We start from the raw sequence: 47,484 nt of genomic DNA on the forward strand, positions 1-47,484 counted from the left end.
CTTCCTCGACGATCGGCGACAGCCGGTGAATCTCGTCGATAAACAGCACGTCGTGCGGCTCAAGGTTGGTCAACAGCGCGGCCAGGTCACCCGGACGCTCCAGCACCGGGCCGGAGGTGGACTTGATCGACACGCCCATCTCCTGGGCGATGATCATGGCCAGGGTGGTCTTGCCCAGGCCTGGCGGGCCGAAGATCAACGTGTGATCGAGGGACTCGTTGCGCCCACGCGCAGCCTGGATAAACAGCTCCATCTGCTCGCGCACGGTCGGCTGGCCGATATAGTCGGCAAGGCTGACGGGGCGGATGGCGCGGTCCTGGACTTCTTCACGGTCGCGCGGGCCGGTGGCCGCGATCAGACGATCAGCTTCAATCACTTAAATCATTCCCTTCAGGGCTCGGCGGATCATGTCTTCGCTGCTCAGGTTCTTGTCCTTGATGGCCGACACGGCTTTGCTCGCCTCCTGGGGCTTGTAGCCCAGGGAGATCAGCGCGCTCACGGCATCGCTTTCGGCACTGGCGACCTGGCCGACCGGCATGTCCGGCTGATTCGGTACCAGCGCGAACATGTTCGGCACCACTTCCCAGGCCTTGAAACGGTCCTTGAGTTCGACCAGCAGGCGCTCGGCGGTTTTCTTGCCGACACCAGGCACCTTGGTTAACGCTGACGTGTCCTGGGCCGAAACTGCGCGTACCAACTCGTCCACTTCCAGGCTCGACATCAACGCCAGCGCCAGCTTTGGCCCCACGCCATTGAGGCGAATCAGCTCACGGAAGAAGTCGCGGTCGCGCTTGCCAATGAAACCATAGAGCAATTGCGCGTCTTCGCGCACCACCAAATGCGTGTGCAATGTTATCGGCTCACCGATCGACGGCAAACGGTACAAGGTGGTCATGGGCACTTCCAGCTCATACCCCAACCCATTTACATCCAGAATCAGGTGCGGCGGCTGTTTCTCAGCCAGGGTGCCGCGCAAGCGTCCAATCACGGTTCAGATCCTTAAAGCTTGGGGTCAGAGCACGGCCTGACCGGAAATAACGATTGCGCTGATGCTATCAGAGACGCAGCCGCCCGCCACGACTGCGTGCGGTGCCCAGGCCATGCGGCAAGAGGCTGGAACGCGTGTGTGCATGGCAAATGGCAATGGCCAGGGCGTCGGAGGCGTCGATTTGCGGCTTTGAGGTGAGCTTGAGCATGTGCATGACCATCATCTGCACCTGCTCTTTATTCGCCGCGCCGGTGCCGACCACGGCCTGTTTGACCTGGGTCGCGGTGTATTCGGCGATTTCCATGCCCTCCTCCGCACCGGCCACAATAGCAGCGCCACGGGCCTGGCCGAGCTTTAAGGCAGAATCGGCGTTTTTGGCCATGAAGACCTTTTCGATGCCCATGGTGACCGGCCCGTAGGTCTGGATCACTTCACGCACGCCGCGGTACACAATCTGCAGGCGCTCAGCCAACTCGCCCGCGCCGGTACGGATGCAGCCCGAAGCGACATAGACGCAGCCACGCGGGGTGTGTTGCACCACGCCAAAACCGGTGATGCGCGAACCGGGGTCGATACCAAGGATTAAAGTCATAACGCCTGCGGGTTGGGAAAAACATGATTCTTGCGGCCAACAACAATCAAATGTGGGAGCTGGCTTGCCTGCGATGCAGACACTTCGGTATTTCCGTCAAACCGAGGTGATGCTATCGCAGGCAAGCCAGCTCCCACAGGCGATTTTCATGGTGCTCAGGTGAGTTGTTCGGCTACGGATTCCGGGATGTCGGCATTCGAGTAGACGTTCTGCACATCATCCAGGTCTTCGAGCATATCCAGCATCTTCAGCACTTTCTGCGCGCCGTCCAGGTCCAGCTCGGCGCTGGTGGTCGGCAACATCACGATTTCTGCGTCGGTGCCTTTGAAACCCGCCGCTTCCAGCGCGTTACGCACGGAGTAGAAGCCGGCAAACGAGGTGAATACGTCGATGGAGCCGTCTTCGTTGGTCACCACATCGTCGGCGTCTGCCTCCATGGCCGCCTCCATCAGGGCGTCTTCATCGGTGCCGGGGGCGAACGTGATCTGCCCCTTGCGCTCGAACAGGTAAGCCACCGAGCCATCAGTACCCAGGTTGCCGCCGCACTTGCTGAAGGCATGGCGCACAGCAGCCGCGGTGCGGTTGCGGTTGTCGGTCATGCACTCAACCATCACCGCCACGCCGCCTGGGCCGTAGCCTTCGTAGCTCAGCTCGACCATGTCGTCGGTATCGGCAGCGCCGGCACCACGGGCCACCGCGCGATCAATGATGTCGCGGCTCATGTTCGCGCCCAAGGCCTTGTCCAGCGCCAGGCGCAGACGCGGGTTGGAACCTGGGTCACCACCGCCTTGACGGGCGGCGACGGTCAGTTCGCGAATCCACTTGGTGAAGATCTTGCCTTTCTTGGCATCCTGACGCTCTTTGCGGTGCTTGATGTTCGCCCACTTGGAATGGCCAGCCATAACACAACTCCGAAATTCTCTAGAAACCTTATCAATCCCGCCCCAGGCAGGAATTCCCTCTTTTAAACGCAAAGGCGCATCCGAAGATGCGCCTTTTTGACTGCGTAAAACCTTATTGCGCTTTCACGCCGCAGCCTTACTCAGCCTTCGGCGCCTCGCGCAGACGGATGTGCAGTTCGCGCAGCGCCTTGGCATCGACCACGCCCGGAGCCTGGGTCATGACGTCCGCAGCACTCTGGGTTTTCGGGAAGGCGATCACTTCGCGGATCGACTGGGCGCCGGTCATCAGCATCACCAGACGGTCCAGGCCAAACGCCAAGCCACCGTGCGGCGGTGCGCCGTACTTCAGGGCGTCGAGCAGGAAGCCGAACTTCTCTTCCTGTTCCGCTTCGTTGATGCCCAACAGGCGGAACACCGCTTGTTGCATCTCTTTGCGGTGGATACGGATCGAACCGCCACCCAGCTCGGTGCCGTTGAGCACCATGTCGTAGGCGCGCGACAGAGCGCCCGCCGGGTTGGCTTCCAGCTCTTCAGGCGAGCACTTCGGCGCGGTGAACGGGTGGTGCAAGGCGCTGAAGCTGCCGTCTTCGTTTTCTTCGAACATCGGGAAGTCGACGACCCACATCGGCGCCCACTTGCAGGTCAGCAGGTCCAGGTCGTGACCGAGCTTGATGCGCAGCGCGCCCAAGGCTTCGCTGACGATCTTGGCCTTGTCGGCACCGAAGAACACGATGTCGCCATCGACTGCACCGACGCGGTCGAGGATCGCGTTCAGGTTGTCCAGCGGGATGTTTTTCACGATCGGCGATTGCAGGCCGTCAACGCCATTGGCGCGCTCGTTAACCTTGATGTACGCCAGGCCTTTGGCACCGTAGATGCCGACGAACTTGGTGTAGTCGTCGATCTGCTTGCGCGGCATGCTCGCGCCGCCAGGCACGCGCAAGGCGGCGATACGGCATTTCGGGTCGTTGGCCGGGCCGCTGAACACCTTGAAGTCGACTGCTTTGAGCTGGTCGGCCACGTCCACCAGTTCCAGCGGGTTACGCAGGTCTGGCTTGTCGGAACCGTAGCGGCGCATGGCTTCTTCGAAGGTCATGTGCGGGAACTCGCCGAATTCCAGGTCCAGCACTTCCTTGAACAGGTTGCGGATCATTTGCTCGGTCAGGCCCATGATCTCTTTTTCATCGAGGAAGCTGGTCTCGATGTCGATCTGGGTGAATTCCGGCTGACGGTCAGCGCGCAGGTCTTCGTCGCGGAAGCACTTGGCGATCTGGTAGTAGCGGTCAAAGCCGGCGACCATCAGCAGTTGCTTGAACAGCTGCGGCGATTGCGGCAATGCGAAGAAGGAACCGGCGTGGGTACGGCTCGGCACCAGGTAGTCACGCGCACCTTCCGGGGTGGCCCGGGTCAGGATCGGCGTTTCGACGTCGAGGAAGCCGTTTTCGTCGAGGAAGCGGCGGATGCTGGTGGTCATGCGCGAACGCAGGCGCAGCTTCTCGGCCATTTCCGGACGACGCAGGTCCAGGAAACGGTAGCGCAGGCGGGTTTCTTCGCCCACGTCGGAGTATTCGTTGAGTGGGAACGGCGGGGTTTCCGACTCGTTCAGCACTTCCAGCTCATAGCCCAGCACTTCGATGGCGCCGGAGGCCATGTTGGCGTTTACAGCACCGGCCGGGCGTAGACGCACCTTGCCGGTGATTTTAACGACGTATTCGCTGCGCACGCGGTCGGCGGCGGCGAAGCTCTCGGCGCGGTCCGGGTCGAACACCACTTGGGCCAGACCATCACGATCACGGATATCGAGGAAGATCACCCCGCCGTGGTCGCGGCGACGGTGAACCCATCCGCAAAGGGTGATTTCCTGACCATCCAGGGTCTCGTTCAGTTGGCCGCAATAGTGGCTGCGCATCATGGTAGTGGTTTCACTTCTCGTAATTCGAAATTCGGTGGAGGCTCGCCTTGTCACCGTACAGTTAAGCAGGGGACGGATAATGCAGGAGCCTGCGCGTAGAGTTCAACTCAGTCTGCTTTGTCGCCGCCCGCCAGATTCTTCTTGGCGCCGGTCTTGAAGTCGGTCTCATACCAGCCGCCGCCGCTCAGGCGGAAGCCCGGCATGGACAACATCTTCTTCAGCTCAGGTGCCTGGCAGGCAGGGCAATCGACCAGCGGCGCGGCGCTGATCTTCTGAATGGCTTCCAACTGATGACCACAGGAAGCACATTGATAATCGTACATGGGCATGGAGATGTCTCGGCGATCAGATCGTAACTGCGCCACGCCCACCCTGTGGATAAGCCAGGGGCGCGCAGCAAAGCGCGGGATTATATCTGGTAAATCGACACAGCGCAGCCGGCTTTCTGCCCGAAGCCTGGCCCGCCTTGACGGTGGGCCTGCTTCGCAACCGGCGGTTTAATCCAGGCCCGTGGCGCTGGCACGATCTTTTAATACGTGGACCACGCACACCACCCGCACCAACCCGCTGAAGTTCTTCACTCCCCCGTAACGCAAATGCACTTCCCGATCGACATACGACAGCAACGCGCTGACTGAACAGGCATTGATCCTGGCTATCTCCGTGAGGATATTCCAGTAGATCTGCTCAAGACGCAGGCAGGTGGAAAACCCATTGAGCCTGACCGACCGGGACAATGGCTTGGCCAGTCCCATGTCGAACCCTTTGGCAAAGGGGTCGACCTTTATCTTGTGAAAACCGGCGGTTTCCATCACTCCATTACCCACTCCGCGTGACATACACCTGACACTCCATTGCCAAACAGCAGCCCATGGGTTTCTCCCATTGGGCAGTGGGCCTATAAAACAGCAGGGCGAGAGGGGCAGCCAGAAGACGCGGATTGGAAAGTTGTAGGACAACGGCAGGAAATGCGGAGAAACAAGCGAGCGGCGCCGGGAAGGCGCCGCTCAGGGGGGGCTTTACTGGTTTTCAAGCAACGAACGCAGCATCCACGCGGTTTTCTCGTGAACCTGCATGCGCTGGGTCAACAGGTCGGCGGTCGGCTCGTCGCTGACCTTGTCGAGCAGTGGGAAAATACCGCGCGCGGTGCGGGTGACGGCTTCCTGGCCGGCCACCAGTTGCTTGATCATCTCTTCGGCGCTGGGCACGCCCTCCTCTTCCTTGATCGAAGACAGCCGGGCATAGATCGAATAGGCACCCGGCGCCGGGAAGCCCAGGGCGCGGATACGCTCGGCAATGGAGTCCACCGCCAGCGCGAGTTCGTTGTACTGCTCCTCGAACATCAAGTGCAGCGTACGAAACATGGGACCCGTGACGTTCCAGTGGAAGTTGTGGGTTTTCAAATACAGTACATAGGTATCGGACAGCAGCCGTGAAAGCCCATCGACGATGGATTTACGATCTTCTTCACTGATACCAATATCGATTGCCATGTTTTTCCCCTTCAATTGACGAACATTCATTGATCAGGTGCAGGACCACTCTAGCAAGAGTGCCGGCGGTGTGCAGCCCGACACAGGCAGACAGCGTGCGACATATCGCCCCTCTCCACGGCTGTGCCTATGAGCGACGGGCCAACCTTTGTGACGAGTCGGAAAACTTTAAAATTACCGCTCGCAAACCCTGCCACTGTCTAGGACAAGGGTTTGACGCAGAAATGCCTTTGCCCTTGCAACGCCCCGAAATGCTTGATTTGAGTAGGCACAGCCTTTGCTGTTAAATAGGCGGCGTGTGGTTACCGTTCATTTCTGCGGTACGCCACATAGGCTGATACCCGCGCACGTGCTCAACGCCTCCCATTGTTCAGAAGCGAACCGTGCCAGTCAGCTCTTCCTTGTGATCCGTCTTAACGTGAGTTAATCAAAATGTTGAAAATCGTCCACCTCCTGACGGGCGTTGCAGCGTTGCTGCTGTCCTTTATTCCGAGTCTGCAGCCTGAAAGCCTGCCGTACCTGGAACAACACGACGCCCTGTACCTGGCCTTGTTCGGCCTTCTTAACCTGACGCTCGCACCGGTAATCCCTTACTGGAACAAAGGCACGCGTCATCAACTGCAAAACCTGGTCAGCGCGCTGTTGGTACTGACCGTTGTCGTGCAAACCCTCACCCTCCTGGCACCTATGCCTGAAGTGGGCGGCCACCCGGCCATCCTGCTCAGCCTGGTGATTGCTGTGGTCGCCATCGTTCTTCACCTGGCCATCAGCTTCTACCGTTCGTCGCCTGCCGCGGCGTCGCAAAACTACGACATGACCAACCGGGATACCGGGACCGTCAAGTGGTTCAACACCTCCAAAGGCTTCGGCTTTATTTCCCGCGATTCGGGCGACGATATCTTCGTCCACTTCCGGGCCATCCGTGGCGAAGGCCATCGCGTCCTGGTCGAAGGCCAGCGCGTGGAGTTCTCCGTCATGAACCGCGACAAAGGCCTGCAAGCCGAAGACGTGATTGCGGCCTTGCCGCGTCGCTGATTCCTACCCGCAGCGCATAAAAAAACCGCGATCCGGCTGAGCTGGATCGCGGTTTTTTATGCGCGGCTGTTTAACGAAGGGCCGATTAATAATGTGGCGGCGGTGCTTCTTCTTCGGAGGTCTCGAACTGCCCGCCCATTTCCTCCTGGCGCTTGAGCAGCGCCGTCATCTGCATTTGCAGGCGCTCAACCGCACGCTGCTGAGTGACCAGGATGTCATTGAGGGTTTCGATGGTGTCGTCCTGGAAGGCCAAGCGGCTTTCCAGATCGGTAACGCGGTCTTGCAGGTCCATGATTCAGTCCTGGCTAAAGATGAAGTCGGCAGGCAATAACCCGCGCAATTGGCTGCGAATCGCCGCCACTTGCTCTTCGGTATAAGGCCGGGCCGGGTGTTTGCCCCAGACCGGTGCCGGCCAGGCCGCATCGTCACGTTTGCGCACGATCACATGCACATGCAACTGACTGACGACATTCCCCAGCGCGCCGATGTTCATTTTGTCGGCGGCAAAGCCCGTGTTGAGCTGTTGCGCCAAGACTGTCGTTTCTTGCCACAGTATCTGTTGATCTGCGACATCCAGTTGAAACACTTCGCTGATACCGTTGATGCGCGGCACCAGGATGAACCAGGGGTAATTGGCGTCGTTGGACAGCAGCAGGCGGCAGAGCGGGAAGTCCCCAATGGCCAGTGTGTCTTGTTGCAGGCGTTGGTCTAAGGCGAACACGCGGCACTCCGTTCGGCAGGTCAATTTCAGGTGCCCAGCATACCTTCGAATGCCCGAGGCTTCACGGCGAATGCGGGAGCGTTCAGGCAACAGGGCAAAAAAGCACGCACCCTTTCGAGGCAGGCAAATATTTGAGCTACGCTAAATCGGGCCTCAGCGGGATGCACCAAAATGACCCACCCGTGCCTCAAAGGGATCCGCCAATTACCCACTCAAGGGGTGAACCGGTAACGCTTTGCCCTGGCACAGGATTTTTGTACCTCCCAACAGGTGTTTCAGCGGGGCGTCAAGCCCAAACCAAACGACGTAAAAAGCCCGTGCTTATGCGGTTTTTACACGGCCGTAACGTTTTTCACGAAAAAATGACATTCGGTTACCGCTTTGTGCACGCTTGTTGCATTCACACCCGTATCGTCGGCAACGGCACCCGTATGGATACAGGTGTTACGCGATAAGAAACAGTAGCGTTCAGGTGCCTTTCAAGGATGAGTTCAAACTTCGCAAGGGGTATGAATACTGCACTTTAGTTGTCAGCCTGGTCACACTCGGGCTGTGAATTTGCGACAGGGAAATAGCAATTTACGACAGCCTCGTAAAGAAGCTGAAAGGATAGATGAGTAAGTATCGTCAATAGGGTCTGCGTGATATAACTTTGCGCCGACACAAAAAAGAAAGAGCCGCCCAGATAAAAATACAGGTGGGACGGCAGTACTCTTCCTAAAACCAAAGGAGCAAATCACGATGCGCGTGATGAAGTGGAGCATGATCGCCCTGGCTGTATCAGCAGGCACCTCGCAGTTCGCAATGGCGTCCGCCCAGGACGATTCCAAGGGCTTTGTTGAAGACAGCACTTTCAGCATCAATACCCGTTTGCTGAACTTCCGTCGGGACTTCCGTAATAACGATTCCGGCAAGAGCTACACCAATGAAACCGGCCTGGGCTTCAACGGTCTGTTCCAGTCTGGCTACACCCAAGGCACCATCGGTGTCGGTGTTGACGTGATCGGCCTGCTGGGCGTGAAACTGGACAGCGGCAAGGGTCGCTCGGGCACTGGCCTGTTCCCTACCGGTGCCGACGGTCGCTCGCAAGACGACTACTCCAAAGGCGGCGGCGCCGTTAAGTTCCGCATCTCCGACACCGTGCTTAAAGTCGGCGACCAGTACACCACCGCGCCTGTGTTCGCGTCCGACGACAGCCGCTTGCTGCCAGAGCTGCCGCAAGGTATCTCGATCACCAGCAACGAGATCAAGGGCCTGAAACTCGAAGGCGGTCACTTCACCTCGAGCGTGGCACAAGCACAGACATACCGTGACAGCCTGGGTCTGACTAAAACCGACTTTATCGGTGGTGTCTACGCCCTGACGCCGGAAGTCAGCGCCAGCCTCTACTACGCGAAGACCGAAGACTACTGGAAGAAGACCTACGCCAACCTGAACTGGACTCACGCGCTGAGCAACGATCAGTCCCTGGCCGTTGACTTCAACATCTACAGCACCAAAAGCGATGGCGCCGGCCTGCAGCGCGCAGAAAAAGACAACACCACCAAACTGGATAACCGTGCGTACAGCTTGCAAGGCGCGTACACCATCCAGGCTCACACGTTCACCCTGGCCTACCAGAAAGTCAGCGGTGACGGTGACTACGGCTACGGCGTAGACGGCGGCGGCACGATTTTCCTGGCCAACTCCATCGCCCGTTCCGACTTCAACGCTGAAGACGAAAAATCCTGGCAAGCTCGCTACGACCTGAACATGGCCACTTTCGGCGTGCCAGGCCTGAGCTTCATGACTCGTTATGTCAGCGGTAGCGGCGCCAACACTGGCACCACTTCGAACGGCAAAGAGTGGGAACGCGACATCGAAGCCAAGTACGTGGTTCAGAGCGGCCCGGCAAAAGACCTGAGCCTTCGCGTTCGTCAAGCGACCTATCGTTCGTCTGATGGCGTGTACTACGGTTCGGCGTCGATCGACGAACTGCGTCTGATCGCGCAATACCCGCTGAACATCTTGTAATTAGCTGTTTAATTACAATGATGACTTAAGGCGTAAGCCTTAACTAAAAAGCCGCTCCCCTGCTTTGCAAGGGAGCGGCTTTTTTATTTCAGTTTTATTACACAAGAAAAATAACTAGCAAGCTAAGTAACTACATTGGCCTTACGCATCAAACTTGACCTATCGGCCAAGTTCGACAACCCGCGCTTAGTTATTTGGCAAGCGGTTCTTGCATCACGCGAATAACTCGCTGTGGAAACGGAATATCAATACCCGCCCCTTTCAAACGATCACGCGCCAGTTCATTGAGCATAAACACCACATCCCAATAATCCGGGGTATTGGTCCAGCAACGCAGGGAGACAGTGATCGAACTGTCTCCCAAGGTCGACACCACTGCCACAGGCGCAGGGTCAGCCAGCACGCGTGGGTCTTTGGCCAGCTCCAACAGCACTTCACGGGCTTTCTGCAAATCGGCTTCGTAGTCGACCCCCACATCAAACACCACCTTGCGGGTCGGCTGACGGTTGGTGTTGGTGATGAGGCCGTTGGACAGGCTACCGTTAGGGATGATCACGGTTTTGTTGTCGCCGGTGCGCAACACGGTGTGGAAGATCTGGATGCTGTCGACGGTACCGGAAGTGCCTTGTGCTTCGATCCAGTCACCAATGCGAAACGGACGGAACAACAGGATCAGTACGCCACCGGCGAAGTTCGCCAGGCTGCCTTGCAATGCCAGGCCGATGGCCAGAGTAGCGGCACCAATCGCGGCCACGAACGAGGTCGTGGCCACGCCGATCATCGAGGCCACGTTGACCACCAGCATGACTTTGAGCGCGATGTTGGCAAGGTTAGTGATGAAATGTTGCAGCGCCAGGTCGGCATTACGCAGCGCCAGCAAACGCCCCACGCGGTGGGTCAACACGTTAATCAGCCACCAACCGATGGCCAGGGTGACCACGGCCAGCAAAAACCGGCTGCCGTATTCCATAATCATCGGGAGCCAAGACTCAGAGGTCTTGATCAGGTGATCCATTTCAACGTTTAAATCCATCTATCTTCTCCTGTTGCGCGGATGTGCGGCTTAATTGACTGCCTTAAAACGCAAATGAGCCCCGAAGGGCTCAAGTGTAGGCACTGTTTCTGGGGCGTGGGACGTCAAAAACGCTCACAGGTTCCCCAATGTGCCATCAGTCGCGGAAGTTATTGAACTGCAGCGGCATGTCGAAGGTCTTGGCGCGCAGGGCAGCAATGGCTTCCTGCAGGTCGTCACGCTTCTTGCCGGTGATACGTACCTGCTCGCCCTGGATGGCGGCCTGGACCTTTAGCTTGGCATCTTTGACGTGAGCGACGATCTTCTTCGCCAGCTCCTTGTCGATGCCTTCCTTCAGCACGGCTTCCTGCTTCATCAGCTTGCCGGAGGCGTAGGCGTCCTTGATTTCAAGGCACTGTGCGTCGATCTTGCGCTTGACCAACGACAGCTTGAGGATCTCGATCATCGCTTCCAGCTGGAAATCGGCTTCAGCGGTCAGGTTGACGGTCAATTCCTTTTCCTTGAACTCGAAGCTGCCCTTGCCCTTCAAGTCGTAGCGACGGTCCAGCTCCTTGACGGCGTTTTCGACGGCGTTGGTGACTTCGTGTTTGTCCAGTTCGGATACCACGTCGAACGAAGGCATGTCATTTCTCCAATATAAGGGGCGGGCTCAGTAGAGATGGAGCGCGCCCAAGCTAAAATGCCGAGGCATTATAGCGGTTCTTTCGCACCATTCATCGCAGGCGACCCTACGGAGCACAAACTGATGTCGACCACCTGGCATATTCTCGGCGCCGGCAGCCTGGGTACCCTCTGGGCCACGCGATTGTCGCGCGCGGGCCTGCCCGTGCGGCTGATAGTGCGCGATGCAGCACGCCTGACCAGCTATGAGAAGGCGAGCGGCCTGACCCTGGTGGAACACGGCATAGAAAATACTTACCCGGTGATCGGCGAAACACCCGACAGCCCCGAGCCGATTCATCGCCTGCTGGTGGCGTGCAAAGCCTACGACGCCCAAAGAGCCATCGCACAGCTGCAACACCGATTGGCACCCGACGCTGAGCTGATCCTGCTGCAAAACGGCCTTGGCAGCCAGGATGCGGTGGCCGCGCAACTGCCCCAGGCCCGCTGTATCTTTGCCTCCAGCACCGAAGGCGCGTTTCGCGACGGCGATTGGCGCGTGGTCTTCGCCGGCCACGGCTACACCTGGCTGGGAGACGCGCGGCACCCCACTCCCCCGCTGTGGCTGGACGACCTGCACGCCGCCGGCATTCCCCATGAGTGGAGCACCGACATCCTGACGCGTTTATGGCGCAAGCTGGCGCTCAATTGCGCCATTAACCCATTGACCGTGCTTTACCAGTGCCGCAACGGCGGCCTGCAAGCCCACCAATGCGAAGTCGCGACCTTGTGCGCCGAACTCAGCGAGTTGCTCGAATGCTGCGGCCAACCCGCCGCCGCCCAGGACCTGCACAGCGAAGTGCAACGGGTGATCCAGGCCACCGCGGCCAATTATTCGTCCATGTATCAGGACGTGGCCTCCAGCCGTCGCACCGAAATCAGCTACCTGCTCGGTTATGCGTGCCAGGCGGCAGAGCGCCATCAATTGGTGCTGCCGCATCTGCAACAGTTGCGGGCGCGCCTGGTCGACTACTTGCACACACGCGGATTGGCCAGCGACTGAGGCACGCGCTACCCTGCCTACCTGTCTATCACCTGGAAAAAACCTGATGCCACTGCGCCAGCGTCTAGAAAATCTACCGGTAGGGCAGAAACTGCTGGCCGCCCTGCTGGTGCTGTTGACCACGGTATTACTGGTGGCCAACCTGACGTTTATCAGTGCCGCCTATTGGATCTCCCAGGAAAGCATGGCGCCCCAGGCGTTGCAGGCCATCGGTCGATTGGTGTCCAACCCGTCGCTGGCCGCCGAAGCCCTTGAATCCCCGGCCAAGGCCGACGCCCTGCTCAATGAGCTGACCAGCTATTCGCCATTACGCGCCGCCGCGCTGTACGACGGCGACGGCACCTTGCTGGCGCAGATGCAGCACGGCAACCGCCTGCACCTGCCGGAAAACTACCGGCATATCGAAGCCTGGCGCCTCACTGAGTTTCGCAGCAACCAGGTCATCACCCTGCCCCGCGCCGGCCAGCCGTCCGGGCATTTGCTGTTGGTGGCCAGCAGTGAGCTGCCTATGGCGTTCTATACCGGCACATTGACCGCCAGCCTCGGCATCCTGATTTTCAGCGTATTGCTGTGGCTGATCATCGCCCGCCAGATCAAACGCCTGATCACCCGCCCGATCCATGAGCTGGAAGAGCTTTCACGCCAGGTGACGCGCGAAGAGAACTACGCCCTGCGCGCCGGGCGCGGCAACCATGATGAAATCGGCAGCCTGGCCGAAGCCTTCAACACCATGTTGTCGCGCATCGAAGCCCGCGAGCAGCAGCTCAAACGTGCGCGAGACGACTCTCAGGCCGCCTACGACCAAGCCCAGGGCCTGGCCGAAGAAACACGCCACACCAACCGCAAGCTCGAACTGGAAGTGCAGGTGCGCAGCAAGATCGAGAAAAAGCTCACCGGCTTCCAGAACTACCTCAACAGCATCATCGACTCGATGCCGTCGGCGCTGATCGCCCTGGATGAGCAGCTTTACGTCACCCAATGGAACCAGGAAGCCACGGCGCTTTCCGGCACGCGCCTGGATGAAGCGCTGAACCAGCCGATCTTCCTCGCCTTCCAGCCGCTCAAACCGTACCTGCCGCAGATAAAAGCCACGGTGGAGCAGCACACGGTGGAGCGCATTGAGCGTGTCACCTGGATCAAGGATGACGAACCCAAGCATTACGCCCTGACCTTCTACCCGTTGATGGGCGGTGCCGGGCGCGGCGTAGTGATCCGTATCGACGACATCACCCAGCGTTTGTCCCTGGAAGAAATGATGGTGCAGTCGGAAAAAATGCTCTCCGTGGGCGGCCTGGCTGCGGGCATGGCCCATGAAATCAACAACCCGCTGGGGGCGATCCTGCATAACGTGCAGAACATCCGCCGGCGCCTGTCCCCCGACCTGCCGAAGAACCTGGAACACGCCGAACAGGCGGGTATCGAGCTGGAGACGGTCAACCACTACCTGCAAAGCCGCGAAGTCCCGCAATTGCTCGATGGCATCCAGCAAGCCGGCGCGCGGGCGGCGAAAATCGTCACCCATATGCTCAGCTTCAGCCGCCGCAGTAACCGCCAGATGGCGCCGTGCGACTTACCGGCACTGATCGACCAGGCCGTGGAAATTGCCGGTAACGACTTCGACCTGACCATCGGCTTCGACTTCAAGGGCCAGGCGATCATCCGCCAGTTCGACCCGCAACTGGGCCCGGTGCCCGGTACCGCCAACGAGCTGGAACAGGTGCTGCTCAATCTGCTGAAAAACGCTGCGCAAGCCATTCACCTGCGTGAAGACGACAGCGAGCCGGGGCGCATCATCTTGCGCACCCGCCTCAACCCGCCGTGGGCGGAGATCCAGGTGGAAGACAATGGCATCGGCATGAGCGAGAACGTGCGCAAACGCACGTTCGAGCCGTTCTTTACCACCAAGGAAATCGGCCAAGGCACCGGGCTTGGGCTGTCGGTGTCGTACTTCATCATCACCAACAACCATAAAGGCCAGATGGAAGTGCATTCCACCCTCGGCCAAGGCACCTGTTTTACCCTGCGCCTGCCGTTGGCCGGCAGCCAGATGCCACCCTATGAACTGACTCAACTGGAGCAATGACCATGGGCTTTCGCCTGTCGAAGATCTACACCCGCACCGGCGACAAGGGCGAGACGGGCCTGGGTGATGGCCGTCGCGTGCCCAAGGACCACCCTCGCGTGGAAGCCATTGGCGAGGTGGATACGCTGAACAGCCAGTTGGGTTTGCTGCTGGCCAACCTTGAAGAACAGAGCGGCCAGCACCCGCAGCTCAACGAGGTGATCGAGGTGCTTACGCCGTGCCAGCACCGCTTGTTCGACTTGGGCGGTGAGTTGGCGATGCCTGTGTACAAAGCGTTGAATGCCGCAGAAGTCGATCGGCTGGAAGCGGCGATTGACCGTTGGAATGAGGAAGTCGGGCCGCTGGAAAACTTCATCTTGCCCGGCGGTTCAGCGCTGATTGCCCAGGCCCATGTGTGCCGCAGCCTGGCGCGCAGTGCGGAGCGGCGGTGTCAGCAGTTGAATGCGATTGAGCCGTTGGAAGGCGTGGGGCTTGCGTATATCAATCGGTTGTCGGATTTGCTGTTTGTGGCGGCGCGGGTGATTGCCAAGCGTCAGGGTGTAGTGGAAGTGTTGTGGCAGGCGGCGGCCAAGCCTCACTAAGTTCGTTCCCACGCTCTGCGTGGGAATGCAGCCCTGGACGCTCCGCGCCCCAAAGCGTGACGCGGAGCGTCACAAGAGGCATTCCCACGCAGAGCGTGGGAACGATCATCATGCCTCAGGCCAGAACGCGCGAATGCCTGCCACACCCTGAGCCCCGGCTTCCCAAGCCTGTTCCCGCTCAGCCGGCCCAAGCCCGCCCAGCAGAAACACCGGTTTACTGAACCCACGGATCAACTCTACCGCCTGCTCCCAACCCAACGGCTGGGCATCGGGATGAGTCTGGGTCGGCTGCACCGGCGACAGCGTGACGAAATCCACGTCCATCATCTCTGCCAGTGCCAGCTCTTCGGCGTTGTGGCAAGAAGCCGCCAACCAGCGATCCTTCGGCAGCGGGCGGCCTTTACTCGCATATTTACGCAACTGCGCCGAGGTCATGTGCCAGCCGGCGGCAGGGAAATCCCCCAGCCATTCGAACGGCCCTTTAAGCATCAGTTGCGCCTTGCCGGCACACAGGCCCACCGCGTCCACCGCCAGGTCACGGTATTTAGGGTCGTAACCGTTGGGCGCGCGCAGTTGAACCAGCTTGATGCCACCGGCAATGGCTTTCTGGACACCACGCAACAAGGTGGGGGCTTCCAGTTCGCCTGGTGTGATCAAGTATTCAGCGGGCAAACGGGCAGCCGCGACAATCGGTGCATTCGCCGCCGGGAACTCATAGTTGAGCAAGTCCCGCGGCGTCACCCATTCCAACGGCTGCCCTTCGGCACCATGGGGCTCGCCGGTAAAGGCCGAGACTTCCCAGACATCCAGCAACACCTGCTTGTCCGGGTAGTCATGCTGCACCTTGATCAGCGGGCGCGCCGTGGTGACCTGGATGCCCAGTTCTTCCTGCAACTCGCGGGACAAAGCGCTTGCGACCGACTCATCAGCCTCCACCTTGCCGCCGGGAAACTCCCAGAGGCCGCCTTGGTGCTGGGTATCGGCACGGCGTGCCAGCAGGATCCTGCCGTCGACGCCACGGATCACCGCTGCTGCTACATGCACTCGTTTCACCAGGTTTTCCTCTTGGCTGTCAGGTGCGGTATTCCGCGTTGATCTTTACGTACTCGTGGGACAGGTCGGTGGTCCAGATGGTTTCGCTGCAGTCGCCGCGCCCCAACTCGATGCGGATGGTGATTTCTTCTTGCTGCATCACCGCCGAGCCCTGGGCTTCGGTGTAGGTTTCAGCGCGAGCGCCACGGCTGGCAATGCACACGTCACCAAGGAATACGTCGATCTTGCTGACGTCCAGGTCCGGCACACCGGCACGGCCGACGGCAGCGAGGATGCGGCCCCAGTTCGGGTCGGAAGCAAACAGTGCAGTCTTGATCAGGGGCGAGTGGGCCACGGTGTAACCGACATCCAGGCATTCCTGGTGGTTAGCGCCGCCGTTCACTTCAACAGTGACGAACTTGGTTGCGCCCTCACCGTCACGCACGATGGCCTGGGCCACGTCCATGCACACTTCGAACACCGCCTGCTTCAATGCGGCGAACAGCGCGCCCTCGGTGGAGGTGATTTCCGGCAGGTTGGCCTGGCCGGTGGCGATCAGCATGCAGCAGTCGTTGGTCGAGGTGTCGCCATCGATGGTGATGCGGTTGAACGACTTGTTGGCGCCGTCGAGCATCAGGCGCTGCAGCACGTCGCGGGAGACTTTGGCGTCGGTGGCAATGTAGCCGAGCATGGTGGCCATGTTCGGGCGGATCATGCCCGCGCCCTTGCTGATGCCGGTCACGGTAACGGTCACGCCATCGTGTACAAACTGGCGGCTAGCGCCTTTGGGCAGGGTGTCGGTGGTCATGATGCCGGTGGCCGCAGCCGCCCAGTTATCCACAGACAGGTCATCCAGTGCGGCTTGCAGCGCGCCTTCGATTTTTTCCACCGGCAGCGGCTCACCGATCACGCCGGTGGAGTACGGCAGCACTTGGCTGGCATCCACGCCGGTCAACTGGGCCAGCTTGGCGCAGGTGCGCGCAGCGGCAACCAGGCCTGGCTCGCCGGTACCGGCGTTGGCATTGCCGGTGTTGGTCAGCAGGTAACGGATCGAACCTGCCACGCGTTGCTTGGCCAGGATGACCGGTGCGGCGCAAAACGCGTTGAGCGTGAACACGCCCGCAACCGTCGAGCCTTCGGCACAGCGCATCACCACTACATCTTTGCGCCCCGGGCGCTTGATGCCGGCCGAAGCGATACCGAGTTCAAAACCGGCGACCGGGTGCAAAGTGGGCAAAGGACCAAGACCAACAGCCATGAATGCGCTCCTTAAAGAATAGGTGATGTCTGTACCGTCGCGATCAACGGTGAAATTAATGGCAAAACGCCGCGACGGCAAAGGCCGGTCGCGGCGCAGGGTGTTGCAGCGTCAGGCAAAAATCTTAGTTGATTTCGCCGTGGCAGTGTTTGAACTTCTTGCCCGAACCGCACCAGCACAGCTCGTTGCGGCCCAGCTTCTGGTCATTGCGGACCGGGGCTTGAGCCAAGGCCACATCGACCTCTTCGCCCAAGGCTTCCGGCGCTTCCAGACCCGGTGCTTCGTCATGCTGGAACTGCATGCGCGCAGCGAGTGCCTCGGCTTCCTGACGCAGGCGGGCTTCTTCCTCGATCGGGTCTTCGCGACGCACCTGAACGTGGGAGAGCACACGGATCGAATCGCGCTTGATCGAATCCAGCAGCTCGGAGAACAGCGTGAACGACTCGCGCTTGTACTCCTGCTTCGGGTTCTTCTGGGCGTAGCCACGCAGGTGGATACCGTGACGCAGGTGGTCCATGGTCGACAGGTGGTCTTTCCACAGGTCGTCCAGCACGCGCAGTACGATTTGTTTCTCGAAGGTGCGCAGTGCTTCGGCACTCGCCTGCTCTTCTTTCTCGTTGTACGCGGCCAAAAGCTCGGTCATCAGCTTCTCGCGCAGGGTTTCTTCGTACAGGTGGTCGTCTTCGTCCAGCCACTGCTGAACCGGCAAGTCCACACCGAAGTCGCTCTTCAACGCAGCTTCCAGGCCGGCAACATCCCACTGCTCAGGCAGGGACTGTGGCGGGATGTGTGCGCTGACGGTAGCGTTGAGCACGTCCTGACGGAAATCGGCAATCGTCTCGCCAATGTTGTCGGCGGCCAGCAACGTGTTACGCATGTGATAAATCACTTTACGCTGTTCGTTGTTGACGTCATCGAACTCGAGCAGTTGCTTACGAATGTCGAAGTTACGGCCTTCTACCTTGCGCTGGGCCTTCTCGATGGCGTTGGTCACCATGCGGTGCTCGATCGCTTCACCGGACTGCATGCCCAGGGCTTTCATGAAGTTCTTCACCCGATCCGAGGCGAAGATACGCATCAGGCTGTCTTCCAGCGACAGGTAGAAGCGGCTGGAACCGGCGTCCCCCTGACGGCCGGCACGACCACGCAGCTGGTTGTCGATACGACGCGATTCATGACGCTCGGAGGCGATTACCTGCAAACCACCGGATTCCAGCACAGCCTGGTGGCGTTTCTGCCAGTCGGCCTTGATCTGGGCGATTTGCTCAGGGCTTGGGTTTTCCAGTGCCGCAACTTCCACTTCCCAGTTGCCGCCCAACAGGATGTCGGTACCACGACCGGCCATGTTGGTAGCGATGGTCAGCGCGCCTGGGCGACCGGCCTGGGCAATGATCTCGGCTTCTTTTTCGTGGAACTTGGCGTTGAGAACCTTGTGCTCGATGCCTTCCTTGTTGAGCAGGTTGGACACGTGCTCGGAAGTCTCGATGGTGGCAGTACCCACCAGGATCGGACGCCCCTGGGCCATGCCGTCCTTGATGTCGTTGATGATTGCCGCGTATTTCTCTTCGGCCGTCAGGAACACCAGGTCGTTGAAGTCTTTACGCGCCAGCGGCTTGTTCGGTGGAATCACCATCACAGCCAGGTTGTAGATCTGATGGAATTCGAACGCTTCGGTGTCAGCTGTACCGGTCATGCCGGACAGTTTGTTGTACAGACGGAAGTAGTTCTGGAAGGTAGTCGACGCCAACGTCTGGCTTTCGGCCTGGATGTTGAGCATTTCCTTGGCTTCGATGGCCTGGTGCAGGCCTTCGGACAGACGGCGACCCGGCATGGTACGGCCGGTGTGTTCGTCAACCAGTACGACCTGGCCGTCCTGGACAATGTATTCGACGTTGCGATGGAACAGCTTGTGGGCGCGCAGGCCGGCGTACACGTGGGTCAACAGGCCCAGGTTGTGCGCCGAGTAGAGGCTTTCGCCCTCGGCCAGCTCGCCGATCTGGGTCAGCATCTCTTCGACAAACTGGTGACCGGCTTCGTTGAGTTCAACCTGGCGGGTCTTCTCGTCGATGGTGAAGTGACCTTCTTTGGTCACCACGCCTTCCACTTCCTCAACGTGCTGCACCAGGCGCGGGATCAACTTGTTGATCTCGGTGTACAGGCGCGAGCTGTCTTCGGCCTGGCCGGAGATGATCAGCGGGGTACGCGCTTCGTCGATGAGGATGGAGTCGACTTCGTCGATCACGGCAAAGTTGAGTTCGCGCTGGAATTTTTCTTCCATGCTGAACGCCATGTTGTCGCGCAGGTAATCGAAACCGAATTCGTTGTTGGTGCCGTAGGTAATGTCACACGCATAGGCGGCGCGCTTTTCTTCCGGCGGCTGGAACGGCGTGACTACGCCGACGGTCAGGCCGAGGTATTCATACAGCGGGCGCATCCAGTTGGCGTCCCGGCGGGCCAGGTAGTCGTTCACCGTCACAACGTGCACGCCCTTGCCGGACAGTGCGTTGAGGTAAACGCCCAGGGTTGCCACCAGGGTCTTGCCTTCACCGGTACGCATCTCGGCAATCATGCCTTCATGCAAGGTCATGCCGCCGATCAACTGCACGTCGAAGTGGCGCATGCCCATGACACGCTTACCGGCTTCACGGGCGACCGCAAAGGCTTCAGGCAACAGCTTGTCGAGGGTTTCACCTTTGGCTATGCGGGCCTTGAACTCTTGGGTCTTGGCGCGCAATTGCTCGTCCGACAGGGCAACCATCTGCTCTTCGAAGGCATTGACCAGCTGCACCGTCTTGAGCATGCGTTTGACTTCGCGCTCATTCTTGCTTCCAAAAAGTTTCTTTAACAAAGGCGCAAACATATCGGCAGGTTCTTCCACACATAGGGATGGAGGGCGCACCGTGAGTGGCCCGAGCAGCCCTCACGGCCGCATGCGAACGCGCATTCTACCCGGAATCGTGGGTGAGGAAAGTGGCGTTATTCCCCGATGCTGGCATGGCGCTGTGAGAGGGCCTGTTTAAAATAAGGGCTTTTGCTGGAACTTCAACCCATCAAGCGCAGAAGTTACCTATTGATTTCACTCGCATTGCCCTGCTATCGCTTTGCCTGGGGCCGCACAGGCGCTTTCTGCTAAGATGGCGGCTCTGTTACTTAAGGTGTCTAAACATGGCGTTTCGCCCACTTACAGCCCGCGCGCCCAGCGTGTTGCTCCGCGAAGCCAAACCGTTGAAAGCCATCTTCGGCCACGCGCAACGCTTGGGCCATTTGCAACGCCTTGTAGAAAGCCAACTGCAACCTGCCGCCCGCGAACATTGTCATGTGGCGTCGTGGCGCGAAGGCAATTTACTGTTAATTGTCACCGACGGGCATTGGGCCACCCGCCTGCGCTACCAGCAAAAACGCTTGCAGCGGCAATTAATGGCATTTGAAGAGTTTGCCAGCCTGACCCGCATCCAGTTCAAGGTGCAGCCGCCCACCGTGCAGCAAGGTGCAGTGGGCCACACCATGGACCTGTCGCAGAACGCGGCCGAAACCATTCAAGCCACGGCCGACGGCATCAGCGATCCGGGCCTGCGCGCAGCGTTGGAGCGGTTGGCCGCCCACGCCAGGCCCAAGCCCTGAACCGCTACTTGCGTTTACTGCCGCCCAGCAACGAGCCCAACAACCCGCGCACCAACTGCCGTCCCATTTGATTGGCCGCCTGTTGCATGGCGGATTTGAGCGCCTTACCTGCTGTAGTCCCCAGGAACGCTCCGGCCTTGTCGGTAAAGCTCGGCTCTTCGGCGGCCGGTTTGGCCTCCTCGGTCGGGCCAAGCTCCTTGCGCGCCATCAGCACCTCATAGGCCGACTCACGGTCAATTGGCTTGTCGTAGCGCCCCAATAAAGGCGAACTGGCGATGATCGCAGCACGCTCGGCTTCGCTGAGCGGCCCGATCCGCGATTGCGGCGGCGCCACCAGCACGCGCTGGACCACTTCCGGCGTGCCCTTTTCCTGCAACGCCCCCACCAATGCCTCACCGGTGCCCAACTCAGTCAGTACCGACAAGGTATCGAACGCCGGGTTGGGGCGAAAACCGTCCGCCACCGCACGCAGGGATTTCTGCTCTTTGGTGGTGAACGCCCGCAAGCCATGCTGGATACGCAAGCCCAGTTGCGCCAATACCGTGTCAGGCAAATCCCCTGGGGATTGAGTGACAAAGTACACACCCACGCCCTTGGAACGGATCAAACGCACCACTTGCTCCAGGCGATCCTGCAATGCCTTGGGCGTATCGGCGAACAATAAATGCGCCTCGTCGAAAAACAGCGCCAGCAACGGTTTATCGGCATCGCCACGCTCCGGCAGTTGTTCGAACAACTCGGCCAACAGCCACAGCAGGAAGGTCGCATAGACCTTGGGCGCCTCGTGCACCAAGCGGCTCGCGTCCAGCAGGTGAATGCGCCCACGACCATCGCCGGCAGGCTGCAAGATATCTTCAAGCTGCAGGGCAGGCTCGCCAAACAAGGCTTCGGCGCCCTGCTGCTCCAGCACCGCCAAACGTCGCAACAGCGCCTGGCTGGAACCGGTGGTCATCAGCGCCGCGTCGTCGCCCAGCAGTTCCGGGTGATAACGCAAGTGGTTGAGCAAGGCCTTGAGGTCTTTGAGGTCCAGCAGCAACAGGCCTTCGCGGTCGGCCACCTTGAAAGTCGCATAGAGCGCCGATTGCTGGCTGTCAGTGAGTTCCAGCAGGCTGCCAAGCAGCAACGGCCCCATTTCGCTGATGGTGGTGCGAAGCGGATGACCGGACTGCCCGTGGATATCCCACAGTGTTACCGGATACGCCTTCGCGCTGTAATTGAGGAAGGGCATGCCCGCAATGCGCTCGGCCACCTTGCCTTGAGGGTTGGCCGCAGCGCCAAGGCCGCACAAGTCACCCTTGATATCAGCGGCAAACACGGCCACACCCGCATCGCTGAAGGCTTCCGCCAAGCGCTGCAACGTGACGGTTTTACCTGTGCCGGTCGCGCCGGCAATCAACCCGTGACGGTTGGCCAAGCGCATGGCCTGGGCGATGGGCTGGCCGTCCAGGCCGGCGCCGATAAGGAGTTGCGAGAAATCAGGCATTTCGTCACCTTTGGTTAATCTTTAGTGCCGTCAGGTCGATACAGACAGAGGTAAGACCCACAAAGTCTAAAAATAGGTCAGATAGTTCTCACAGGGACCACCGGAATTATCACAAGCAGTATCACACCTTTTTTGACGCTGTCATTTTGCGCATCCTACAAGGACGCGCTTCGGATATTAAGACCTTAGCGGACCCTACAAGCCATGAATAAAAACCTGCGCTTCAGCCACAAAATCCTGCTTGCAGCCTCCCTTATCGTCATCGCCGCTTTTGCACTGTTTACCCTCTACAACGACTACCTGCAACGCAACGCGATTCGCGACGACCTCAATAATTACCTGCATGAAATGGGCGATGTCACCGCCAGCAACATTCAAACCTGGCTTACAGGGCGTATTGCCCTGGTCGAAAACGCTGCACAGAACATCGCGATCAACCCTGAACCCGCCGTAGTTGCTGGCCTGCTCGAGCAGAAAACCCTGACATCCTCGTTCATGGCCACCTACGTGGGCGACAGCAAAGGCGCCTTCACCATCCGCCCCGACACCAAGATGCCGGACGGTTTCGACCCACGGGTGCGCCCTTGGTACAAAGGCGCCCAAAGCAGTAACGGCTCAACCCTGACCGAACCTTACATCGACGCAGCGACCGGCCAGTTGATCATTTCCGTCGCTACCCCCAGCGCCAAGGCGGGGCAAAGCATCGGCGTGGTCGGCGGCGACCTGAGCCTGCAAACGCTGGTGGATAACATCGGCGCGCTGAACTTCGGCGGCATGGGCTACGCGTTCCTGGTCAGCGCTGACGGCAAAGTGCTGGTGCACCCGGACAAGAACCTGGTGATGAAGACGCTGGCCGACATGTACCCGAAAAACACCCCGAAGATCAGTGGTGATTTCAGCGAAGTCGAAGCCAATGGCAAAGACAACATCGTGACCTTCACCCCCATCAAAGGCCTGCCGTCGGTGAACTGGTACCTGGGTATTTCGGTGGATAAAGATAAATCCTTCGCCATGCTCAGCAAATTTCGCACCTCGGCCGTTATCGCCACGATCATTGCGGTTGTGATCATCATCGCGCTGCTCGGCATGCTGATCCGAGTACTGCTGCAACCCCTGCACGTGATGACCCGCGCCATGCAGGACATCGCCGATGGCGAAGGTGACCTGACCCGCCGCCTGAACATCCAGAATCACGACGAGTTCGGCACGCTGGGTAATGCTTTCAATCGCTTCGTGGAGCGCATTCACACCTCGATTCGCGAAGTGTCCTCGGCCACCGAGCAGGTCAATGAAGTGGCCCTGCGAGTGGTCAGCGCTTCCAACTCGTCGATGGTCAACTCTGACGAGCAGGCCAACCGCACCAACAGCGTGGCCGCCGCCATCAACGAACTGGGCGCTGCTGCGCAAGAAATTGCACGTAACGCCGCGCAGGCTTCCCATCAGGCCAGCGATGCCCGGCACTTGGCCGAGGACGGCCAGCAAGTGGTCGAGCGTAATATCAAGGCAATGAACCAACTGTCCGAGATGATCAGCGCCTCCAGCAGCAATATCGAAGCGCTCAACAGCAAGACCGTGAACATCGGGCAGATTCTGGAAGTGATCACCAGCATCTCCCAGCAAACCAACCTGCTGGCGCTGAACGCCGCCATCGAAGCGGCACGTGCAGGTGAAGCTGGTCGCGGGTTTGCGGTGGTGGCCGATGAGGTGCGCAACCTGGCACATCGCACTCAGGAATCGGCGCAACAAGTGCAAAAGATGATTGAAGAGTTGCAGGTCGGCGCCCGGGATTCGGTCAGCACCATGAGTGAAAGCCAACGCCATAGCCTGGAGAGCGTCGAGATCGCCAACCTGGCCGGCGAGCGTCTCAACAGCGTGACCCAACGCATTGGCGAGATCGACGGGATGAACCAGTCCGTGGCCACCGCCACCGAGGAACAGACTTCGGTGGTGGAGTCGATCAACATGGACATCACCGAGATCAACACCCTCAACCAGGAAGGTGTGGAAAACCTGCAATCAACCCTGCGCGCCTGTACCGACCTGGAACAACAGGCCGCACGCTTGAAACAGCTGGTGGGCAGCTTCCGGATCTGATCCCTGCGCCCGCCGAGCGTTAAGGCGGCGGACCGCTAGGCTTGCTCGGGATCGTTTTTAGTGTGCTCCTGCCGCCACAGCTCGGCGGCACCGGGAAACTCGGTGCCATCCTCCGCGTCCAGGTCATCCGGGTCAAAACGGCTCAAACACCCTTCGCCCAGCGTCGCTGGGGCCTTGGAGGTGGCTTTATCGAGTGGATCGCTCATCGCTTAATCCTTCATGGCGGACAAAAAAAGGGCCTGGGACGATTTAACGCCCAGGCCCTTTTTTCTTCAACTTAAACGCGGCTGTCAGAACACCACAGTCTTGTTGCCGTGTACCAGCACGCGATCTTCCAAGTGGTAACGCAGGCCACGGGCCAGCACCATCTTCTCGACGTCACGGCCGAAACGCACCATGTCTTCAATGCTGTCGCGGTGGCTGACGCGCACTACGTCCTGCTCGATGATCGGGCCGGCGTCGAGCTCCTCGGTGACATAGTGGCACGTTGCGCCAATCAACTTCACACCGCGCAGGGAGGCCTGGTGATACGGCTTGGCACCCACAAACGATGGCAGGAAGCTGTGGTGAATGTTGATCACTCGACCGGCATATTCGCTGCACAGTTCCGGCGGCAGGATTTGCATGTAGCGCGCCAGCACGACTACATCGGCTTCGTGCTGCTTGACCAGGCGGGAGACTTCGGCGAATGCCGGTTCCTTGTCCTGTGGGTTGACCGGCACGTGGTAGTACGGGATGCCATGCCATTCGACCATGCTGCGCAGGTCATCATGGTTGGAAATTACACAGGCGATCTCACAGTCCAGCTCATCGCTGTGCCAACGGTGCAGCAAGTCGGCCAGGCAGTGGGATTCACGGCTGGCCATCAGCACGACACGTTTTTTCTGCTCGGTGTCGGTGATATGCCAGGTCATCGAAAACTCTTCAGCGATCGGCGCAAACGCCTCGCGAAACGCTTCGAGGCCGAAGGGCAGCGTGTCGGCACGTATCTCATGACGCATGAAAAACCAACCACTGAGATCGTCCGAGTGATGGCTCGCCTCGGTGATCCAGCCGTTGTGGGAGGCCAGAAAGTTACTGACTTTGGCAACGATACCAACCCGGTCCGGGCAAGCAATCACCAGCCGAAAAGTGCGCATTAGGGGGAAACTCCAGAACTTCGCAAAGGCCGCCATTCTAGCGATTACGCAGAAAAACTGCAGTACTCCTTGCACCTTATTCTGTCGCCCGGTCCTGGCGACACCCCTTAATAGCGTAAGGTTTTACCGCCGCTATATGAACGCCCTTCCGAGGCTCAGACAGTTATGCAAAATAAACAGAATTATTTTTACACCTACCACCTATTAATTAACTCGATTGCATAGCATTGCCACAAACATTCAACGTAATTCACATAAATGCCTTCTTAAATGTTTACTTGGGGAAATTGCCTGACTATTATTAGGCCACTCACTGTCAATCAGCGCTCTACATAAGGTAGTCCACATGTCCCTGATCAACGAATACCGCGCCACCGAAGAAGCTATCAAAGAACTGCAAGCCCGTTTGAAGAACCTGTCACAAGACGACAAGCTGCAAACCGAGCTGGAATTCGAAGGCAAACTGCGCACCCTGATGGGTGAGTACTCCAAATCCCTGCGTGACATCATCGCGCTGCTGGATCCGGAATCCAAAGTTAAAGCACCACGTGGCGCTGTGAAAACTACCGGCACCAAGCGTGCTCGCAAGGTCAAGCAGTACAAAAACCCGCACAACGGCGAAGTGATTGAAACCAAAGGTGGCAACCACAAGACTCTGAAAGAGTGGAAAGCCAAGTGGGGCGGCGACGTGGTAGAAGGTTGGGCTACCCTGCTGGGCTAAGCCTGATCGGGCTTCTGCCTGATATGCAACACAATAAAAACGCCAGCTTGCTGGCGTTTTTTATTGTCCGAATATTTTGCAAGTGCCTGACTACAAGCCCAGGCGAGCGGCTAAAGAGTCGGCATACTCTTGCCATTCATCGAGCACCTGGCGCTGAAACGCTGTAGCACTAACAGCCAACTCCTCACGTGCCTGCTTAAATGCCAACAGGGTATTGGGTGCGCCCCACTCCGGGCTCGACAAACGTTGCTGACAGAAAAGTTTCCAGCGTTGTTGCTCATCGTTGTCCAAGGTGTCAGGAAAGTTACGCGCACGGTAACGGAATAATAATTCCGGCAATCGATGATCATCGAAAGGCCACTGCTGACGTGCCAACTGTGACGGTTCAGCCACACGGACTTGTTCGCATAACCGTCGGTCGCGGTCACCGATAAAACCGTCATAGAGCTGCTGCTCCGGGTCTGTGCTCGGTGCAAAGTCTTCCTCGGCATAAATGGCTGCCAACTTGTCGCGCCAAACTTCCTGTGCGTCAGTTAGTCGCAGCGCCCGCGCCTGGCACACGTCCATATCGAAGTTCAGGCGTTCGCGATCCTGTGCGCGCAGCACATTCAATGGCGCGACCACCGGGCAGCGGTTGATATGCAACAACTTGAGCGGCACTGGCAACTCACCTTGCGCCAACTCATCACGGCGCGTGTAAAGCCGCTGGCGTAAGGTTTCGGCGTCCAGGTCGAGCAAACCCTGCGGGTCGAGACCAAGGTCACAGACAATCAACGCATTGCGATTGCGCGGGTGCCAGGCCAGGGGCAGTACCACACCCAGGTAATGACGCTCGGCGGAGAAACGCCCGGAAATATGCACCATGGGCTGCAACAGGCGGATCTGATCCATCACCCGCTGCTTGCTGCGCAGTTGAAACAGCCAGTCATACAACTTTGGCTGCTTGTCGCGGATCAGCCGCGCCAGGGCTATGGTGGCTCGCACGTCCGACAGGGCATCGTGAGCATGGCCATGGTCGATGCCATTGGCTTGGGTCAAACGCTCCAGCTTGAGGGTGACACGCCCGTCCTGCTGCGGCCACTCAATGCCTTCGGGGCGCAGTGCGTAAGCCGTACGAACCACATCGATCAAGTCCCAACGACTATTGCCCCCCTGCCACTCACGGGCATACGGATCAAAAAAGTTGCGGTACAGGCTGTAGCGCGTCATTTCATCGTCAAAGCGCAACGTGTTGTAACCGGCACCACAGGTTCCAGGCGCAGCCAGCTCGGCGTGCACGCGGGTCATGAAGTCGGCTTCGGCCAGGCCTTTTTCCGCCAGAATGCCAGGGGTGATACCGGTTATGGCGCAGGCAGCCGGGTGCGGCAGGATATCGTCGCTTGGCTGGCAATAAAGGTTGACCGGCGGGCCGACCTCGTTGAGCTCGAGGTCGGTACGAATACCGGCAACCTGCAACGGGCGATCGCTGCGGGGGTTGATGCCGGTAGTTTCATAGTCGTACCAGAAAATGGTAGTCACGGGCTGTTCCTGTGCTGAAGATCGACAAAGTCTAGGCGCTGCAAGGCACTCGGGGCCAGCGATAGATTACTGTACAAACATCCAGCAAAACCTTGAAAGGTTGCTTCCACCGTCGACACTGCTAGCATCCGTGTCTTCAAGCCGCCCGCACTGCCAAGGATCGCGATGCCATCAGTTCCATTGGATACCCACTACCCGATCGAGACCCCCGAGGGCATAGACTTGCCCTTGCGCCCGGCCGGCCTGATGCCACGCGCACTGGCTTTTGCTTTCGACCTGGGACTGCGCGGCCTGATCATGGGTATCCTGCTCGTGCCGCTGGCGTTGCTTGGCAATATCGGTATTGGCTTGGGCTCGCTGCTGCTGTTCCTGATCAGTTGGTGGTACATGGTGCTGTTCGAAGTCCTTAACCAGGGCTGCTCTCCGGGCAAGCAGGTCATGGGCTTGCGCGTCATTCAGGACGACGGCACACCCATTGGCTGGCCAGCTTCACTCATCCGCAACCTGCTGCGCTTTGTCGACATGCTGCCTTTGGGCTACTTCCTCGGCGCCATCAGTTGCCTGCAACACCCTCACTTCAAACGGCTCGGCGACCTCGCTGCGGGCACCCTGGTGGTCTACCGCGAACAGCCACTGGCGCGCCCCAAGGTGCCTCAAGCCGCCGCCCTGCGCCTGCCCTTCACGCTGGAGCTGAGCGAACAACGCGCCATACTGGGTTTCGCTGAACGCCAAAGTGAGTTGTCCGCCGATCGGGTGCACGAACTGGCGTCCATCCTGGCAACGCCGTTACACGTATCGCCGGCTCGCGCGGTAGAACAACTCAATGGCGTGGCGCGCGGCTTAGTGGGGCCAGCATGAAGCAGAGCCTGTTCGAGAGCCGCCATCAGCCGCAGTGGCAAGCCTTCACCGCACAACTCATACAGTTGGAGCAAGGCAAGGCAAAGGCCAGCGATATGTCTGACTTCCCCCACCATTATCGACGCCTGTGCCAGCACCTCGCCCTGGCCCAGGAGCGTGGCTACAGCAGCTATCTGATAGATCCCCTGCAACAACTGGCGCTGCGGGGCCACCAGCAGTTGTATCGCCACCGCAGCCAATTGGGCGCGAATGTACTGGGTTTCATCCTGGCGGGCTTCCCGCGCCTGGTGCGCGAACAATGGCGTTTCGTGTTAATCGCCGGCGTGCTGTTCTTCGGCAGCCTGGTGGGCGTTGCGTTGCTGGTCTACCTGTTTCCAGACCTTATCTACAGCATCGTGAGCCCCGCGCAGGTCGCCGAAATGCACAGCATGTATGACCCGGATGCTGGCCACCTGGGGCGTGCCGCCGACCGCGCTTCCAGTGAAGACTGGATGATGTTCGGCTACTACGTGATGCACAACATCGGGATTGCCTTCCAGACCTTTGCCGCCGGTTTGCTATTTGGTTTGGGCAGCGTGTTCTTTCTGATTTTCAACGGCCTGATCATCGGCGCCATCTCCGGCCACCTCACCGAGATCGGCTATGGCCAGACCTTCTGGTCGTTTGTCATCGGCCACGGTGCTTTCGAACTCACGGCCATCGCCCTGGCCGGGGCGGCAGGCTTGCAATTGGGCTGGGCGGTGATTGCTCCCGGGCACCTGACTCGCGGCGAATCCCTGCGGCTGGCGGCACGCACAAGCGTGCGGATGCTTTGCGGCGTCATGCTATTGCTGCTGATCGCGGCGTTTATTGAAGCCTATTGGTCTTCCTCCACCACGATCACGCCCTGGATCAAATACTCAACGGGCGCCGGGCTGTGGCTGCTGGTTGCCGCCTACCTCACGCTTGCCGGACGCACTCACCATGCGCCTGAGTGAGGCCAGCGTGGTAATTCGGCCCCGCACCTCCTGGGAAGCCATGGACCTGGGCGTACTGATGGCCCAGGAACATCGACTGCTGTTAATGAGCAGTTGGGCAATGGTGACGTTGCCGATATTCATTTTGCTGACCGTGCTGCTGTGGCGATACCCGTCCATGGCCATGTTTGTGTTCTGGTGGTTAAAACCGGCCTTTGACCGCTTGCCACTGTACATCCTCTCCAAGGCCTTGTTTGGCGAGACACCCAGCCTCAAGCAGGCTGTGCGCCAGTGGCCGCGCCTGCTCAAAGGCCAACTGCTGGCCAGCCTGACCTGGAGGCGACTGAGCCTGAGCCGCAGCTTTGTGATGCCGGTGAGCCAGCTTGAAGGCCAGGATGGCAATGCCCGTCAAATACGCCTGGGGGTGCTGCTGCAACGCAACGCCGGCGCCGCACGCTGGCTGACCACCATTGGCGTGCATATGGAAATCGGCCTGTGGTTCGGTTGCATGGCACTGTTTTACCTGTTCATCCCGCAGCAACTGGAACTCGATTGGGACTGGCAACGGCTGGCACTGGCAAGCGGCTCGGAAGGGTTGTGGCTGGAGCATTTGAGTAACGCCTTCTACGCACTGATTCTGGTGTTCTGGGAGCCCATTTATGTCGCTTGCGGCTTCAGCCTGTACCTCAACCGCCGCACCGTGCTGGAAGCCTGGGACCTTGAACTGGTGTTCCGCCGATTACGCCAACGCCTGAGCAGCGTCGCAACGTTGCTGCTGGTGGCTGGGCTGATGCTCGTGCCATTCAGCCGCCCCGTCATGGCGGACGACCCCGGACCGGCCAAACAAGTCACCACCCAGGCCGCCAGCCAATCGATCAAGGCGCTGCTGGACAGCCCCCCGTTCAAGCACCCGGAAACCGTCACTCGCTACCGTTTTGGCGACGAAAAAAACGCCGCGCAACACAAGGTAAAGGGTGACGGTAAACTTCCGGCCTGGCTTCAGGCGCTACTGGACGGATTCAACAGCAATACCTTCAAAAACGCCGCCCTCGGCCTGGAGGTACTGCTCTGGGGCCTGCTGGCGACTGGCCTCGCGCTAGTTGTCTGGCGCTATCGGGAGTGGCTGCACACCTTCGTCAGTCGACGCGGGCCAGCCAAAGCCAAAACCGCCAAAGCGGCCCCTGCACAATTGTTCGGCCTGGCGTTGGGCAGCGAGACCTTGCCTGACGACATTGCCAGCACCGCCGAACAGCTGTGGTCCACCCACCCCAGGGAAGCTCTCGGCCTGCTGTATCGCGGCCTGCTCAACCGACTGCTGCACGACTTCAACCTGCCCCTGAAAAGCGCCGATACCGAAGGCCAGGTCCTGGAGCGCATCCACCAACTGCAACAGCCACAACTACTGGCCTTCAGTGATGCACTGACACACCACTGGCAAAACCTCGCCTATGGCCACCGCCTGCCGCCGGCTTTGGTACAACAGCAACTGTGCCGCGATTGGCGCGCCCTGTTCAGTACGGGAGCCGCCCAATGAACCGCCCCATGCTGTGGGTCGGCCTGCTGCTGGCCTGTGTGCTTGGAGCAGGTGGGCTTTATGTTTGGCACAAGGCGATCCCCTACGACGAAATAGTCGATCGCGGCCCATCGCCACAAGCCATCGCCAACCCCTACCTGGCGGCTGAATACTTCCTGCGCCAGCAGGGCCTGGCCGTGGAACACGCCAACAGCCTTGAGCACCTGGCCGACCAGCCAGCCAAGGGGCATAGCCTGGTATTGCTGGGCGAGCGCAGCAACATGACCCCGCGCCAGGCTGAGCAACTGCTGGACTGGGCAAAATCCGGTGGCCATTTGCTGCTGGTTGCCGAAGCGCTTTGGGATGAGGAAACCGGTAAAAGCGGCGACCTGCTGCTGGATCAGCTGGGCTTCCACCAGACACTCAGCGAGGGCCTTGACGAGCCTGCTTCCCCACGCAAAAAGAAAGTACCGGACCTGACCAAGCTCTACGTCGACAATGAGACCGCCCCGGCCTATTTCAGCTTCGATACCGACTTCAACCTCACCGACCCCAGACACCTGGCGCAGTTCTCCGCCAACAGCGGCAAGTCCAGCCATTTGATGCAACGCAACTTCGGCCAAGGCACCGTAACGGTTGTAACCGACAGCGACTTGTGGAAAACCCCAGGCATCGGCAAACACGATAACGCCTGGCTGTTGTGGTATCTCAACCGGGGGACGGATGTAACACTGCTGTTCAACAGCGACGTAGACGATCTGCTCACCCTGCTAATGCGCAACTTCCCCCAGGCGTTAGTGGCGCTCTGCGCACTGATTGCCCTGGCACTCTGGCACGCCGGCATGCGCCAGGGGCCGACCCAGGCGCCCGCGCCAAAGGCACGTCGCCAGTTACAGGAACATTTGAAGGCCAGTGCCGACTTCCTGCTGCGCCGCAGTGGCCAAGGCACGCTGCTGCACGCCTTGCAGCGTGATATCCAGCGGGCTGCACGACGACGCCACCCAGGCTTTGAACACCTCGACAGCGACGAACAATGGCAGGTCCTCGAACGCCTGACGCGCCAACCCTCCCACGTCATCCGCCAGGCCCTCGACCCACTCCCGGCAAAACGGCTCACCAGCGCCGATTTCAGCCGTCAGGTGGCGAGCCTGCAAACCCTCAGGAATGCCCTATGAGCGAATTTCCATCAGCCACCGCCCCGACTGCCGAAAGCCTTCAAAAGGCCAGCCAGCAGGCACAGGCTCTGCGTGTTGAACTGCGTAAGGCGGTGATTGGCCAGGACCAGGTGATCGACGATGTGCTGACCGCATTGATCGCAGGTGGCCACATACTGCTCGAAGGTGTACCGGGCCTAGGCAAAACCCTGTTGGTTCGCGCGTTGGCACGCTGTTTTGGTGGCGACTTTGCACGTATTCAGTTCACCCCGGACCTGATGCCCAGCGATGTCACCGGCCACGCGGTGTACGACCTGCACAGTGAGCAGTTCAAGCTGCGCAAGGGGCCGCTGTTCACCCACTTGTTGCTGGCCGATGAAATCAATCGCGCCCCCGCCAAGACCCAGGCCGCCCTGCTTGAGGCCATGCAGGAACGCCAAGTCACCCTCGAGGGCGAAGCGCTGCCCATTGGCCAACCGTTCATGGTGCTCGCGACCCAGAACCCCATCGAACAGGAAGGCACGTACCCCCTGCCCGAGGCCGAGCTGGACCGGTTCATGCTCAAAGTACGCATGGACTACCCCGATGCGCAGCAGGAGCTGGAGATGGTCCGCGAAGTCACCCGCTCCTCCAGGGCCGACATGTTGGATGTGCAGCCACTGCGCACGGTGCTGCAGGCAGAGGACGTGTTGCAGTTGCAGCAAATTGCCAGCGAACTGCCGCTGGATGAGCAAGTACTCGACTACGCCGTGCGCCTGGCCCGCGCCACTCGCAGTTGGCCGGGGCTGACCATCGGTGCAGGCCCGCGTGCCTCCATCGCCCTGGTTCGCGGCGCCCGCGCCCGGGCCTTGCTACGCGGCGGCGAGTTTGTTACCCCGGACGATATCAAGGGCTGCGCCTTGGCGGTGCTGCGCCATCGCGTGCGTATTGCCCCCGAATTGGACATTGACGGGCTGGAAGTGGATCAGGTGCTCAAGCAACTGCTGGACCAGATTTCGGCACCTCGGCAATGACCCGACCATGAAGCCAACTCGTCTGCTGCTGATCTGGCTCGGCGTCCTCTCGGGTTTGAACATCCTCTTGGGCGCGGCTACAGCGCTCCAGCTCAAAGTGCCCGACACGCTGCATTCAGTGGCGTGGGGCCTGCTGCTGGCGCTGTTTCTATTGGCACTGCTGGACGCCCTGCGCCTGCGGCGCCTTCCCTGCCCACGGGTGCAACGGCAGATGCCCGGCAGCCTGGCCCTGGGCCGCTGGGGTGAGGTACGCCTGACCCTTGAACATGACTACCCGCAGCCGCTGACCGTGCAGGTATTTGACCACGCACCTGACGGCCTGAGCGTGGAGAATATGCCGCAGTCCATCGAGCTTCTCCCGGGCCAGCGAAGCGAACTGGGCTATCGAGTGCGGCCCTTGCGGCGCGGCCACTTCAGTTTCAGTCGCAGTGAGATTCACCTGCCCAGCCCTTTCGGGTTGTGGTCTGCGAGGCGTTTTGTTGCAGCCCGGGATACAACGCGGGTCTACCCTGACTTTGCCCGTTTGTACGGCGCACAACTGCTGGGCGTGGACAGTTGGTTGAGCCAATTAGGGGTTCGCCAGCACCCACGACGCGGGTTGGGGCTGGAGTTTCATCAGTTGCGCGAGTTTCGCGAAGGCGACAGCCTGCGACAGATCGACTGGAAGGCCACCGCGCGCCAGCGCACGCCCATCGCCCGGGAATATCAGGACGAACGCGACCAGCAGATAGTGCTCATGCTCGATTGCGGCCGGCGCATGCGCAGCCAGGACGCGGAGCTCGCTCACTTCGACCACGCCCTCAATGCCTGCCTGTTACTCAGTTACGTCGCCTTGCGCCAAGGCGATGCGGTGGGTCTGTGCACCTTTGCCTGTGACCAGCCACGCTACCTGGCACCCGTCAAAGGCAGCGGCCAACTGAACGTATTACTCAATGCCGTTTACGACCTCGACACCACCCGACGCACTGCCGATTATGCAGCCGCCGCCAGCCAATTACTGGCCCGACAGAAACGTCGGGCATTAGTGATCGTGGTGACCAATCTTCGCGATGAAGATGATGAGGAGTTACTCGCAGCCGTTAAGCGCATCAGCCGGCAACATCGGGTGCTGGTCGCCAGCCTGCGCGAAGACATACTCGACCAACTGCGCCAGGCCCCGGTTCAAACCTTGCCTGAAGCGCTGGCCTACAGCGGGACTGTCGACTATCTCAACAAGAGAAACGATCTGCATGAGCGCTTGAGTGCCCACGGTTTGTCGGTGCTGGATACGCCACCTTCGGGGCTGGGGGCTGCACTGGTGACGCGCTATCTGGGCTGGAAAAAGGCCGGTGTTTTATGACTCAAGCACACGACCACAAGCTCGGCTAACCACGTCCGAGCCGGGTCGACAGCGCGCAACGTCTAGGCGGAAGCCTGCAGAGGATCAAAGGTGAAGTAATGATACAAGGCACTTATCAAGTGCCCGTATGCCTCAGGCGCTTCGACCACGCGAAACCCTGAGTCATAGTGCTGCGGGTTAACATCTTCGTGGCTCCACAAGCACATCGCTGTGAGGTCAATTGCCTGGAAATCACCGTCTGCCAGAGGGATTTTCAAACGCAGTTCAAACGCCACGTCAACCATCATGGGTAATTGGCTGATTAACATCAGCCCATCTTCGGACACGTTCCCCAAGTAGCCAATAGGCTTATCCGTCAGCCGGTTGAACACTTTCAAGAAACCAGACAGCTGATGCCGCTCAATCCTTCGGTCGGTAAACATGATGAAATCGCCATCCATTGGCCAGATCAGTGGCCGCGCCAGTTATTCGGAACGAACACTGAATGTTCGCTCTCCCTGGAAATTGGTGCGAATCCAGCGTGCGCTTGATCGCCTTACAACTGCCAATCCCAAGCAATCCATCCGATTGAACATAAACTTGTACAAACAGACATTCAAAGAATAGCTTAAGACTGGCGACGGGCCAGCTATGGAATGACAAATATCATCAAAGTGATGCGGGCCGTGGCTGCGCGACACTCGCGCCGGAGTAATGGCCCAGTTGCTGCAGGGTGTCGAGCCGAGCACGGGCACGATAGGCGTACTCGCTGGACGGGTACTGATTGATGATGAACTGGTAGGTTTGCACCGCATCGACGAACAGCTTCTGGCGCTCCAGGCATTGCCCGCGCAGCATCGAAACTTCCGGTTGCACATACCGACGGGTACGGCTCTCGCGGTCTACCTGGGACAACTCCAGGGTGACACGCTCGCAGTCACCCACCCCATAGGCGCGGTAAGCGTTGTTCAAATGATGGTCCATCGACCAGCGGGTACAGCCGACAACACTGACGGCCAGGGCAGCAATGAGCAAAATTCGCATGGGGGTTCTCCTGTCTTGAGCAGTGTATCGACCCCGCGTCGAAAATCTTCAAGGATGTTCATCTATTCAATTGGAGCGAAAACAAGCGAATCTTCGATAAGTAGTGCAAACGAACAATGACTACAACCAAAGAGCATAGTAGCCTTCCCCAGCGCTTGAACTCAGGAGTCTGTGCATGTCCGTCCGTCGTACCAAAATCGTCGCCACCCTTGGCCCGGCCAGTAACTCGCCGGAAGTCCTCGAACAGCTGATTCTGGCTGGTTTGGACGTTGCCCGTCTGAACTTCTCCCACGGCACCCCGGACGAGCACAAGGCTCGCGCCAAGCTGGTGCGTGACCTGGCCGCCAAGCACGGCCGCTTTGTGGCACTGCTGGGTGACCTGCAAGGCCCGAAAATTCGTATCGCCAAATTCGCCAACAAGCGCATTGAGCTGAAGATCGGTGACAAGTTCACCTTCTCCACCAGCCATTCGCTGACCGAAGGCAACCAGGAAGTCGTCGGTATCGACTACCCGGACCTGGTCAAGGACTGCGGCGTCGGCGACGAACTGCTGCTGGACGACGGCCGCGTGGTGATGCGCGTCGACACGGCCACCTCGACGGAGCTGAACTGCACCGTGATCATCGGTGGCCCGTTGTCCGATCACAAAGGCATCAACCGTCGCGGCGGTGGCCTGACGGCGCCGGCCCTGACTGAGAAAGACAAGGCCGACATCAAGCTCGCCGCCGAAATGGAAGTGGACTACCTCGCCGTGTCCTTCCCACGCGACGCTGCCGACATGGAATATGCCCGTAAGCTGCGCGACGAAGCCGGCGGTACTGCCTGGCTGGTGGCGAAGATCGAACGTGCCGAAGCCGTGGCCGATGACGAAACCCTCGATGCCCTGATCAATGCATCCGACGCTGTGATGGTTGCCCGTGGCGACCTGGGCGTGGAAATCGGTGACGCCGAGCTGATCGGTATCCAGAAGAAGATCATCCTGCACGCACGCCGTCACAACAAGGCCGTGATCGTAGCGACCCAGATGATGGAGTCGATGATCCAGAACCCGATGCCAACCCGTGCCGAAGTGTCCGACGTGGCCAACGCCGTGCTCGACTACACCGACGCCGTGATGCTCTCGGCTGAAAGTGCTGCCGGCCCTTACCCGCTGGAAGCCGTACAGGCCATGGCGCGTATCTGCGTCGGTGCCGAAAAGCACCCGACCAGCAAGACCTCCAGCCACCGCATCGGCAAAGTGTTCGAAAGCTGCGACCAGAGCATCGCCCTGGCGGCCATGTACACCGCCAACCACTTCCCGGGCGTCAAGGCGATCATTGCCCTGACCGAAAGTGGCTACACCCCGCTGATCATGTCGCGCATCCGTTCGTCGGTACCGATCTACGCGTTCACCCCGCACCGCGAAGCCCAGGCCCGCGCAGCGTTGTTCCGTGGCGTGTACACCATTCCGTTCGATCCAGCTTCGTTGGCCCCTAACGAAGTGAGCCAGAAGGCAATCGACGAACTGGTCAAGCGTGGCGTCGTAGAGAAAGGCGACTGGGTCATCCTGACCAAGGGCGACAGCTACCACACCACCGGTGGCACCAATGGCATGAAGATCCTGCACGTGGGCGACCCGCAGTTCTGAGTGACACGCTGAAAAACAAAAGCCCTGCCATGTGAATGGCGGGGCTTTTTGTATTTAAAGGCCTGGAGATCTGTTGAATTAAAGGGCCTCATCGCAGGCAAGCCAGCTCCCACAGTTGACCGCATTCCAATGTGGGAGCTGGCTTGCCTGCGATGGCGTCATCAACGCCGGGCAATAAACCCCGACAACGCCGCAATCGCCTCCGGTGACTTCAAACGCTGCACAAACAACGCCCCCTCGACCTCAATCACCTGCCGCAACTGTTCACGGTCGACACTTTTCATCAACTGTTTGCTGACCTGCACCGCTCCCGGCGCCAGGGTTTCAAAGCGCTGCGCAACTTCCCGCGCCTTGACCAGCGCCGCTTCACCGCTACCCATCGCCTCAGTAGCAATGCCCCACGCCGCCGCCTGCTCGCCGGTAAAGCCTTCGCCCAACAGCAACAGTTCAGCCGCTTTCGCATGCCCCAGCAGCCGAGGCAGGATCAGGCTGGAGCCAAACTCCGGGCACAGCCCCAGGTTGACGAAAGGCATGCGCAAGCGCGCATCGCGACTGATATAGACGAGATCGCAATGCAGCAACAGGGTCGTACCGATGCCGACCGCCGCACCCGCCACCGCCGCGATCACCGGCTTGCGGCAGTTGAGCAGGCTTTTCATGAAGTGAAACGGCGGGCTGTCCAGATCACTGGGCGGCTGTTCGAGGAAGTCGGCTATGTCGTTGCCGGCGGTAAAACACTCATTGCTGCCCTGGATCAGCACCGCACGGATACCTGAGTCCGCATCAGCCTGCTCCAACGCCTCGGCCAGTTGGGTGTACATGGCGCGGGTCAGGGCGTTTTTCTTGTCGGGGCGATTGAACTGCAGGGTCAGCAGCCCGCCTTCGCGTTGCAGCAGGATGGCGTCGGTCATGGCGAATCTCGCGGCTGGAAAAGTCAGCGCTCAACCACGCGGCAGGAACATATCAGCCAGCAGTTGATTGCGCGGCAAGCCCGCCAGGAACAGGCGTTTGGAAAACGCTTCGACATTGGCGGGGTGCCCGCAGAGTAAGGCCAGAGTTTGCCGCGAAACAAGCCGCAGTTGCGCCAATGCCTGGGCCGACTCAGCCGCCGTCCACAGCTCCACAGTCAGGTTCGCGTGCAGCGCGGCCAATTGCGCCAAGGGTTCGGCCAGATAATGCCCATCGGCATCATGGGCCAGGTGAATCAGGCGGATGGCGCCTTGGTGATCCTGGCGCAGTGCCTCGCGCAGCACGCCCCATAACGGCCCAAGCCCCGTGCCGGATGCCAGCAGCCACAGCGGCCGCGATTGCCAGTCAGGATCGTATTGCAGTGCCCCGCCACGTAATTCGCCGAGGCGCAGGCTGTCGCCCACCTGTAATTGCCGAGCAATAGCGCTGAATTCGCCGGGCAGGCGGCAATCGAGGTGAAACTCCAAAAACGGGTCTTCCTGCGGCAAGCTGGCCAACGAATACGGGCGCGCCACCTGCCCCGCCCACAGCACCAGATGTTGCCCGGCCCGATAACGCAAGCCACGTTCGGGTTGCAGGCGCAGGCGCAGTACCTCGGGGCTCAACCAGTCGACGCCCACCACTTGAGCGGGCAAACCATCGTGCAGTGGGTCAAATGCTTCAACCTGTAAATCTGCGACAACTTCACACTGGCAAGCCAAACGCCAACCGTCCTGGCGCTGCGCCGGGCTCAGGGCATCGGGTTGCTTATCATCGACCTCACCCCGGCAACGCACCAGGCACGCATGGCAACTGCCCGCCCGGCAACTGTAGGGCACAGCCACACCCGCCAGATTCAAGGCATCCAGCAGGTTGCTGCCGGTGGCTACCGACCAGTGGCGTTCGCCGACGTGCAGTTCAGGCATATAAAGGCTCAATCAGAAGGGACCGGCACAGGGAATCATGCCTGCGACAGTTTGACCATAGTCGGGTGTATCGGCCACCGCGTCGGGTTATACTGCCGCGCCTTTTTAGCGTCGCGCCTTGCACCACTGTGGCGTGCCTTGGAAAGGTGGTTTCAGCCGACCGATGCAACACTGAAGCCACCTTTATTGAATGTTCCCTTATAGAGGAGCGCGACTCATGACCGTGATCAAGCAAGACGACCTGATTCAGAGCGTTGCCGACGCCCTGCAATTCATTTCCTACTACCACCCCGTTGACTTCATCCAGGCCATGCACGAAGCCTACCTGCGTGAAGAATCGCCGGCAGCCCGTGACTCCATCGCCCAGATCCTGATCAACTCGCGCATGTGCGCCACCGGCCATCGCCCAATCTGCCAGGACACCGGTATTGTTACCGTGTTCGTGCGCGTGGGCATGGACGTGCGTTGGGACGGCGCCACCATGGGCCTGGACGACATGATCAACGAAGGCGTGCGTCGCGCCTACAACCTGCCGGAAAACGTCCTGCGTGCTTCCATCCTGGCCGACCCGGCCGGTGCGCGTAAAAACACCAAGGACAACACTCCGGCCGTAATCCACTACTCCATCGTCCCGGGTAACACCGTGGAAGTGGACGTGGCAGCCAAGGGCGGCGGTTCCGAGAACAAGTCGAAAATGGCCATGCTCAACCCGTCCGACTCGATCGTCGACTGGGTGCTCAAGACCGTTCCGACCATGGGCGCCGGCTGGTGCCCACCGGGCATGCTCGGCATCGGCATCGGCGGCACCGCCGAGAAAGCTGCGGTAATGGCCAAGGAAGTGTTGATGGAGTCCATCGACATTCACGAGCTGAAAAAGCGCGGCCCGCAGAACCGTATCGAAGAGATGCGCCTGGAGCTGTTCGAGAAGGTCAACCAACTGGGCATCGGCGCCCAGGGCCTGGGTGGCCTGACCACCGTGCTCGACGTGAAAATCATGGACTACCCGACCCACGCAGCCTCGCTGCCGGTGTGCATGATCCCCAACTGCGCCGCCACCCGTCATGCACACTTTGTGCTCGATGGTTCAGGCCCGGCGTCGCTGGAGGCACCACCGCTGGACGCCTACCCGGAAATCGTCTGGGAAGCCGGCCCGTCGGCCCGCCGCGTCAACCTCGACACCCTGCCCCCGGAAGAAGTACAAAGCTGGAAGCCGGGCGAAACCGTGTTGCTCAACGGCAAGATGCTCACCGGCCGCGACGCAGCTCACAAGCGTATGGTCGAGATGCTCAACAAGGGCGAAACCCTGCCGGTGGACCTCAAGGGTCGCTTCATCTACTACGTCGGCCCGGTTGATCCGGTGCGCGAAGAAGTGGTTGGCCCGGCTGGCCCGACCACGGCCACGCGGATGGACAAGTTCACCCGTCAGATCCTCGAGCAAACCGGCCTGTTGGGTATGATCGGCAAATCCGAGCGCGGCCCGACTGCGATCGAAGCGATCAAGGACCACAAGGCCGTATACCTGATGGCCGTGGGCGGCGCTGCTTACCTGGTGGCGCAAGCCATCAAGAAGTCGCGCGTTGTCGCATTTGCCGAACTGGGCATGGAAGCGATCTACGAGTTCGACGTCAAAGACATGCCGGTCACCGTTGCGGTGGACAGCAAGGGCGAATCCGTACACATCACCGGTCCTGCCATCTGGCAGAAGAAGATCAGTGAAAGCCTGGCGGTCGAAGTGCAGTAAGCACTTCCCCGCAAGGAAAAAGGCGACTGCGGCCCCACGGCCCAGTCGCCTTTTTTATGGCGAACTCGGTCATGTGGGAGCTGGCTTGCCTGCTCCCACAGAAATTCCACGTGCCACAAGTTTGCGGCGGCTCATGCTATGGTGCTTGCCCCTTACCGCGCCTGTTCATCACCGTATGATCGTGATCCCTCGCCCCCTGCGACTGACTTTCTACTCGCTGTTGATCATCGCCGGCGCCGTGCTGGCCGCCGCCTTGGCCACCCGCCATGCCGAACGCCAGGCCTTGGTGGATGACGCCGCTCGCGCCAATCAACAACTGGCGCTCTATGCCAACTCACTGCATACCCTGATTGAACGTTACCGTGCCCTGCCCGCCGTACTGGCGCTGGATTCGGAAATGATCAGCGCCCTTAAAGCCCCGCTGGACACCGCCACCCAGGACTTGCTCAACCGCAAGCTGGAACGCATCAACGGTGCCGCGCAGTCTTCCACTCTGGAATTGATGGACCGTAACGGTCTGGCCGTGGCCGCCAGCAACTGGAACCTGCCCAGCAGTTATGTCGGGCACAACTACGCGTTTCGCCCGTATTTCAGCCAGACCTTGAGCCAGGGAACCGGGCGTTTTTATGCGGTGGGGGTGACCACCGGCATTCCGGGTTATTTCCTCTCCAGCGCCGTGGTCGATGAGCACGAACAGTTCCTCGGCGCCATGGTGGTGAAGCTGGAGTTCCCCGAACTTGAGCGCGAATGGGCCCAAGGTAATGACCTGCTGCTGGTCAGCGATGCGCGTGGCATCGTGTTTATCGCCAATCAGCCGGGCTGGCGTTTCCGCAACTTGCGTCCGTTGTCGGCGAGCGACCTTGCCGAACTCAAGGCAACTCGCCAATACGACAAGAAACAGCTGCAGCCGCTGGACACCCAAACATTGCAGCGTTTTGACGAAAACAGCCATCTGATGCGTGTCAACGGCCCCGACGGCAACGCCAATTACATCTGGGAATCCCTGCCGCTGAAAGCCGAAGGCTGGACCTTGCACTTGCTGCGCAAACCGCAATTCGCCTTTGAAGACCAACGCAACGCTGGCCTTGCCGCCGCCGGTTCATGGCTGGCGCTGGTGTTCCTGCTGCTGTTCCTGAACCAACGCTGGCGCCTGGCCCGTTTGCGCCAACGCAGCCGCGAGGAGCTTGAACAGCTTGTCGAAGAACGCACCCAGGCGTTGCGCACTGCGCAGGATGGCCTGGTGCAGTCGGCCAAGCTGGCGGCCTTGGGGCAAATGTCCGCTGCCCTCGCCCATGAGATCAATCAGCCGCTGACCACCCAGCGCATGCAATTGGCGACCTTGCGCCTGCTGCTCGATCACGGCCGCGTGGACGATGCCTATAAGGCGCTCACCCCGCTGGACGACATGCTCACGCGCATGGCGGCGCTCACCAGCCACCTTAAGACCTTCGCCCGCAAGAGCCCCAGCGGCCTGCGCGAACGGCTGGATTTGGCCACGGTGGTCGACCAATCCTTGCACCTGCTCGACGCCCGCCTGCGCGATGAAAGCATTGGTGTGGTGCTGGACCTGAGCCGCCCCGCCTGGGTGCGCGGTGACGCGATCCGCCTGGAGCAAGTGCTGATCAACCTGCTACGCAATGCGCTGGACGCCATGGCCGACAAACCGCGCAAACGCCTGGAAATCCGCCTGCACGCCGACCAACAGCTGTGGCAACTGAGCGTCAGCGACAGCGGCGGCGGGATTGCCGAAGCCCATTTGAACAGCGTGTTCGATCCATTTTTCACCACCAAACCCGTGGGCGACGGCCTTGGCTTGGGGTTGGCCGTGTCCTATGCCATCGTGCATGAACTGGGTGGGCGCCTGCTCGCCGGTAACCGTGGCGACGGCGCGGTATTTACCCTGACCTTGCCCATCGCGCTGGAGACACCCGACCTATGTTGAACGCAGTGATTGTGGTGGATGACGAGGCGAGTATTCGCACCGCCGTCGAGCAGTGGTTGAGCCTGTCGGGATTCGAAGTGCAGTTGTTCAGTCGCGCCGAAGAATGCCTGGCACAGCTGCCCAAAGACTTTCCTGGCGTCATTTTGAGCGACGTGCGCATGCCCGGCCTCAGCGGCCTGGAGCTGCTGGCCGAAGTGCAGCGGCGTGACGCCGACTTACCGGTGATCTTGCTCACCGGCCATGGCGATGTACCGATGGCCGTGGAAGCCATGCGCGACGGTGCCTACGACTTTCTGGAAAAACCCTTCAGCCCGGACGCACTGCTCAACAGCCTGCGCCGCGCCTTGGATAAACGCGGGTTGATCCTGGAGAACCGTCGCCTGCATCAACAGGCCGACCATCGGGCGCAGCTGGAATCGAGCCTGCTCGGCGTGTCTCGCGGTTTGCAGACCCTGCGCCGGCAAGTGCTGGACCTGGCCAGCTTGCCGGTCAATGTGCTGATCCGTGGCGAAACCGGCAGCGGCAAGGAACTGGTCGCCCGTTGCCTGCATGATTTTGGCCCTCGGGCAAAAAAGCCGTTTGTCGCGCTCAACTGCGCGGCCATCCCCGAGCAGCTGTTTGAAGCCGAGCTGTTCGGCCACGAAAGCGGCGCGTTCACCGGCGCCCAGGGCAAGCGCATCGGCAAGCTGGAATATGCCCACGGCGGCACGCTGTTCCTGGATGAAATCGAAAGCATGCCGCTGGCCCAGCAGGTCAAATTGTTGCGGGTGCTGCAAGAGCAAAAACTGGAGCGGCTGGGCTCCAACCAAAGTATCCATGTGGACTTGCGCATCATTGCCGCCACCAAGCCCGACTTGCTCGAAGAGGCCCGCGCCGGGCGGTTTCGCGAAGACCTGGCGTACCGTTTAAACGTCGCACAACTGCGCCTGCCGCCGTTGCGTGAGCGCCGCGAAGATATCCCGCTGTTGTTCGACCACTTCGCCCAAAGCGCCGCCGAGCGCCTGGGCCGCAACGTCGAGCCGTTGAGCGGCGCGCAACTGGGGCGCCTGCTCAGCCACGACTGGCCGGGCAATGTGCGCGAGCTGGCCAACGTCGCCGAGCGCCAAGTGCTGGGCCTGGGTGAACCTGAGCCGGAAGGCGTCGAGGCCGGGCAATCCCTGGCGGCGCAACAGGAAGCGTTCGAAGCGCATTGCCTCAAGGCTGCGTTGACGCGGCACAAAGGCGATATCAAGGCGGTGTTGGCCGAGCTGCAACTGCCGCGCCGTACCTTGAATGAAAAGATGCAGCGGCATGGGTTGGTGCGGGAGATGTTTCTTTAGCTATTTTCGATGGCGTTTTCGAAGACGCTATCGCAGGCAAGCCAGCTCCCACAGTTGGAATGCGCGTTCCTGTGGGAGCTGGCTTGCCTGCGATGAGGCCAGCAGCCATAAGCGGATTTCCGCTCACCACCCAATAATCATCAGCGACTTTCCGCTCAAAAAAATCTTGTAACCCTTCTATTCCGGGCCTTCATCTGTTTGGCACAGCTCCTGCTATAGCCCAAACCAGGCTGCGTTCGTGCGGCTCCATAAAAACAACTAGATGAAGGATCCTTCAATGGATAACTCCAACGCCCTGCCTCTGGGGTCGGCGGCCGCGCCGGCTAAAGAGCGCACCACTACCAGCCGTATCAAATCGATCTTCAGTGGCTCCGTCGGCAATATGGTCGAATGGTACGACTGGTACGTCTACGCCGCTTTCTCGCTGTACTTCGCCAAGACCTTCTTCCCCGCCGGTGACTCCACCGCTCAGTTGATGAACACCGCTGCCATCTTTGCCGTGGGCTTTATCATGCGCCCGATCGGTGGCTGGCTGATGGGCCTGTATGCCGACTACAAAGGCCGCAAGGCTGCGCTGATGTTCTCGGTATTGCTGATGTGCTTCGGTTCGCTGCTGATCGCGCTGACGCCGGGCTACGACACCATCGGTATCGGCGCGCCGATCCTGCTGGTGTTTGCGCGTTTGCTGCAGGGCCTGTCGGTCGGTGGCGAGTACGGCACCTCGGCCACTTACCTGAGTGAGATGGCGACCAAGGAGCGTCGCGGTTTCTTCTCCAGCTTCCAGTACGTGACCCTGATCTCCGGCCAGCTCATCGCCCTTGCCGTATTGATCGTGTTGCAACAAACCCTGACCACCGAGCAGCTGTATGCCTGGGGCTGGCGCATCCCGTTCGCCATCGGCGCGCTGTGCGCAGTCGTCGCGTTGTTCCTGCGTCGTGGCATGGAAGAAACCGAGTCGTTCACCAAAAAGGAAAAAGCCAAGGAAAGCGCAATGCGCACCTTGATGCGTCACCCCAAGGAAGTGATGACCGTGGTCGGCCTGACCATGGGCGGCACCCTGGCCTTCTACACCTACACCACCTACATGCAGAAATACCTGGTGAACACGGTCGGCATGAGCATCTCCGACTCCACCACCATTTCGGCCGCCACACTGTTCCTGTTCATGTGCCTGCAACCGCTGGTTGGCGGGCTGTCAGACAAGGTTGGCCGCCGGCCGATCCTGATCGCCTTCGGCATCCTCGGCACGCTGTTCACCGTGCCGATCCTCACAACCCTGCACACTATCCAAAGCTGGTGGGGTGCGTTCTTCCTGATCATGGCGGCGCTGATCATCGTCAGCGGCTATACCTCGATCAACGCGGTGGTGAAAGCTGAACTGTTCCCAACCGAGATCCGTGCGCTGGGCGTGGGCCTGCCGTATGCGCTGACCGTGTCGATCTTCGGCGGTACGGCTGAAGTGATTGCGCTGTGGTTCAAGAACATCGGCATGGAGACGGGTTACTACTGGTATGTGACCGCGTGTATCGCTGTGTCGCTGGTGGTTTACGTGACCATGAAAGACACCCGTAAACACTCGCGCATCACCACCGACTAAGGGTTTAGCGCGGTAAAAAATGTGGGAGCTGGCAAGCCCGCTCCCACATTTGGTTTCAGGAAACGTCCGCTATTGCGCTACGCCCATACCGACGCTGCGCATATGCCGCCCCGGCAATCATCACCACCAGCACTGCCGCCAGCACCGCCGATGAGCCAACGGTGCCGAAATCCAGCCCGCCCTTTTCAGAGGGTTTGGTCAGAAAATCGCCCAGGGTCGCACCAAACGGGCGGGTCAGCACAAATGCCACCCAGAACAGCAGCACTGACGATATCTGTGTGAAGTATTTGAGTGCGACCACCAGCGCAATCGCCGAGCCGATCAGCAAGGCGCCACCGGCAAAGCCCAACCCCGAATCGTCCGCCAGGAAGTCGCCCAACGCGGTGCCCAAGGTGTTGGAAAACAGAATCGCCATCCAGTAAAACAGCTCGCCGCGAAAGGTCTGGACCTTGTTCACGTTCAGCGAGTCGCCGCTCAAGCGCCACAGTGCAAAGATGATCATCAGGATCACGATCAGGATCATCGACCCTGCCGCATAGCCCAGGCCCAACGTGCGGTCCATAAAGTCCGACATGGTGGTGCCGGCCGTGCTGGTGGACAGGATCACGATCCAGTACAGCACCGGGTTGTAGGTTTTCGACCAGAGCTGTGTCAGCAGCGTGACGAGAAACACGCTGATCAGGATCATCGAGCTGATGGCGTAGCCGACGTTAAGGGTCATCGAGAGCAAATCCCCGGCGGTTTCGCCCAGGGTCGTTGCGCAGATTTTCATGACCCAGAACGCCAGGGTGATCTGAGGAAGTTTGTTCATGTGCGAGAAGGCTCCGAAGCTCAGTCTTTCAATCAGCCGACTTAAAGGGGTGCCGACCTGGCGCGCAGACTGAACGCGGGGCTGTGAAAAATAGGTGGGCAATCAATGAAAATTCCATACGCGCGATGGAAATTCATCGCTCTGGATTGCACTATGACGGCCTCCTCCAACGCGCAGCAGGAACCCTGGCCCATGTCCGACGATATCCATTTCTACGAACCCGCCAACGGCCACGGCCTGCCCCATGATCCGTTCAATGCCATAGTCGGGCCACGGCCGATTGGCTGGATCTCGTCACACGATGGCGAGGGCCGCCTGAACCTGGCGCCCTACAGTTTCTTCAACGCGTTCAACTACATCCCGCCGATCATTGGGTTTTCCAGTGTCGGGCGCAAAGACAGCCTGAACAACATCGAACAGACCGGCGAGTTCGTGTGGAACCTGGCCACCCGCCCGCTGGCCGAGCAGATGAACCAGAGCTGCGCGGCCGTATCGCCGGACGTGAATGAATTCGAGTTATCCGGCCTGACGCCGGTGGCCTCGAAAATCGTCGGGGTGCCACGGGTGGGCGAAAGCCCGGTGTCGTTTGAATGCAAGGTGACGCAGATCATTCAACTGCAGCGTGCCGACAAGGGGTTGGTGCCTAGCTGGCTGGTGCTCGGTGAGGTGGTTGCCGTGCACATTGCCAAGTGGCTGCTCAAGGATGGGGTTTACGACACGGCGGCCGCTGAGCCGATTTTGCGCGGCGGTGGCCCGGCGGATTATTTCCAGTTGGGACCGGAGGCGTTGTTCAAGATGTATCGCCCGCGCTGACCCGATACTGCCCAACAAACAC

At 59.8% G+C, this 47,484-nt stretch carries 44 protein-coding genes and 1 pseudogene (1 of these 45 cut by a window edge); 21 read left to right on the top strand and 24 right to left on the bottom strand.

Annotation, left to right across the window (positions count from 1 at the left end):
* From ruvB to GIW28_RS08455, 8 genes are all read right to left on the bottom strand, one after another.
* On the bottom strand, window positions 1-376 hold the 5' end (the start) of the coding sequence (gene ruvB, locus GIW28_RS08420; RefSeq protein ID WP_017139814.1) for a Holliday junction branch migration DNA helicase RuvB. Its footprint begins 683 nt before the window's first position; 376 of the gene's 1,059 nt are visible here — the first part of the coding sequence; the start codon lies at window positions 374-376; its stop codon lies off the left edge, out of view.
* Complete coding sequence (gene ruvA / locus GIW28_RS08425; protein ID WP_236447285.1) at window positions 377-988, bottom strand: Holliday junction branch migration protein RuvA; 612 nt, start codon at window positions 986-988, stop codon at window positions 377-379.
* Between the two features lie 67 nt (window positions 989-1,055).
* Window positions 1,056-1,580 carry a crossover junction endodeoxyribonuclease RuvC gene (gene ruvC, locus GIW28_RS08430; RefSeq protein ID WP_024077147.1) on the bottom strand — a complete coding sequence of 175 codons (525 nt, stop codon included), beginning with the start codon at window positions 1,578-1,580 and terminating at the stop codon, window positions 1,056-1,058.
* Between the two features lie 155 nt (window positions 1,581-1,735).
* Window positions 1,736-2,482 carry a YebC/PmpR family DNA-binding transcriptional regulator gene (locus GIW28_RS08435; protein WP_138451547.1) on the bottom strand — a complete coding sequence of 249 codons (747 nt, stop codon included), beginning with the start codon at window positions 2,480-2,482 and terminating at the stop codon, window positions 1,736-1,738.
* A 136-nt stretch (window positions 2,483-2,618) separates the two neighbouring features.
* Window positions 2,619-4,394: an aspartate--tRNA ligase gene (aspS, locus tag GIW28_RS08440; protein ID WP_170039897.1), complete on the bottom strand. Its 1,776-nt coding sequence runs from the start codon at window positions 4,392-4,394 to the stop codon at window positions 2,619-2,621.
* 107 nt (window positions 4,395-4,501) lie between these two features.
* Window positions 4,502-4,723 (bottom strand): FmdB family zinc ribbon protein, encoded by a 222-nt coding sequence (locus tag GIW28_RS08445; RefSeq protein ID WP_017139808.1) that lies wholly within the window; start codon window positions 4,721-4,723, stop codon window positions 4,502-4,504.
* 168 nt (window positions 4,724-4,891) lie between these two features.
* Window positions 4,892-5,233 carry a ribbon-helix-helix domain-containing protein gene (locus GIW28_RS08450; RefSeq protein WP_017139807.1) on the bottom strand — a complete coding sequence of 114 codons (342 nt, stop codon included), beginning with the start codon at window positions 5,231-5,233 and terminating at the stop codon, window positions 4,892-4,894.
* A 180-nt stretch (window positions 5,234-5,413) separates the two neighbouring features.
* Window positions 5,414-5,887 (bottom strand): Dps family protein, encoded by a 474-nt coding sequence (locus GIW28_RS08455; RefSeq protein ID WP_003193874.1) that lies wholly within the window; start codon window positions 5,885-5,887, stop codon window positions 5,414-5,416.
* Window positions 5,888-6,319: 432 nt separating this feature from the next.
* Between GIW28_RS08455 and GIW28_RS30645 the strand changes: the two genes are divergently transcribed.
* Window positions 6,320-6,922, top strand: coding sequence for a cold-shock protein (locus tag GIW28_RS30645; RefSeq protein ID WP_003193875.1), 603 nt, complete (start codon window positions 6,320-6,322; stop codon window positions 6,920-6,922).
* An 85-nt stretch (window positions 6,923-7,007) separates the two neighbouring features.
* Here the strand turns inward: GIW28_RS30645 and GIW28_RS08465 are convergent, their stop codons facing one another.
* A complete protein-coding gene (locus tag GIW28_RS08465) occupies window positions 7,008-7,214 on the bottom strand; it encodes a SlyX family protein (RefSeq protein ID WP_017139805.1) in 207 nt (68 codons plus the stop codon).
* A gap of 3 nt (window positions 7,215-7,217) precedes the next feature.
* Window positions 7,218-7,643, bottom strand: a complete 426-nt coding sequence (locus GIW28_RS08470) for an HIT domain-containing protein (protein ID WP_017139804.1) — start codon at window positions 7,641-7,643, stop codon at window positions 7,218-7,220.
* Between the two features lie 741 nt (window positions 7,644-8,384).
* Between GIW28_RS08470 and GIW28_RS08475 the strand changes: the two genes are divergently transcribed.
* Entirely contained in the window at window positions 8,385-9,656 is a 1,272-nt protein-coding gene (locus tag GIW28_RS08475; RefSeq protein WP_099549393.1) for an OprD family porin, read from the top strand.
* Window positions 9,657-9,846: 190 nt separating this feature from the next.
* Here the strand turns inward: GIW28_RS08475 and GIW28_RS08480 are convergent, their stop codons facing one another.
* Together GIW28_RS08480 and GIW28_RS08485 are read right to left on the bottom strand one after the other, a co-directional pair.
* The gene (locus tag GIW28_RS08480) at window positions 9,847-10,689 is read right to left on the bottom strand and encodes a mechanosensitive ion channel family protein (protein ID WP_099549392.1); all 843 of its coding nucleotides are present in this window, start codon (window positions 10,687-10,689) and stop codon (window positions 9,847-9,849) included.
* Between the two features lie 136 nt (window positions 10,690-10,825).
* Window positions 10,826-11,311 (bottom strand): YajQ family cyclic di-GMP-binding protein, encoded by a 486-nt coding sequence (locus tag GIW28_RS08485; RefSeq protein WP_003209785.1) that lies wholly within the window; start codon window positions 11,309-11,311, stop codon window positions 10,826-10,828.
* A 123-nt stretch (window positions 11,312-11,434) separates the two neighbouring features.
* On the opposite strand from GIW28_RS08485, the gene GIW28_RS08490 reads away from it, so the two are divergent.
* Genes GIW28_RS08490 through GIW28_RS08500 form a run of 3 tightly spaced genes read left to right on the top strand, consistent with a single transcriptional unit; the run spans window position 11,435 to window position 15,016 of the window.
* Window positions 11,435-12,352: a putative 2-dehydropantoate 2-reductase gene (locus GIW28_RS08490; protein ID WP_186617263.1), complete on the top strand. Its 918-nt coding sequence runs from the start codon at window positions 11,435-11,437 to the stop codon at window positions 12,350-12,352.
* Window positions 12,353-12,398: 46 nt separating this feature from the next.
* Window positions 12,399-14,435: a sensor histidine kinase gene (locus tag GIW28_RS08495; RefSeq protein ID WP_017139800.1), complete on the top strand. Its 2,037-nt coding sequence runs from the start codon at window positions 12,399-12,401 to the stop codon at window positions 14,433-14,435.
* 2 nt (window positions 14,436-14,437) lie between these two features.
* Window positions 14,438-15,016 carry a cob(I)yrinic acid a,c-diamide adenosyltransferase gene (locus GIW28_RS08500; protein ID WP_170039901.1) on the top strand — a complete coding sequence of 193 codons (579 nt, stop codon included), beginning with the start codon at window positions 14,438-14,440 and terminating at the stop codon, window positions 15,014-15,016.
* Window positions 15,017-15,124: 108 nt separating this feature from the next.
* Here GIW28_RS08500 and GIW28_RS08505 read toward each other — a convergent pair whose 3' ends face one another.
* From GIW28_RS08505 to secA, 3 genes are all read right to left on the bottom strand, one after another.
* Complete coding sequence (locus GIW28_RS08505; RefSeq protein ID WP_169985148.1) at window positions 15,125-16,069, bottom strand: Nudix family hydrolase; 945 nt, start codon at window positions 16,067-16,069, stop codon at window positions 15,125-15,127.
* A gap of 19 nt (window positions 16,070-16,088) precedes the next feature.
* The gene (gene argJ, locus GIW28_RS08510; RefSeq protein WP_176991498.1) at window positions 16,089-17,306 is read right to left on the bottom strand and encodes a bifunctional glutamate N-acetyltransferase/amino-acid acetyltransferase ArgJ; all 1,218 of its coding nucleotides are present in this window, start codon (window positions 17,304-17,306) and stop codon (window positions 16,089-16,091) included.
* A 124-nt stretch (window positions 17,307-17,430) separates the two neighbouring features.
* On the bottom strand, window positions 17,431-20,166 hold the full coding sequence (gene secA, locus GIW28_RS08515) for a preprotein translocase subunit SecA (RefSeq protein ID WP_017139796.1): 2,736 nt from the start codon (window positions 20,164-20,166) through the stop codon (window positions 17,431-17,433).
* 305 nt (window positions 20,167-20,471) lie between these two features.
* Here secA and GIW28_RS08520 point away from each other — a divergent pair, with 305 nt between their 5' ends.
* A complete protein-coding gene (locus GIW28_RS08520; RefSeq protein ID WP_017139795.1) occupies window positions 20,472-20,927 on the top strand; it encodes a DUF721 domain-containing protein in 456 nt (151 codons plus the stop codon).
* Window positions 20,928-20,931: 4 nt separating this feature from the next.
* On the opposite strand, the gene GIW28_RS08525 is transcribed toward GIW28_RS08520, so the two are convergent.
* Window positions 20,932-22,410: a helicase HerA-like domain-containing protein gene (locus GIW28_RS08525; protein WP_236447631.1), complete on the bottom strand. Its 1,479-nt coding sequence runs from the start codon at window positions 22,408-22,410 to the stop codon at window positions 20,932-20,934.
* 204 nt (window positions 22,411-22,614) lie between these two features.
* On the opposite strand from GIW28_RS08525, the pseudogene GIW28_RS30765 reads away from it, so the two are divergent.
* Window positions 22,615-23,646: pseudogene (locus GIW28_RS30765) on the top strand (HAMP domain-containing protein); the annotation flags it as partial.
* A gap of 93 nt (window positions 23,647-23,739) precedes the next feature.
* Complete coding sequence (locus tag GIW28_RS30770; RefSeq protein WP_370589484.1) at window positions 23,740-24,504, top strand: methyl-accepting chemotaxis protein; 765 nt, start codon at window positions 23,740-23,742, stop codon at window positions 24,502-24,504.
* Window positions 24,505-24,539: 35 nt separating this feature from the next.
* Here the strand turns inward: GIW28_RS30770 and GIW28_RS08535 are convergent, their stop codons facing one another.
* Window positions 24,540-24,710, bottom strand: coding sequence for a hypothetical protein (locus GIW28_RS08535; protein ID WP_176991499.1), 171 nt, complete (start codon window positions 24,708-24,710; stop codon window positions 24,540-24,542).
* A gap of 84 nt (window positions 24,711-24,794) precedes the next feature.
* Entirely contained in the window at window positions 24,795-25,643 is an 849-nt protein-coding gene (gene purU, locus GIW28_RS08540) for a formyltetrahydrofolate deformylase (protein ID WP_099549387.1), read from the bottom strand.
* Window positions 25,644-25,989: 346 nt separating this feature from the next.
* Here purU and mvaT point away from each other — a divergent pair, with 346 nt between their 5' ends.
* On the top strand, window positions 25,990-26,364 hold the full coding sequence (gene mvaT / locus GIW28_RS08545) for a histone-like nucleoid-structuring protein MvaT (protein ID WP_005790963.1): 375 nt from the start codon (window positions 25,990-25,992) through the stop codon (window positions 26,362-26,364).
* A gap of 90 nt (window positions 26,365-26,454) precedes the next feature.
* Here the strand turns inward: mvaT and sbcB are convergent, their stop codons facing one another.
* Window positions 26,455-27,882 carry an exodeoxyribonuclease I gene (gene sbcB, locus GIW28_RS08550; protein WP_099549385.1) on the bottom strand — a complete coding sequence of 476 codons (1,428 nt, stop codon included), beginning with the start codon at window positions 27,880-27,882 and terminating at the stop codon, window positions 26,455-26,457.
* A 165-nt stretch (window positions 27,883-28,047) separates the two neighbouring features.
* Between sbcB and GIW28_RS08555 the strand changes: the two genes are divergently transcribed.
* The 6 genes from GIW28_RS08555 to GIW28_RS08580 are packed head-to-tail and all read left to right on the top strand — an operon-like array spanning window position 28,048 to window position 34,715.
* Window positions 28,048-28,740, top strand: coding sequence for an RDD family protein (locus tag GIW28_RS08555; RefSeq protein WP_017139789.1), 693 nt, complete (start codon window positions 28,048-28,050; stop codon window positions 28,738-28,740).
* On the top strand, window positions 28,737-29,717 hold the full coding sequence (locus tag GIW28_RS08560) for a stage II sporulation protein M (RefSeq protein WP_017139788.1): 981 nt from the start codon (window positions 28,737-28,739) through the stop codon (window positions 29,715-29,717). Before GIW28_RS08555 ends, GIW28_RS08560 begins: the two co-directional genes overlap by 4 nt.
* Entirely contained in the window at window positions 29,704-31,230 is a 1,527-nt protein-coding gene (locus GIW28_RS08565; protein ID WP_236447738.1) for a DUF4129 domain-containing protein, read from the top strand. The genes GIW28_RS08560 and GIW28_RS08565 overlap by 14 nt, the downstream gene beginning before the upstream one ends.
* Window positions 31,227-32,384, top strand: coding sequence for a DUF4350 domain-containing protein (locus tag GIW28_RS08570; protein ID WP_099549382.1), 1,158 nt, complete (start codon window positions 31,227-31,229; stop codon window positions 32,382-32,384). Before GIW28_RS08565 ends, GIW28_RS08570 begins: the two co-directional genes overlap by 4 nt.
* Window positions 32,381-33,376 carry an AAA family ATPase gene (locus GIW28_RS08575; protein WP_099549381.1) on the top strand — a complete coding sequence of 332 codons (996 nt, stop codon included), beginning with the start codon at window positions 32,381-32,383 and terminating at the stop codon, window positions 33,374-33,376. Before GIW28_RS08570 ends, GIW28_RS08575 begins: the two co-directional genes overlap by 4 nt.
* A gap of 7 nt (window positions 33,377-33,383) precedes the next feature.
* On the top strand, window positions 33,384-34,715 hold the full coding sequence (locus GIW28_RS08580; protein WP_138450155.1) for a DUF58 domain-containing protein: 1,332 nt from the start codon (window positions 33,384-33,386) through the stop codon (window positions 34,713-34,715).
* Window positions 34,716-34,777: 62 nt separating this feature from the next.
* On the opposite strand, the gene GIW28_RS08585 is transcribed toward GIW28_RS08580, so the two are convergent.
* Window positions 34,778-35,137: a PilZ domain-containing protein gene (locus GIW28_RS08585; protein ID WP_026013902.1), complete on the bottom strand. Its 360-nt coding sequence runs from the start codon at window positions 35,135-35,137 to the stop codon at window positions 34,778-34,780.
* A gap of 226 nt (window positions 35,138-35,363) precedes the next feature.
* A complete protein-coding gene (locus GIW28_RS08590; RefSeq protein WP_017139782.1) occupies window positions 35,364-35,738 on the bottom strand; it encodes a tetratricopeptide repeat protein in 375 nt (124 codons plus the stop codon).
* A 175-nt stretch (window positions 35,739-35,913) separates the two neighbouring features.
* Between GIW28_RS08590 and pyk the strand changes: the two genes are divergently transcribed.
* Window positions 35,914-37,365, top strand: a complete 1,452-nt coding sequence (pyk, locus tag GIW28_RS08595; RefSeq protein ID WP_017139781.1) for a pyruvate kinase — start codon at window positions 35,914-35,916, stop codon at window positions 37,363-37,365.
* Window positions 37,366-37,526: 161 nt separating this feature from the next.
* Here the strand turns inward: pyk and GIW28_RS08600 are convergent, their stop codons facing one another.
* Both GIW28_RS08600 and GIW28_RS08605 read right to left on the bottom strand, forming a co-directional pair.
* The gene (locus tag GIW28_RS08600; protein WP_236447780.1) at window positions 37,527-38,276 is read right to left on the bottom strand and encodes an enoyl-CoA hydratase-related protein; all 750 of its coding nucleotides are present in this window, start codon (window positions 38,274-38,276) and stop codon (window positions 37,527-37,529) included.
* Between the two features lie 30 nt (window positions 38,277-38,306).
* Window positions 38,307-39,239: an iron-sulfur-binding ferredoxin reductase gene (locus tag GIW28_RS08605; RefSeq protein ID WP_236447781.1), complete on the bottom strand. Its 933-nt coding sequence runs from the start codon at window positions 39,237-39,239 to the stop codon at window positions 38,307-38,309.
* Between the two features lie 217 nt (window positions 39,240-39,456).
* On the opposite strand from GIW28_RS08605, the gene GIW28_RS08610 reads away from it, so the two are divergent.
* The 4 genes from GIW28_RS08610 to GIW28_RS08625 all read left to right on the top strand — a co-directional run bounded on the left by GIW28_RS08610 (window position 39,457) and on the right by GIW28_RS08625 (window position 45,838).
* Complete coding sequence (locus tag GIW28_RS08610; protein WP_236447782.1) at window positions 39,457-40,980, top strand: fumarate hydratase; 1,524 nt, start codon at window positions 39,457-39,459, stop codon at window positions 40,978-40,980.
* A gap of 175 nt (window positions 40,981-41,155) precedes the next feature.
* The gene (locus GIW28_RS08615; RefSeq protein WP_017139779.1) at window positions 41,156-42,922 is read left to right on the top strand and encodes an ATP-binding protein; all 1,767 of its coding nucleotides are present in this window, start codon (window positions 41,156-41,158) and stop codon (window positions 42,920-42,922) included.
* Window positions 42,916-44,241: a sigma-54-dependent transcriptional regulator gene (locus GIW28_RS08620; protein ID WP_099549377.1), complete on the top strand. Its 1,326-nt coding sequence runs from the start codon at window positions 42,916-42,918 to the stop codon at window positions 44,239-44,241. The genes GIW28_RS08615 and GIW28_RS08620 overlap by 7 nt, the downstream gene beginning before the upstream one ends.
* A gap of 277 nt (window positions 44,242-44,518) precedes the next feature.
* A complete protein-coding gene (locus tag GIW28_RS08625; protein WP_017139777.1) occupies window positions 44,519-45,838 on the top strand; it encodes an MFS transporter in 1,320 nt (439 codons plus the stop codon).
* Between the two features lie 55 nt (window positions 45,839-45,893).
* Here the strand turns inward: GIW28_RS08625 and GIW28_RS08630 are convergent, their stop codons facing one another.
* A complete protein-coding gene (locus tag GIW28_RS08630) occupies window positions 45,894-46,649 on the bottom strand; it encodes a COG4705 family protein (protein ID WP_099549376.1) in 756 nt (251 codons plus the stop codon).
* A gap of 192 nt (window positions 46,650-46,841) precedes the next feature.
* On the opposite strand from GIW28_RS08630, the gene GIW28_RS08635 reads away from it, so the two are divergent.
* Window positions 46,842-47,462 carry a flavin reductase family protein gene (locus GIW28_RS08635; protein ID WP_236447783.1) on the top strand — a complete coding sequence of 207 codons (621 nt, stop codon included), beginning with the start codon at window positions 46,842-46,844 and terminating at the stop codon, window positions 47,460-47,462.
* Window positions 47,463-47,484 lie beyond the last annotated feature (22 nt).

It is taken from the genome of Pseudomonas sp. PA-5-4B, assembly GCF_021606215.1.
GTDB lineage: Bacteria > Pseudomonadota > Gammaproteobacteria > Pseudomonadales > Pseudomonadaceae > Aquipseudomonas > Aquipseudomonas edaphica.

Excerpts from the sequence above, each read along its gene's own strand:
- ruvC (WP_024077147.1), bottom strand. The coding sequence starts at position 1,580 with ATGACTTTAATCCTTGGTATCGACCCCGGTTCGCGCATCACCGGTTTT.
- GIW28_RS08435 (WP_138451547.1), bottom strand. The coding sequence starts at position 2,482 with ATGGCTGGCCATTCCAAGTGGGCGAACATCAAGCACCGCAAAGAGCGT.
- aspS (WP_170039897.1), bottom strand. The coding sequence starts at position 4,394 with ATGATGCGCAGCCACTATTGCGGCCAACTGAACGAGACCCTGGATGGT.
- GIW28_RS08445 (WP_017139808.1), bottom strand. The coding sequence starts at position 4,723 with ATGCCCATGTACGATTATCAATGTGCTTCCTGTGGTCATCAGTTGGAA.
- GIW28_RS08450 (WP_017139807.1), bottom strand. The coding sequence starts at position 5,233 with ATGTCACGCGGAGTGGGTAATGGAGTGATGGAAACCGCCGGTTTTCAC.
- GIW28_RS08455 (WP_003193874.1), bottom strand. The coding sequence starts at position 5,887 with ATGGCAATCGATATTGGTATCAGTGAAGAAGATCGTAAATCCATCGTC.
- GIW28_RS30645 (WP_003193875.1), top strand. The coding sequence starts at position 6,320 with ATGTTGAAAATCGTCCACCTCCTGACGGGCGTTGCAGCGTTGCTGCTG.
- GIW28_RS08465 (WP_017139805.1), bottom strand. The coding sequence starts at position 7,214 with ATGGACCTGCAAGACCGCGTTACCGATCTGGAAAGCCGCTTGGCCTTC.
- GIW28_RS08475 (WP_099549393.1), top strand. The coding sequence starts at position 8,385 with ATGCGCGTGATGAAGTGGAGCATGATCGCCCTGGCTGTATCAGCAGGC.
- GIW28_RS08480 (WP_099549392.1), bottom strand. The coding sequence starts at position 10,689 with ATGGATTTAAACGTTGAAATGGATCACCTGATCAAGACCTCTGAGTCT.
- GIW28_RS08485 (WP_003209785.1), bottom strand. The coding sequence starts at position 11,311 with ATGCCTTCGTTCGACGTGGTATCCGAACTGGACAAACACGAAGTCACC.
- GIW28_RS08490 (WP_186617263.1), top strand. The coding sequence starts at position 11,435 with ATGTCGACCACCTGGCATATTCTCGGCGCCGGCAGCCTGGGTACCCTC.
- GIW28_RS08495 (WP_017139800.1), top strand. The coding sequence starts at position 12,399 with ATGCCACTGCGCCAGCGTCTAGAAAATCTACCGGTAGGGCAGAAACTG.
- GIW28_RS08500 (WP_170039901.1), top strand. The coding sequence starts at position 14,438 with ATGGGCTTTCGCCTGTCGAAGATCTACACCCGCACCGGCGACAAGGGC.
- argJ (WP_176991498.1), bottom strand. The coding sequence starts at position 17,306 with ATGGCTGTTGGTCTTGGTCCTTTGCCCACTTTGCACCCGGTCGCCGGT.
- secA (WP_017139796.1), bottom strand. The coding sequence starts at position 20,166 with ATGTTTGCGCCTTTGTTAAAGAAACTTTTTGGAAGCAAGAATGAGCGC.
- GIW28_RS08520 (WP_017139795.1), top strand. The coding sequence starts at position 20,472 with ATGGCGTTTCGCCCACTTACAGCCCGCGCGCCCAGCGTGTTGCTCCGC.
- GIW28_RS08525 (WP_236447631.1), bottom strand. The coding sequence starts at position 22,410 with ATGCCTGATTTCTCGCAACTCCTTATCGGCGCCGGCCTGGACGGCCAG.
- GIW28_RS30770 (WP_370589484.1), top strand. The coding sequence starts at position 23,740 with ATGGTCAACTCTGACGAGCAGGCCAACCGCACCAACAGCGTGGCCGCC.
- GIW28_RS08535 (WP_176991499.1), bottom strand. The coding sequence starts at position 24,710 with ATGAGCGATCCACTCGATAAAGCCACCTCCAAGGCCCCAGCGACGCTG.
- purU (WP_099549387.1), bottom strand. The coding sequence starts at position 25,643 with ATGCGCACTTTTCGGCTGGTGATTGCTTGCCCGGACCGGGTTGGTATC.
- mvaT (WP_005790963.1), top strand. The coding sequence starts at position 25,990 with ATGTCCCTGATCAACGAATACCGCGCCACCGAAGAAGCTATCAAAGAA.
- GIW28_RS08555 (WP_017139789.1), top strand. The coding sequence starts at position 28,048 with ATGCCATCAGTTCCATTGGATACCCACTACCCGATCGAGACCCCCGAG.
- GIW28_RS08560 (WP_017139788.1), top strand. The coding sequence starts at position 28,737 with ATGAAGCAGAGCCTGTTCGAGAGCCGCCATCAGCCGCAGTGGCAAGCC.
- GIW28_RS08565 (WP_236447738.1), top strand. The coding sequence starts at position 29,704 with ATGCGCCTGAGTGAGGCCAGCGTGGTAATTCGGCCCCGCACCTCCTGG.
- GIW28_RS08570 (WP_099549382.1), top strand. The coding sequence starts at position 31,227 with ATGAACCGCCCCATGCTGTGGGTCGGCCTGCTGCTGGCCTGTGTGCTT.
- GIW28_RS08575 (WP_099549381.1), top strand. The coding sequence starts at position 32,381 with ATGAGCGAATTTCCATCAGCCACCGCCCCGACTGCCGAAAGCCTTCAA.
- GIW28_RS08580 (WP_138450155.1), top strand. The coding sequence starts at position 33,384 with ATGAAGCCAACTCGTCTGCTGCTGATCTGGCTCGGCGTCCTCTCGGGT.
- GIW28_RS08585 (WP_026013902.1), bottom strand. The coding sequence starts at position 35,137 with ATGTTTACCGACCGAAGGATTGAGCGGCATCAGCTGTCTGGTTTCTTG.
- GIW28_RS08590 (WP_017139782.1), bottom strand. The coding sequence starts at position 35,738 with ATGCGAATTTTGCTCATTGCTGCCCTGGCCGTCAGTGTTGTCGGCTGT.
- pyk (WP_017139781.1), top strand. The coding sequence starts at position 35,914 with ATGTCCGTCCGTCGTACCAAAATCGTCGCCACCCTTGGCCCGGCCAGT.
- GIW28_RS08600 (WP_236447780.1), bottom strand. The coding sequence starts at position 38,276 with ATGACCGACGCCATCCTGCTGCAACGCGAAGGCGGGCTGCTGACCCTG.
- GIW28_RS08605 (WP_236447781.1), bottom strand. The coding sequence starts at position 39,239 with ATGCCTGAACTGCACGTCGGCGAACGCCACTGGTCGGTAGCCACCGGC.
- GIW28_RS08610 (WP_236447782.1), top strand. The coding sequence starts at position 39,457 with ATGACCGTGATCAAGCAAGACGACCTGATTCAGAGCGTTGCCGACGCC.
- GIW28_RS08615 (WP_017139779.1), top strand. The coding sequence starts at position 41,156 with ATGATCGTGATCCCTCGCCCCCTGCGACTGACTTTCTACTCGCTGTTG.
- GIW28_RS08620 (WP_099549377.1), top strand. The coding sequence starts at position 42,916 with ATGTTGAACGCAGTGATTGTGGTGGATGACGAGGCGAGTATTCGCACC.
- GIW28_RS08625 (WP_017139777.1), top strand. The coding sequence starts at position 44,519 with ATGGATAACTCCAACGCCCTGCCTCTGGGGTCGGCGGCCGCGCCGGCT.
- GIW28_RS08630 (WP_099549376.1), bottom strand. The coding sequence starts at position 46,649 with ATGAACAAACTTCCTCAGATCACCCTGGCGTTCTGGGTCATGAAAATC.
- GIW28_RS08635 (WP_236447783.1), top strand. The coding sequence starts at position 46,842 with ATGTCCGACGATATCCATTTCTACGAACCCGCCAACGGCCACGGCCTG.